This is a genomic window from Rhodobacteraceae bacterium IMCC1335 (assembly GCA_039640495.1).
Taxonomy (GTDB): Bacteria; Pseudomonadota; Alphaproteobacteria; order Rhodobacterales; family Rhodobacteraceae; genus Thalassovivens.
In genome coordinates this window covers 1,787,816-1,845,486 of record CP046864.1, presented here as the reverse complement: position 1 = coordinate 1,845,486, position 57,671 = coordinate 1,787,816, and the positions used below count along the sequence as shown (strand labels likewise).

The following is a 57,671-nucleotide window of genomic DNA, read 5'->3' as shown; positions in this document are numbered from 1 at the left end:
TTCATGTGCGAGACAAGGCTGAGCAGCAAAAAACGCAAAAAACGTAACAAGAGGCATGATGACAAAGACTCCCTTACATTTATTGAAAAACCTGATCGCTGTAGTATTGCTAAACCTTTTGGGCATATTCTCGGCCTCTGCACATGAAGTTTTCCCTTCGATAGCCGACATTACGATCACGGACAACCAGATTGAGATCGAAATACGCCTGATGGCAGAAGCTGTTTTGGCTGAAATAGATCTTTCTGAAACAACAGATACCAATGAGTCAGCGCGGGTAGCGGAATATGACCGTTTTCGGGCCTTGGAGGCGCAGGCCTTGGCGGAAGCTGTGCGCTTATTTTGGCCCTCTATTCAAACCCGCCTGCATCTTTGGGCCGCGCCGGAACATCAGGATTTAGCGTTGAGGCTTGCCGAGGTGAGGGTGATTGGCGAAGAAAATCAGGAACTGCCGCGGTTCAGTATTCTTCGTATAACCGGATCGCTGGCTTCACCAAGCGCCGTCAGCTTTGCCTGGGATTCTGAGCTGGGTAATCTGGTTTTGCGCCAGCAGGGCGTTGAAAATGGTCTAACCGAATATTTAAGCGATGGGCAACGCAGCAGCGCGATGAACGGGCAGGGCGCATTGGAAAAGCGCTCTGCATGGGGCGAGCTGGCCTCTTATGTGCCGGTCGGGTTCGACCATATTATACCCAAAGGGCTGGATCACATTCTTTTTGTCTTGGGTCTGTTCTTTCTCACCCTGCGAATCTCAGCGCTCTTATGGCAGATTTCGGCCTTTACTTTGGCCCATACGGTCACGCTTGCCGCCGGTGCGATGGGCTTGGTCACCATTTCAGGCAGTATAGTTGAACCTTTGATAGCCGCCTCGATCGTTTTTGTGGCGGTTGAGAATATCTTTTCTCAAAAGCTTCACCGTTGGCGACCGGCTTTGATCTTTGGATTCGGATTGTTGCACGGGCTCGGTTTTGCCAGCGTTTTGCAAGAATTTGGGCTGCCGGATGGACAATTCATAGCGGCTTTGATCGGCTTTAATATTGGCGTAGAAATAGGGCAACTTACTGTAATTGCATGTGCTTTTTTATTATTGGGCGTGTGGTTTGGAAATAAACCTTGGTATCGAGCCTATATTTCAATCCCGTCCTCTTGCCTGATTGCTTTGATCGGAGCCTATTGGGTGATTGAACGTACCATCTTAGCGTAAGACAACCCCTTGTATTTTAGGCTTGCGCCCAGAGATAAGCTGATTTAAACGCGCCCCTATCGAAATCCGCAGATGGAGTTTGGGCATTTAGGGGATACATCCTTAAAGTCCACCGGTTGGAGCATCCGCTCTTACAGCTCTGTCAAGGCGAAAACCGGAAAGGAAAAATCATGGCTCTTCCAGAGTTTACTTTGCGTCAATTACTTGAAGCTGGCGTACATTTTGGCCACCAAACACAACGTTGGAACCCGCGTATGGGTGAGTTCATTTATGGCGCCCGCAATGGCATCCATATTATGGATTTGACACAAACCGTGCCGATGCTGGACGCGGCCTTAAACGCAATTCGCGAAACCGTTGCGCGCGGCGGGCGTATCCTGTTTGTGGGCACAAAACGCCAAGCAGCAGCGCCGATATCCGAAGCGGCCGAGAAATGCGCACAATATTACATGAACCACCGTTGGTTGGGCGGCACGCTGACCAATTGGCAAACGGTTTCACAATCAATCAAGCGGCTTGCAAATATTGACGAGCAGCTTACGGCCGGTATGGACGGTCTTACCAAGAAAGAACGGCTTGGACTTGAGCGCGAGCAAAACAAATTGCAAGCGTCACTGGGCGGTATTCGCGATATGGGCGGTGTGCCAGATTTGTTGTTTGTGATCGACGTGAAAAAAGAAGCGCTGGCGATTGCAGAAGCCAATAAGCTGGGGATTCCCGTGGTTGGTATTGTCGACACAAATTGTTCCCCAGATGGCGTTGATTACATCATTCCAGGCAATGATGATGCATCTCGAGCTATCGCTCTGTATTGCGATTTAGCCTCTCGGGCTGCGCTTGATGGAATGTCTGCCCAATTGGGTGCCGCCGGGGTTGATCTTGGCGAAATGGAAGAGGCGTTGCAGGAAGAGGCCGCGGTTGAGGCCGAGCCTGCTGCTGAAGCGCCTGCTGCAGAGACGGCTACAGAAGCAGCTACGCCAGAGGCGTAAGCGCTGATCTAAAAGCCAAGGGCAGGGGAATGACATCCTGCCTTTTCTTATGACGCTAAATGAGGAGAGCCAAATGGCCATCACAGCATCAATGGTAAAAGAACTGCGCGACGCGACAGGCGCAGGTATGATGGACGCAAAGAAAGCCCTGACAGAAACTGAAGGCGATTTTGAAGCAGCGGTTGATTGGCTGCGCACCAAAGGCCTTGCCAAAGCGGCAAAGAAATCGGGCCGCGTGGCAGCCGAGGGATTGGTAGCCGTTTCTGTTCAGAACGGCACGGGCGTGGCTGTTGAAGTGAACTCTGAGACCGATTTTGTTGGTAAAAACGCTGAATTTCAAACAATGGTCGGCTCATTCGCGCAAAAAGCGCTCAATGTGGCAGATCTTGATGCGTTGGCGCAAGCCGATATCGGTGGAAAAACCGTAACCGAGATTTTGACAGATAAGATTGCGACGATTGGCGAAAATATGTCATTGCGCCGGATGTCTAAAATCTCGGGCGACGGCGTGCAATCTTATATCCATAGCAGCGCCGCCGAAGGTATGGGGCGCATTGGCGTTCTCGTTGCCACGAAAGGTGTCAACGAAGCTTTTGCAAAGCAAGTTGCTATGCATGTTGCGGCCGCAAACCCGCAATCGCTTAGAGCTGAAGATCTAGATCCGGTTTTGCTAGAACGGGAGAAAAACGTTTTAACCGAACAAGCGCGCGAATCTGGAAAGCCCGAAGCGGTGATTGAAAAAATGATCGCGGGTCGCATTAAAAAATTCCTCTCCGAGGTGACGCTTTTGGGTCAAGCTTTTGTGATCAATCCAGATTTGACCGTTGAGCAAGCTGCCAAAGAGGCCGGCGTTGAAATCACGGGCTATGTGCGGATGGAAGTTGGCGAAGGTATCGAGAAAAAAGAAGAAGATTTCGCAGCCGAAGTTGCCAAGGTTGTGCAAGGTTAAATTGTGACTTTTACGGTTTCCGGCGCGTGATCGCGCCCAGAGCTTTCAATAACCACCAAGGCCGCTACACGCGGCCTTTTTTATTGCGATTATCATTTGGTAATATGAATTTGATTTTGCCGCACAGTCTTCATTATGGCCTGCACAGTGGTTTCAACGCCCAAACCTTGGCGGGCAAGCCGCAAATGTTTTTCAACAGTGGCCGGCGATATGTTCAACAAAACGCTAACATCTTGTAACGTTTTTCCATCACTGACCCATTGAAGAACCTGTATTTGGCGCTTTGTAAGGTTTAAAGCGGCGGGCGTTTCCAAAGGAAGCGCAATGATCTTTAAATGAACAACGTTATTGATAAGCAAAATCTCATCGCCAAATTCTTTCCAGTTCTCGTCGACTTCCTCTTGCGACATGTTTTTTGGCGCCGTCAGCCCAATTGCGCCTTTAGACCGCAATGAAGGCGCTTTAAAGCTGATCGTATAGCCGGCTTTGACATCGTGTTTATGGTTGAAGGCGATAGTGGCCAATTCACCTGGGCTTAATGTCGCGTTTTGCATTCGCTTTACAATATGTGTCCAACTGCAGGCGCCGTTGTTGGCCTGTGCCCAATTGGTCATCGGCGCATCTTTGAAAAGCCCATCATTTATGAACCCATTTATATAATCTGCACTGTGGTTGGTAAGAAACGTAAAATCATTGGGATCGCCCAATCCGTTATCCGTAGAAAAATGCGTAAACCCATAGACCAAACGATCAAAATTATACTCGCGCATTTTTGATACGTGAAGTTCCCAAACATCGCGGATCAGATCCGCTTGCATAATCTCGCTTAGAAATCTTTCGACTTTCACGCGCTTAGAGTCCTTTCGTTTGTCAGTCTGGTTCAGACAAATATTAAAAATTATATTATAGGTCGATAGCAGAAATAACGGAACGCTCTTAAATACGCACGCAATTATTTAACATAATATATATTATACGACTTACCGAGCCAGTTTCTTATCAAACCCCAATTTAGTTAGCCTTTATGCCCTGTCTTCTTGTCCCCCTCTTTTACGGCCCTATTACGTTCCAAACGCGTTTTATTTGCCAAATCTTCCCTTCAAAACGCTATAAAACGAACCAAATATATTCAACTGATCTATTACCTCTAAACTCAGGTTAATCTCAACGCTATATTTAGAGCGTGCTCTGATCTTAATTGGCAAAGAATTCATGAACTTACAAATGCCTATCGATGGTTAGCGAAAAGCCGTTTAGCGAATAGTATCAAGTCCTTCACAACCTATCATAGTTGGAAAATACGTTATTTTTCATTGTTCCTTAAAGGTAACGCAGCTTTACGTCTTTTAAGAAGCCCCAAAAGCACTTCTGCCTCATGTACCATGGTCTTTTGAAACATATCCGAGCTATAATCTGCATAATTGACGACTGACGCGCATAATTCATCAGACGCCTGATAATAGTGCCTTTTATCCTTTTTTTCGCAGATTACCCAACCTACAGCAACTGTCTCCTTGCATAGATTGCTAATCGTCTGCCGGCTTATTGAGAGCTCCTTTGCCATCTCGCCCACGGTGTAACCCTGCTTTACCACTGCAGCAATATACATCATGCGACTGAAGACAGCCTTTTCTGGTGTACTTTGAAAATAATTCGTTAAAGCACAGTCAGAACGCCATCGTCTTCGTTCCTTAAAAATTTCTATTTCAGTTTTAGCAAGATGGAACGAAAACTCGTGTAAAGTCTTATTTATTATATCATCCAAAGATCTATCCCATCTTTTTCATCCTCTGTATAACATGAAAAACGGCGTTCTGCGTCTTACAGCTAGAGGAAGAGTGAGTTTAGTATCAAACTTTTCTTCTTCAGAAATCTTTGAAGGATTTTTCTTTTTGAACAACATTATAAAGTTCAGTTCGACACTTCAATACTATCCCTTAAATCAAGGTTTGTTCGTTGGAGTCAAATTTTTAAGCTCCGACTTCAAATCTGTGATTGCCTGCTGGCGAGCAAGCATATTTTTGTTCAAGTTAAATCTAGTTTCTTGATTTTCTTGATCTAATCTGCGTAGAAAAACCACTATATTTTTGGTTTTTTCGTTGAGTTCAGAAATATTGTAAGTGGTCTGATCTATGTTGATTGTTGATTCATTATGATCTCCGACGGCAACTTCATTGTCAGCTTCGACACTTTTTGTATCATGTTGTTCTTCTTTGGTCATGGAGAGCCTCACTTATACATCGGCTGGGGTAAACATAATTTTTATGGGAAAATCAAAATATTATTATCCCATGGAGGAGTTAAGGCTAAATGCAAAAACCGTTAAATTTAACTAAAAATTTTTACAAACTTAAAGACTATAAACCGAAGATGAAACCGAACTCGAAATAGGTGCTTTGTGGTAACAAAAATCAATTTATTTACTTCTTGGTTAACGTCGTTAAATCCCGTAAAAGTTGTACACTAGAAGCTATGGAGGTCTAAAACTTTGGCTTAGTTTTAAATCGCCACATTAAAAAAAGGGTCACGAAAAAACGCCACCCTTTGTTCGTTACATTTTTTGTTGGAAGTTTAACGCTTGGCTATTCGGAATTTTATTTAATTGTTTTGGATCAAATACTTGCGTGGTAATAAGAAGAATGCTATCGTTCTGCTAATCTCTTCATTCTCTTATTCATACCAACAAACTGCATCTCGTCCATCTTGTTCATCACAGCAATATAGTCAATTTTCTCTCTATTTTGGCTCAACTTTGATTTGGCTTCCAGTCGATTAATATGAAACTCAATGCCTACAATTCCATCAAGCATTGTCTTCATGTAGTCTTTTGGCGCATCTCGCATCTTCCAAGCATTGTCTCCATTTAGCCGCTTCTCGTGCAGTTGCGTAAGCAATCCGACAGCGGCAATTTTCGCCTTATCACTATGCTTAAAGTACAATTCACCGTGCATATGAACTACTTGATAATTCCAAGTTGGTACGTGCTTATGGTGCTGCACTTTGGTTGGGTACCAATTTGGTGAAACGTAGGAATTTTCTGCTTTAAAAATAAATGCTGCCTTACAGCCATCCTCTAAAGTTTTATGCATACTGTTGGAAAATGCTATATGCCCAATCAATTTATCGTCACGCCAAATCATTGGAAAATGATTTAATTCAAAGTCATCACCGATGTTTGCAACACACGTTGCAAATGGAAACTGCTCCACAATCGCCTTAATCTCCTCAAAATCATTTTCTCTGAAATGTTCTGCCAAATACATTTTCATTTTTCCATTATTTTAGGGCATCACTATGCCACTCATCCAAAGCAGCGTTTCGCCCATTCAAACACGTTAAATCTGCAGTTTTCCAGCAAAAAACGCACACACAAGCCTCTGTCGCTGTGTAGCACTCAACGCACCCTACCCTCAAAATTACCTTATATAGCAAGCACACACGTGCTCTACGCCACTACTATGCACGTCGCTTACATCGTTTTCCGATGTAAGCACTACTTGGGTGCTATAGGCTTGATGGCTTGTATGGGTTCGAAGTCTTGCTGCGATACTTGCTGTTTTGGCACTGCTTGGGTTGGCTTTGGTGTGTTGGAAGACTTGGGTATAGGCAGCGTTGGCAATGGCTTGTTACGCTTTGGCTGCGCAGTTTTCACCTTCACACCTTCAATGTCACGTGCCTCGTCCGCAATCGTGCTTGCCAAAAGCCTCAGCACTTCCAAACGCACTGCTGCTTGTCCTTTATTCGTTATGTCTCGTATCGTGTTCAGCGCACGTTGCACATCAGCTAAAGCACTCACTATGCCACCCCCATATGTGCAAAATCACCACCCCAAAACTGTAAGTACTTGCCTACCAAAAACCGCAGCACGTTCTTTCTACGTCCAAAACCCATTTCACACAGCACCCATTCGTTCTGCTGCTTGCCACTTTGTCCGTGCTTGTTCGTTTAGTGCCGTTGTGCATTTGCTATGCAGCACTGCAAAGCGTTGCGCCCACTGCTTGTGCTTGCTGTCACTGCTGCGTTCCAATCGCTGTGTGTAGTAATTCAATTTACTTGCACACACTGCCAACGCATCTGCACTTGGCTGTAACTGTTGGAAGCGCAAAACACGCATATAACTTGCGTTCTTCCCCAACCACGCAACACAAAACTCTTGTTCGCCTTGCACTGCATTTGCAGCAATCAATGCGTGTTTAATCTCATCCAAAACCGTTTTCGTCATCAAATTCTCCTCTGCGCATAAATACACAGCAACGCTGTGTTGGTGTTTGCACACGAGTATTTATGGGATTTGGACAATGCGAACTTACAAGGCGCCTGACATACAGCAACTTTTCGACGCACAAGCACACTTGGCGCAGTTTTACGTCGTTGCGCACACAAACATTTGTCCAGCACGATTATCAGCCAAAACGCTGCACAAAAGTGTTCAAGCAGCAAAGCAAGACTTACGACACACACTCAATGTGCTTGCTGCAACGCTGCATCCAAATCAATCAAATCTCATACGTCGTAAACCACATCTCTATCGCCCACTCGCACTTACAACCATCGAAGCAGTCAACACAGCGCAAGCACAAACACTCACCACACGTTTCAACATCATATTAGGCAACATCCCCAAGCACTTTAGGCAAGCAGAAACAATCAACAGCATATTTAGGCACACTTAACAAACTGTAGGCAAAGCGAAGACGTGTACACGCAAACAATTATAGGCAGCAGCAAAGGCTTAAATTTCTACGTTCTAAAAGAGGCACATTATGACAAGCAGAGGATTGTAGGCGACATAAGCACTTGGGACATAGACAACACATTTATTCCCAACGCTGCTGTTTATGCAGACTGAAGTTAGCAGAGACAGTTTAGACGACAGCACACGCCGTTTGCTTGGGGACGGCGTAGTGTTTCGTATTGCTTGCAGCACAGTGTTTCAAACACACTCAAACAAAACAGTAGGTTCAAACACACTGTTTAGACACAACACACTGCAAACAAACAAGAATGTCATACAATACGCATTGTATGGGGTTCTGCTGTAAGTGCTTGTTATCGAACAACTCATTTCCACGCAGATAATCGTTGTCCAAACACAATATCAGAATTTACACTTAATTACTGACACTTATGGGATTTGGGCACAACAATGCGACAAGCAAAGACACTAAAAGACGCAGAGATAAAACGTGTGCTTGCATACTGTGCTACACGACAGCACGCACTGCGCGACACGACAATCTTCGTGTTTAGTTTACACGCTGGATTACGTGCAAAGGAACTTGCAGCATTACGCATGTGCGATGTGTATGATGACGTTGGCAATGTGCATAGTTCATTTGTGCTGTCAGCAGCAGCAACCAAAGGTGCTCGTACACGCACTGTATACGTCAACAAAACACTCAAACGCCAACTTGCCCAATATTACCCAACTCTACCCAAACAGCCCACAGCGCCACTGTTCTGCAGTCAAAAAGGCAGTTTCTTTAGTGCCAACACAATGTGCCAACTGCTCATACACATCTTCCAACAGTGCAGTCTAAAACACGCAACTTCGCACAGCGGCAGACGCACGTTTATTACACGACTTGCAAGCAAAGGCGTTGGTGTGCGTGTGCTTGCAGAACTTGCTGGGCACAGCAGTATTGCAACAACGCAGCGATACATTGACGTAAACGCAGAACAGTTGGCGAATGCTGTAGAGTTGGTTTAGTATTGTGCGACTACACTCTGTCTATGTTTAGGTTTTCATCGTCGCTGGGTGCTGCAAAGTATTGTGTTATCGCATAAAACATTTCTACTGTGTCAGTGTTTGGATTTCCGCGTTTTAATAATTGGCTAATACAAACTTCATCACTTCTCTCTACAAAAAAACAGATGTGTTCTGCATTTATGCTGTCACTTATACTTCGCAACCATTGCCTTTGGCGTTCTGTGTTTGCCGGAAAATCCAAACCACATTGATGCCCTTACGAAGAATTTGCTGCGACAAATTAAAAACGACTGGTTTTAGCTTGTCAGAATAGTGTTTATAGTCGCTTACAGATTTAATCTTGCCTTCGTATAGTTTGGATAATAGTTCGTCCTCGCTTATTAAAACAGATTCCATCTCGTCAACTTTTCTCGCAGCAAGAGTCGTTTTTCCAGCGCCCATCTTGCCACAAAAAAATATAAGTCGTCCTTTTTTCATCTTGTATCCTTAAAATCTTCTCTGTCCATTAGTCCTTACTTCGACAAAAGGCTTTGCAGTTAGGTTAACGGTATTTTGGCAGTTTTATTATTTCAAGCAGTGCTGCTTCACTCAACTCACCACGTCTAAACCGCTTTAACGCCTCAAGCGCAAAGCCATCTTCTGCATCCACAACATCTTCAACAACTACTGCTGTCTTGCGCTTTGTTTTCGTAATCTCGTGTCTGCGCTGCTGTGTAAGCACGTGACTGTAATGGTTTTCGACTTGCGCAACTTTGCAGCCCATATTCATCGCCAAATCGTAAATACTCACATCACCCTTTTCCAAACGCAGCGTCGCATATGTATGTCGCAAACTGTATAAACTGCGCTTGTCGCCGTCCCTATCATACAACAAACCATAAATACGTTCGTTATACGGAACACGCTTCAAAAATATCTGAAAGCCTCTGTTCAAATCCACAAACTTGCGCACTTCACGTGTCTCAGCATCAACTTGCCCAAACCAAACTAAGTCATTGTGCTTGTTATACTGCGAAGTTTCTCGCCAACGCTTTAGCAGACTGTTTGCATTTGGTTGTGTTTGCACAAAACGTGCTTCACCCTTCTTCGTAGCCTTGCTCACACGCACTTCTGCAATCACACTGTCGCTGCCATCTACAGCAACATTAAACTTAATGTCACTCCACAGCATCTCACGTGCTTCGCCAACACGCAGTCCACTGTTCGCCAAAAACAGCACAAAATAATACATCTGCTGCCGTTGCATCTTGTGCCAAGCATTCAAACGCTTGTCTGCAAACACACCGACACAATCCCTATAACTGCGCAGATAACGTGTAAGCGTTGCGTATTCTTCAGAATCAAATCCAGCACGTCGTGTTGGCGTTCTGTTTTTTGCTGGCGCTCTTAGCTTAAACACTTGCTGTAAGCGTCCACGTTCAAACGCATCATAAAATATTTGGTTTAATGCACTTTGCTCCATAAGCAGCGTTTTTGTTGCTGGGGTTTTACGTGCGTTATTTGTGCCACGTGTTTTAGCGCCACGCCGCTTTGCATTGTATTTCTGCAGTGCTTTACCCTCTGCACTGCCCCAAAACCCAATACGCCAATCCCAATATCCACTCGCAACACTTGGTGTAATGTCATTCAACAGCATACTCGTGCCGTCTTTATTCTTAAAATACTGTTTAAAATAACGTTCAGCGTATTTTTCGTGCCAATACTGCCTACTGTCAGTCCATGTGCCGTTCTTTACATTTCGTTCAAACCAATCACGCCAATGCTGTTCAAACGTGTATTCGTCTAAGCTATGTCCCAACTTCGCTGCTTGCTGTAAACGCAACAACTCATTCTTCGCGTACTCGTAAGCATCTTCATAAACCGTAAGTTTCGTGCTGCGTGTCACGTATCCTTTGCGTCCACCAATCTTCAAACGCATATACCAATTTGCACGTCTGTGCGTTTTAGCGTTGGGGACAGCAACACTTAGGTTGCGCTTAAACAGCACAAGCGCACCACCAAAGTGTTCCACCCTATCTTCATAAAACGCCAACAGCACACTCCAACAGCAACCTAAAACGCTATCGTTATGCTAAAATCACTAAACCAAAACGTCAACGCACACAGCATATGCTACAATTCTGCTACAAGCAAAAAGGGCTCGCAATTTCTTGCAAGCCCTTGTTTTATATGTATTATATAGTCGTTTAGCGTTAGCGCTTGGCTAATCAACCTCTGCTACAAGTTATTGATATCGTTTACTAATATTACTCTCAGTAAACAGTGTTACGCCAATGTTACGACTTTCTTTGCAGTGCGTTAGCAACTGCACTATCTAAATCGCCATTCTCTACAGCAACTTGCAGTGTACGCAGCACAGAAGCAACTTCTTTGACATCAGCTACAGCAACTGCATTATCTTTACCATTCAGAAGCAATACTTTGGTTCCATATTTACACTGCACAAACCACTTATTGCCTTCTTCAAAAAACCACTTCTTTACTTCAACTTCTTTATCTACCTTCAGCTTCTTACCATCAGCACTTTTAACAGATGACTGCTTAGTAACTGTAAATACCTCGTTTCTAAGTAATGCAGCGTGAACACTGAGTTGCTGCTGAATTGCTGATACAAGCTTCTTTCGCCTCTGCAATTTAGGGTTTGTTCTACTAACACGTGTAACAGTAGTGAGATTAAGTTTGCTTAACGTTGTCATTGATAGTTTCCTCCACGCAAAGACTTGCAACTTATACTCAAGCTTTTAGACTTCCTACCAATATGACACTAACTACAGCACTCTACTTAAGTGCTACTATAGCTAATGCGCTGTGAGGTACTATGAAACAAAGCCAATCGTTAAACGAACGCTTAAGCACTATCCAACACGACATCTTAGAAACAGCTAAGGTTTATAAGAGCTATCAGCAACGTACACGTGGTGACTTAGTGAGTGCATACTTATGGTGGAAAGATGCTGTTAAAGATATTGGTTACTTGGAAGCTCTATTAGAAGAAAACGAAATAGAAGACACACAACGAGCGAACACAAACAGAGTTAACTTCAAGCCTATCGTGCAGCTAATCTTTGAGCAATATGACTTGAGCGAGGGAAATAATCGTAACGATGTCTACGCAAAACAAAAAGCGTTAGATGCGATACACGCTTACTACGAAGAGAAAGTTGAGTTCTTAAGTCGTAGAGACAACGTGCATAACAAGCTACTAAATTGGATAAACGATAACGGCGGCTTAAGTGGTATACGAAAGAAGTATTCGCAAAAGATAGAATACAGTGGAAACGATGCAGAAGATGACGAATACGAATTTGAAGCAAACGTCAAACCGCAAAAACACCCCCCCTCGCCTAAAGTACAACAAAAGAAAAAACTACAGCAATTAGGTACAGTTGAGACACAGCGACGCCAAGCAGTAAATCACAAGACTGAAGAAACAGTTAACGTTGGACAAATCGCAACAGACGAAGATGAACTTGTAGTACTACTTGCTCGTCGTAACGGCGATGGTACTGTCTCGCTTATTGGAGATAGTACAGACGAGGCTATTGTTAACAGAGCTTTAGAGTTATGCACATCGTTAGAATTAACGAGTAAGAATAAGATATTAAGAATAATAATAGAGAGTCTTCAACCACACTACGTTCCAACTTCAATGCATAATAAGAAGTTAAGAAATAAGTTCTTTGCAAAATCAACAACAAGACACCAATTTAGTGATAGCGATAAAGCTGAGCGTGTAACAGAGAATGTACGATTAGTACTCACACAAGATAACACAGTAGTTGTAAGTAAGAACCCTACGACAACAAGTCTTATCACTATAGCAAATGCAAAGTTTGATATGGAAATTGAGCGTGATGTATTCTTACGTGCAAACGATAGGAACTACTTAGAGATTGAAGGCGAACACAAAAAGTCGCTTGCGACTGTTGATAGTGATGAGACTGAGATACTAAGCGATACACAATCACATATAGCAGCTGACAAACAGCTAACGCTACTTAACTCACAGACACAATCAGCACGGAATATCTATTTCTACGACTACGATTTGTTAGACGATAGAATATTCAAACAGCCTACGTGCAACGCTGACATTGAGAAGTGCTATACTTGGAAAGCTACAGTAACGCAGTCGTACATCCGCACACTTAACAATCAACACTTCAAGCAGTGGATATCAAAAACTAACAAACGTATTGCAATTAAAGAGAATAGGCACTTCGAATTAGTAGTTGATAAACACGGATTAGAAGTATGCAGTTACTTTGAACAGAACGAACAAGACTATACGAATTTAGGCGACGCATACTTAACAAAGTGGACAACACCTAACGACATTAATCTAAAGCAAAAGAACGCAATGCACTATCATCGTGTTTGCACATTGGATATCGTACAGCTCTTTGAAACGCTGTCAAATATCAAAACAACAAGCGATATTACGTTATATGGATACGAAGATAAAGAAGACAACGGTGGATGTATCGCAATTAGATACGAAACAGATGTAGCTATATACACAACCTTTGTTCCACACTGTGATATCAAAGGGAAAAGACTAAGCAACGACTTGTTTACTGTGTTTGAGGCTAACTGATGATAACTGATATCACAAAAGCGTATAAGAATTACGCAATCTACATTCCAAGCTTGCAAGAAAGTACTGCAGACTACTGCTTCAACGAAAAACAGACTAAAGACGAAGTTAACAAACGTCACTTACATCCACTCAAATTTGACTTGGAAAAGCTGAACTTCCTAAATAAGGATGCTGTTTGGCATCACAATGCTACATTGTATAGTTGTGGACAGTATAAAGGTTCCACAATATCACATCGCAATATCGTTGCTGAACGAGACAGAAGCTACACTACTATTGTAGGGGATAGTGGTGGATATCAGCTTGGCACAAACCAACTAAAGCGAAAACAAACGAAAGAATTTCTTAACAAATATACTGACAAACCAACTTTACTTGCAAAAAGATGGAAGCAGTGTGGAGAAGTAGAACGTGTTGTAGGATTTCTTAACGCATACTGCGACTACAGTATGACACTTGATATGGTAATGTGGGGAAGTAAACAATTTGATGCTCAGAGCAAAAGTCCAGTAAGAAATCTATCAGTACAACAACTCATAGATTTAACAGTTGAGAACTTAAAGTATATTGATAGTCAACGTGATGTTGGAAACGAGCACAAAACTAAGTGGCTAAATGTTACACAGTGCATTGGCAAAGTTGACGGTGTTAACAGCGGATTACATTGGTACAATGCTGTTAAAGACTTTGACTTTGAAGGATGGGCATTTGGAGGTGGAACTGCATTCCATTTGCATCAGCTTCTACGTTGGACACGTAAGATAATTGAAGATGGAAAGTTTGAGAATAGGGAGTGGATACACATATTGATGAAGTCACCACCCTACACATCAATATTGTACACAGCTATTCAAAATAAGATAAACGAGCTTTGCAACACAGATATACGTATTAGTTATGACAGTAGTAGTGCGTCACAAATTGTAGGAAAACAATACTCACTGTTTAATTACGAGGAACTTACCTCTGATATAAGTACGTGGAGCAACAGCAGTACTAAGATTGATGCTCGCCTAAATACAGATATCTTATCACACTCAACAATTGAGCCACTGCCAAGTTGGCATCCACTGTCTACACTTATTAATCATAACGATTTCTTCTATGACGACGGAGAGCTACATAAATCACTTTGGTTCGATACAGCCTCTTATGAGTTAGCAAGAAACTACAATATGTATGTACAACACAGACGTGCTATTGATGCTTGCGATTTATACTTTGATAGTGAGTTGCAGAACCACAGCCGTATACCATCGTTGCTTATACAACTTATTGAGTATTGTAACGAGTACTTAACTTGCGAAAATCCTAACTCGTTTGAGAGAAAACACGTATCTCTGTTGAGAGAATACGATAGTAAGTTTGCATCAATCAAAAAGTTTGTACCTAAGACGGAAGAAGGTTGGAACGCATTGTTTGAAGACTTTGAGCTCTAATAGCGTCTTACACACGCTATAAGCGTCATACAGCAGTCAAAATAAATCTTACATAATCTACGCCATTTCTAAATATCCTTTGCTCACAAAGGATAAATAACTTTGTACGCAAAGGGAACGAGATGGAAGACGCAGATTACGACATATTCTTAACACTTAAATTTACATCACACTACAGCTCTAAATTGGCAAACGACTACGGATATAGGCATCAAATATATAAGAGATATTGGAAGAAGGTTAACGAAATACTTTATGGCAAACGAAACACGACACACAGCTTAAAGACTGAACAAGTCCAACACTTTGGAGAATACAATAACAACGCACACTTACACGCACGTGTTAAGTGTCCAAGCTTTATGAATGTGGAAGACTTGTGCAAACTATTAAACACTATTTGGAAGGCACAGCATTATACTGAAGCAAGCTCTCCGCAATATAATCATATTACACCTATTATATGTAACGAACGAGTACACGATTATATGACAAGGCAGCAACACGAAATAGATTACAATTTATCAACACAACAGGCAAAATTCGAAATAACAAACTCAACTAAGGCACGACACACTAAGGCTCATATAAGAATACACAAGGCTCATACAAGAATACACAGATTTATAACACAACCACACATAAACATAATACATCAGAAATCTAAGGAGTGGTATCCCCTACACGTACAACAAGCTAAACTCAACTTCTCTTAGTAAATGTTAATTCAGACGTAGTTAGTTCTTCGCACTACATTCAAACGATAAGTCTATATACTAAACTATTGCTGTGACGCTATCACAGCAAGTCCTTGTTATACACTCACACTCACACACACTGATATACAATAGACACATACAACACCTCACAGACACACAGTGATACACTATGTGAACTTAAATACAGTACAAGGAGTACACTATGACACTATTAGAAAACACATATAAGATACTAAACGAACACAATGTAGTACGCAGTAGAGAACACTTTAGCGAACAGTTTCTTCAGCGTAATAAGAATTGGTACGCTTATCAAACTCATAAGAATAGAGATTTCTCTGTTCCAACTGCTGTTAAGTTTGTGAGTGCTATTTCTGAGATGCTCAAAGCTGATGATATTGATGATGCAAGTAAACGTGCTTTACTACAGTCTAAGTACACAATTACCAACTACCTACAGAAGTCACACAATCTCTATGTCGTTACTTAACACTTGACTTAGTGACACATACAGCCATCTTATCTGTCAGCAAATATGGAGATACAGATGGAAACGTCACAGATTGAAGAACTAAAGCGTAAAGCAGAACAAGCTGCTACGGAGTTGGAAGAAGCAATTAAGTCGCAACGCAAAGAAGCACTCAAAGAAGTAAAGCGCCTTATCAAAGACTTTAAGATTAAAGAACGTGAAGTACGTAACTCGTTCGAAGCACCACAACGTAGACGTAAGCCTAAAGCATAGTTAGACGTAACAGTGTACTTATAATCAATACCACAGAAAAAGGGGTAGCTTAATTGCTGCCCCTTTCTTGTTATACTTTATACAATCTATAACTTCTTATTCTTTCTTCAAATATTAACAACGACTTAACTGTTGAGTAATATTTGGTAGGAAGATTAAATGTTAGACAATATTATCAATGTAAGCAAAACAACACATTAAGGCTTACAAGATGAAGCAAGCAAAGCTACTTACAGATGCAGAATTCAAACGTCTGTCTGCAACTATTAACTCCTTACGTTATGCCACTCGCAATCACACAATCGTTGCATTGTCGTTCTATGGAGGCTTACGTGCAGTTGAGATTAGTAATATCTGTGTCAAAGATGTTGTAGATGAGTTTGGCGAAGTCAAAGATACAGCATACTTGTCAGCACAGAAGACGAAGGGTGCAGACGGTTGTACTGTTTACATCAACTCAAAGTTATATAAACAGATTAAGAAGTACGTAGCTACATACCCTTCCCTACTACGTGACAGAAATAGAAAATTGATATTCAGTGCAAAAGGAAACGGCTTTACAGCACAGACTATCGTTAACTTGTTCCAACGCTTATACAAGCTGTCAGCAATTGAAGGAGCAAGTAGCCACAGCGGAAGAAGGCAATTTGTATCTGCAATAGCGGAAAAAGGGATAAACGCTCGCATTGTGCAAGAACTTGCACGTCATAAGCACCTAAGTACTACACAGAGATACATTCAACTTAATCCAACGAAGTTACACAATGCTGTAGAACTTGTATAATCAGTATCGCAGCTATGCCTCTCTTAACCTTAAGCAACCATAATAATAACAGCGTTAATTCTTCAAAAAGTGTACAGAAAAGCGTCAAAAACGTGCGGTTAGATTGGAGGCTGTGGCTTTATTGGAGCTGTACTCAGCTTACTTTGTCGTAACCTATCAACATCACTTTGCGAACTAACGGCAGTTGTAGGGTTGTTAGGTTGTGACTTATTCTGAGGTTGCTGTGTATTAGTAGGGGCTGCTACTGATGGAAAAGGTGTAGCTTTCTTAGCAGCTTTACTCTTAACAGTCTTAGTTGCCTTCTTGTCGTTTGGTTGCAAACTCTTGCGTACTCGTATGTTTATTCTGTCAGTTAGCTCACTTGCCGCAGTTGTAAGCTCATTCAAATCATTTAACGTTTGTTCTAAGGGGGCGCTAAAGCTTTGCTGTTTAACAATATCTATAAGCTTACGCATTTCTTGCTGATAATCCATTATGGTTCCTAAATATGGGGTGAGTGTAAATCACCACCTAACTTCTGTAAGTACTCCACCGTAAGAAACTGCGCTGCAGAAAATTTACGTGCAAATACCCATTTCGCAAAAGTATTTAGTCATCCTTTGTGTGCAAAGAAACAATCTCGTTAAATGCACTTTCGCTAAGTTTACCACTCTTAAACGCTTCGAAAGCTGTGTCTAACAAACTACCTTCTATAACTTTAGTATCTTGTTTCTGTACACGCTTTGGCATTTGCGTAATCTGTGACTTACGCTGTGCTGATAATAAATGGGAATAATGTCGCTCAATTTGTACCACACGAGTTCCCATATTCAAACTTAAGTCGTAAATGCTTACACCTCTATTCAAACGCATTGAAGCATATACGTGACGCAAACTGTAGAGACTTCTACGTTTACCATCAGCGTCATTTAACAATCCATCTTCCCTATCATTGTAGGGTATCTTCTTTAGTATCGTCTTAAATGTCTTGTTTAAGTCAGTAAATTGTTTCTGCTCTTCAGTACTGCCACTGAAGAAAACGTACTCGTTTGGTTTACTGAAGGGTGTTATTTCTCTCCAACGCTTCAAATAATTATTTGCGCTTGGCTGTGTTTGTACGTTGCGCACTGTCTTAGTCTTAGTGTGCTGACTGACACGCACTTCTGCAATTAACTCATCATTACCATTATCAATATCAAACTTAATATCTTGCCATTTGCACTCTCTTACCTCCCCTACCCTTAAGCCGCTATTAGCAATAAATAATATGAGGTAATACATTTGCTGACGTTGAAGCATATGCATCTTATGTACGTTAGTACCCTTAAAGATGCCTACGTTGTCTTTGTAGCTACGCAAGTATCTTGTAAGTACGTTGTATTCTTCTTCAGTAAAGCTTGCACGCTGACTGTCTTTACTGCCAATAGATGGTGCTTTTAACTTAAACACTTGCTGTAGTCTTCCGTGCTCAAATGCATCATAGAAGATTTGGTTTAACGCACTTTGTTCCATCTTAAGCGTCTTGTTTGATGGAACTTTAGCTGTGTTCGCTGTTGCTACAAGCTTAGTTGTTCTGCGTTTAGGGTTGTACTTCTGTAGTGCTTTACCCTTGTCTGAACTCCAATAATTAATTCGCCACTGCCAATAGGAGTTAGCAACAGAAGCATTAATCTCGTTTAGTAGTAAGCTTTTATTGTTACGACTAAAGTACTCACTAAAGTATCTATTATAATAATTAAGGTGCCATCTCTTACGACTATCTGTCCACACACCTTCTTTTACTTTACGCTCAAACCATTCCTTCCAATGTTGCTCAAACGTGTACTCATCAAGTGTATGCCCTAAACGTATTGCAGAATGTAAGCGTAAGTATTCTTCCTTTGCATACTCATAAGCATCTTCAAACTCTGTTAGCTTAGTACTACGAACAAGTGCTCTGCCTTGCATACCTTTAATCTTAACACGCATATACCACTTTGGTTTGTTATGTACTTTAGCCTTACGATTACTTACTTCTAAGTCACGCTGATAAAGTATCAGCCCTCCATTAAAGTACTCTTTCTTATTATTGTAATATGCCATTGATGTTACGACTTTGAGATACGCTACTTGTTACGCTAATGTTACAGCCTCTTATTAATCAGTCAACAAATTCAACACGATGTTACGTCAGTGTTACGCCATTTATCCAACAAAAAAGGGCTCGCAAATAATGCAAGCCCTTGTAATTGCTGTATAATTTGTAAAGCAGACTTTAACGCTTGGAAAACTGGAAGCTCCGACGCGCTTTGCGTTTACCGTATTTTTTACGTTCAACAACGCGGCTGTCTCGCGTTAAGAAGCCCGCAGATTTCAACGCGCCACGCAAACCGGGTTCGTAAAGCTGCAAAGCCTTTGAAATACCGTGCTTCACGGCGCCAGCCTGCCCCGATAAACCGCCACCTTTTACCGTCGCGTTGACGTCAAACTGATCTACCACGCCCGCAACTTGAAACGGTTGACGCAAGATCATTTGCAACACAGGACGCGCAAAATAGGCGTTCATTTCTTTTCCATTCACAACCACTTTACCCGAGCCTGGCTTAATCCAAACACGCGCAACAGCGTCTTTTCTTTTGCCGGTTGCATAAGCGCGCCCCAAAGCATCGCGCATGGGCTCGCGCGGAGCGGCAACTTCAACTTGCACGTCTGCGTCTGATCCAACAGTTTGCAGCTCTTCCAAAGTTTTCATTTCTTCAGCCATATTTACGCAGCCCTTGTATTTTTAGGATTCATCGATTTCACATCCAGCACAGTAGGGGCCTGTGCCTCATGGGGATGCTCTGCCCCCGCGTAAACGCGCAGATTGGTCATCAATCCACGGCTCAAACGATTGCCGGGCAACATCCGCTTCACAGCTTGTACAACCACACGCTCGGGATGCGCTCCTTCTAAAATTTGCGCTTTCGTGCGCGATTTAATGCCACCGGGATACCCTGTGTGCCAATAAAAATTCTCATCACGTTTTTTACCGGTCATTTGAATTTTTTCAGCATTGATAATAATCACGTTATCGCCGCAATCCATATGAGGTGTAAAAGAGGCTTTGTGTTTGCCGCGCAGGCGCATCGCAACTATTGAAGCCAAACGGCCCAGAACAACGCCCTCAGCGTCGATCAGGATCCATTTCTTTTCAATATCTGCGGGAGTAGCAGAAAAGGTTTTCATAAAAGATCGTCCCATCATAAGTCACACGTAAAGAAGCCAAGCCGCTTCTTTATATCGATTGCGTTATAGGCGATGCGGCGCCATGGTCAAGTGCCATAGATGTTATATTTTCATTTAAAAACAATTACTTAAAATATAGGTATTAAAATACCCCAATTTAAGGGACCTGAAGAACATCTAACAGCTGAATTAAGCACAGTTTAGTGCAAAAACAAATTAAGGAAGGCTGGTGCCTAAGCTTCAAGCTCACTATCCCAATATAAAAAGTCCATCCAGCTTTCATGAAGATAATTGGGCTGGAAATTCCGGCCTGCATTTCGCAGCTCTTCTGCTTCTGGGCAGCGTGGTTTACGCGCCAACGACATTCCTGCGCGCTTTAAACTTTTCGATCCTTTTTTCAAATTACAGGGACTGCAAGCGGCAACAACGTTTTGCCAACTTGTAACGCCCCCACTTGCGCGTGGCACAACGTGGTCAAATGTAAGATCACCTTTCGAACCACAATATTGACATGAAAAATGATCCCTTAAAAATAAATTAAAGCGCGTGAAGGCCACGCGCTTTTGAGGTTTTACATAATCTTTGAGAACAACAACCGAAGGTATTCGAAAACGAACGGTTGGGCTGTGAACATAATGATCATATTCCGCCACGATATCCACCCGATCCATATAGGCGGCTTTCACGGCATCTTGCCAACACCACAAAGATAAAGGGTAATACGATAATGGTCTATAATCTGCATTCAAAACCAGCGCTGGATGTTGCTTAAATGCAGAGGATTCACGTACAAACTCTGTCCTAAATTCGCCATCCATCTGCCTTTATCCCCTTTTTTTAGCCACGCAATACGCTTTGGCACACACTCTCCCTGTAAGGCAAACTATATATCGCGTATTTTATCTGGCAAGCCCAATATCAAGCCCAATATATAGCCCAATTGACGCATGCGGCGATCGCATCCGGCTAAGGCTTATCGGCAAAAAACAGCGCTACAGCCCCAGCTTGTCGCGCATAAAAGCCAAGGCAACCGACAAACCATCCGAAGCAATGCCATGCGCCGTGCCTTTTTGAACATGCGCAAACACATCTTGAAATCCCGCTTTTTGAAGCCCATCCGCGGCTTCCGGTAAAGATGCGATAGGCACCACATCATCTTGATCACCATGGATTAGCAAAATTGGCGGGCGCGATATCACCTCATCCACCAACAGATCAGGCTCCATCAATCGTCCGGAAAACCCAACCATTCCGGCTATCGCATCCTCTCGCCGCGGGGCCACGTGCAAACCCATCATCGTGCCTTGTGAAAATCCAAATAACACCACTTGCTCGGGTAACAGATCCTCATCGACCATCAATGCATCTAAAAACGCGTTCAAATCCTCAACTGCAGCTTGCATGCCGCGCATCGATTCCTCTTCGCTGGATTCGTCAATCCAAGGGATCGGAAACCATTGAAACCCCATTGGAATCCCGTTGCATATCTCAGGCGCATTTGGCGCGATGAATAATGTATCTGGCAGATGCTCGCCCAAAGGGTCGGCCAATCCCAGCAAATCTGCTGCATTGGCACCATATCCGTGTAAAAACACCACTGCTGAGCGTGTTGAGCCCGATAAAGCTTCTTTACGTTCCGTTTGCAGAACCCGTGTCATCCAATTCCCTCGCGTTTTTTGATGGCCGAGTAATACGCCCACAAAACATGCGCTGCAACTGCTCTCCACGGGCTCCAGTCAATGGCCATGGTTTTCAAGGCATTCGCGCTCGGCCTTTTGTTCATCGCAAACAAATCTTTTGCCGCTTCTTGAAGCGCCAAATCGCCTGAGGGAAACACATCTTGATGCCCCAAAGAAAACATCGCGTATATTTCTGCCGTCCAAACCCCGATACCCGATATTTGCGTTAAAACCTCTACCACTTCTTCAGTTGACGCTGCGGCAAGCGCGTCAAAATCCACATCCGCAAGCGCCAATGCTCGGACATATTTTATTTTTTGACGGCTCAGCCCAACCTCTCGTAAGGCTGCATCGGTTGAGCTGAGGATTCTTTTTTCTTGTGTGAGGCCTGCAGCCTGCGCACGCGCCCAAATAGCCGCCGCAGACGCAACGCTTAATTGCTGCGCGACAATGGCTTTTAGCAACGCATCAAACCCCCCTGCCCGCCGACGCAGCCGAATTGGTGCATTAATCCGCGCCGCAGCGCGCGCGAAAGCAGGTTCCTGACGACATAAAAATTTTATGCCGCGCTCAATATCAGCGTCTGTTTCAAGCCTGTCCATAAACTGATCAATAGACCATATCTCTGCCAATTGCGCGCTATTTCGTGACCGTGTTTTTACGACTGAGGAAAGTTATCATGTTTGTTGCCACATCACCAAAGAACTTGCGCCTAGCCAATGTTATGATCCTAACCCGTTATGATAAGAAATAGCTTTTTAGCGGCCTTGTTATTTACACTGCCCCGCATAGCGTCGCGCGAATGGTTATTGTAACAGATGATAAACTCGCGCGGCGCAATTTAACTGTCTTGGTGATTGCACAAGCAATTTTGGGAAACCAATTGCCGATGGTGTTTATAATGGCAGGTTTGGCTGGGCAGTCTTTGGCGAAAAATATATGTTTCGCCACGATGCCAATATCTTGCATTGTCTTGGGGGCCATGCTCGCCTCTGATCCTTTGTCAAATTTAATGCAAAAGGTCGGACGCAAAAAAGGGTTTTTCTTAGGAACATTTTTCGGAGCCTTGGGGGGGCTTATTGCAGCCTATGGGCTTTATGTTCAATCTTTTGGGTGGTTTTTACTGGCCAGCCTTTGTACCGGTGTGTTCATGGCAAGCCAAGGCTTTTATAGATTTGCTGCGATCGATACAGCTTCGGAGAGTTTTCGGCCAAAAGCAGTGTCCTACGTGCTGGCCAGTGGTTTGATTGCGGCGATTATCGGCCCGCAATTGGTCAAGTTAACCGATACTTTTTTTTCCGTTCCCTTTCTCATGTCCTATCTGGTCATAGCGGCCATAAATCTTGTGGGCTCGCTTATCTTTTTTGCGTTTCGCAATGCAGATTATTTAGTCACGGAACAGGGCGAAGAAAAGCCGCGCAGCAGGTTTGACCTGCTAAAAAGCCGGCATATTTTTGCCTCCATCCTTTGCGCTATGATTGCCTATTCAATGATGAACCTGGTTATGACCTCAACGCCTTTGGCGGTGATCGGTTGCGGTTTTAGCACCTCAGATGTTGCCGATATCGTTTCGGCCCATGTATTGGCGATGTTTGTGCCCTCTTTTTTTACCGGCCATTTGATTGTGAGGTTTGGCGCGCGCAGCATTTTGGCAATTGGACTCGTTATGCTGGCAATTGCCGGGTTTTGCGCGTTAGAGGGCATAGATTTGGGGAACTTTTTCGCCGCGCTGATTATCGTGGGGTTGGGTTGGAATTTCAGCTTCATAGGCGCCACAACGCTTTTATCCGAAAGCCATAAGCCGCATGAGCGCGGCCGGGTTCAGGGCATGAATGATTTTTTTGTGGGGGCTGGTGTAACCTTGGCCGCTTTAACCTCAGGCGGGTTGATGAATTGTTCCGGCAATTCGGCCTTAGAGGGCTGGGCTGCGGTAAACCTTGCGATGTTGCCGTTGTTATGTCTTGCTGCTTTAGCACTGTTTTTCCTTACGAAAACAGCAAATAAACCAAAAGACTATAAATGATACGCTTACCAGCGCCTCAGTAAAGAGCGCCCGAGCAGGCGCAAACCCGAAAATCGAACGCCGCGTCGATCACCGCTATGCGCGTTTGCTTGGGGCTGTTTGGCATAAGCGGCGAGCACAGCGCCGGATTGCCACCCTGTGAGCAAGGCATAGCCAGCCTTTTTTGAAATTTTACCGCGCGCTTTGCGCGCCAAGCGCAATTTTAACAAAGCCTCATGCGCCAACAATTGAACTGCGCCTTCGGTGCTGTCGGGCATATGTGTTTTACCTGCCTCGGTCAGTTCCGGCAATGCTTTTAAGTAATTTGCAACACCCGCCGCATAGCCAAAATTGGCCAATACCTGATCATCCGCTGGCCCAAGCGCCTGAGCTGCAACCCTTATCAAACAACCGGATGTTGCATGAATATAAGCCTGAAAGTCTGACTTGGTTTTAAAAGGCTCGGGGTAAATATCATGCCGACGCGCCTCAACCACCGCCTTTAAAGCCTCTGCAGCGGCCGGTGTGAGAGAGCTGGCCAGCGGCGTTGCAACCTCATGCCTGCGCACCGCCTGCCCATCTGAAATTTCACTCAGCACGTCTTGCCACCATTGTAAACGCATTTCGGCAATCAGCGGTTCTTTGGTTACCCAAGGAGCACGGGCAACCTCAAGGTTAAAGGCGAAAATTGGAAATAACGTTTTACGAACCCCTAAAGGCGTTGCCATAACAGCGCGAAAACGCTCGGGGTCACCGCGTTCCAATAGGCGCGCACAGGCGATCACATCATCGCTTAAAACATCCGCCACCAGTTTATGCGCCTGCGTGATCGAACGCGGTATCGCGGATCAATTTCCATTGAAAGGCTTCAATTAGCGCCTCAAAGCTTGCATCCACAATATTGGCGGATACGCCCACCGTGGCCCAACGCCGCCCTTGGCTGTCTTCGCTGTCGATCACAACGCGCGTCACGGCTTCGGTGCCCCCTTGAGTAATTCTGACTTTAAAATCAACCAGCCGCACATCATCAATCATGCTTTGATAATCGCCCAAATCTTTCGCCAAAGCTTTGGCAAGCGCATTTACCGGCCCACGGTCCGAGCCGGTCTCATCCAAAGATTCACTTACTGAAAGCTTCTTTTCATCTCCAACCTTCACCACAACCACGGCTTCGGACAGGCTTACCATCTCATTATATTTGTTTTTACGACGCTCAACCGAAACGCGGTAGCGCTTTACCTCAAAAAACCTTGGCAATTGATCCAACTCTTTTCGCGCGAGCAATTCAAAACTGGCCTGGGCCGTATCATAGGAATAGCCCAGGGCCTCGCGCTGTTTGATCACTTCGAGGATCCGCCCCAAGGCAGGGTCGTCTTTCGCAACGGTTAATCCTGCCTCTTTCAAACGTTTGCGCAGGTTTGACTGGCCAGCTTGATTGGACATTGGAATGAGGCGTGCATTGCCCACAACGCTTGGGTCAATATGCTCATAAGTGGTGGGATCTTTCAGGATGGCACTGGCATGCAAGCCGGCCTTATGGGCAAAAGCCGATCCACCAACATATGCAGCTTGGCGCGCGGGCACACGATTTAAAATATCATCCAGCAAACCGGAAAGCCGGGTAAGGCCTATTAACGAATGAGGGGACACACCGGTTTTAAAGCGGCTTGCATAAGGCGCTTTTAGGGTAAGCGTGGGAATTAAGGAGGTTAGATTTGCGTTGCCGCAACGCTCACCTAAGCCATTTAAAGTGCCTTGGATATGCCGCACCCCCGCATCGACAGCCATCAAAGTGTTCGCCACCGCATTTTCGGTGTCATTATGCGTGTGAATACCCAAATTTTTCCCAGGTATCCCCGATGCAATCACTTCAGACACTATTTCATAAATTTCCCGAGGCAAAGCGCCGCCATTTGTATCACATAGAACAAGCCAGCGTGCGCCCGCCCCTAAGGCCGCTTTTAGACTTTCCAGTGCGAAGGCCGGATTGGATTTATAGCCATCGAAAAAATGCTCGGCGTCAAATATCGCTTCGCGCCCCTGCGCCACAATATGGGCAATCGATAGCCGGATCGCATCTATATTTTCTGCAAGCGATATCCCCAGCGCCGTCTCTACATGAAAATCATGGGTTTTGCCGACCAAGCAGACGCTTGAGGTGCCGGCATTCAAGACCGCCGCCAAAACATCATCGTTTTCAGCAGATCGACCGGCCCGTTTGGTCATCCCAAAGGCCGTTATGGTGGCCTTTGTCTTTGGCAAAGCGGCGAAAAACGCATTATCGGTTGGATTGGCGCCGGGCCATCCCCCTTCAATATAATCCACCCCCAAATCGTCAAGCGCCTGCGCAATCATGGCCTTTTCCTCAGTGGAAAATTGAACCCCTTGGGTTTGTTGCCCATCGCGCAGCGTCGTGTCGTAAATGTATAGTTTTTCAGTCGCCAAGCCGATGCCTCGAATTTTCATATCTTAATACGCTTTACGCCTAAGCTACAGCCAAGTGACGCGGATAGAAAGCCATTACAAAAGCGTATCTAAGCGCTTTGGGTCAAACCCCGGCCCCGCCAAGAGTTCGATACCCGTTTTGCTCATCCGCACTTCGACCCCCGCGCTTTGCAGGGCTAATTTCAACCGATCAAGTTCTGCAAAGTCTTTATCCTGCATTGCTTGGGCACGCGTTGTCTCAAGCAAGGTTTCAAATTGTGACAGATCAACGGCTTGCGCCCAAGCGCCCATTGATGGCTCAAGAAGGCCCAACATTTGAGCCCCTGCTTTCAAACCAGACAAATCTTCCTGCGCCAGCAAGCTGTGCAAGCCCGCAATCGCGCCGGCCGTGTTAAGATCATCACAAAGCGGATCCAACACGCAGGCGGGCACAATCTTTGCCGCCGCAACGCCCGCGGTGAGTTTGCGCCATTTACGCAGCGTTTTCTCGGCGTCTTGCGCGCGATCTTTGGTCCAGTCCATGGGCTTGCTATAATGCGTTGAAAGAAACACAAAGCGGATCACCTCTCCGGCAAATCCCTGCTCAATCAAATCCCGTACCGTAAAGAAATTGCCCAGGGATTTCGACATTTTCTTACCATCCACCTGCAGCATTTCATTGTGCAGCCAAACCTGCGCGAACTGGCTTTTTGGATGCGCGCAGCAGCTTTGTGCAATTTCATTCTCATGGTGGGGAAAGGTTAAATCATTACCGCCGCCATGGATATCAAAGCTTTCACCCAAGAGATCAAGCGACATGGCCGAACATTCAATATGCCACCCCGGCCGACCAAATCCCCAAGGGCTTTGCCATCCGGGCTGATCCCCGCTCGAGGGTTTCCAAAGCACGAAATCCATCGGGTTGCGCTTATAAGGCGCCACTTCGACGCGCGCTCCTGCAAGCATATCATCAATCGCGCGCCCCGAAAGCCGCCCATAATCTGCATAACTGTCAACGGCAAATAAAACGTGACCATCGGCGGCATAGGCGTGTTCTGCGTTGATCAGATTTTCGATCATTTGGATCATCTGTGGCACATAAGCCGTGGCGCGCGGCATATGCGTCGGATCTAGGTTGCCCAAATCGGCCATATCTTGCAGGTACCAAGCCGTGGTTTCTTGCGTGATCTCTGCGATCGAGCGTCCTGTTTCAGAGGCTTTGGCATTAATTTTATCATCAATATCCGTAAAGTTGCGCACATAGGTGACATGCGCCTCTCCATATAATTTGCGCAAAACCCGGAACAACACATCAAACATGATTACATTGCGCGCATTCCCCAAATGTGCCCGATCATAGACTGTTGGCCCGCATAGATAGATCCGTATATTTTTGGGGTCCAAAGGCACAAAAAGCTGTTTGGCACGAGCAAGAGTATTATGCAGTGAAAGCGTTGTCATGAGTTTACGGCCCATTGGTTCTTTATCGAAGCGGCTTAGCAATTTCATGCGTGCTTGGAAACATCAGAAATAGTCTAAAATTGGCAGTGGTTGACATTTCTGTGCGAATAACGCCATGGTTTGTGCCCATAGAGTGTTCCTAATGTGAAGTTTACCCGCGGGATGCGGCCTAAAAATCCCTTCAAACTTGAAGTTTAGATGAAGATAAGGAATTGGCCCGTGCTGCCATCACAACGTATTCGCAATATCGTGCCCGAAGGCCTGTCAGATGGATGGGGGGTTTTTATGAAAGCCCGCGAAATGATTGCCCAAGGCCACGCTGTGATTGAGCTGACGATTGGTGAGCATGATATAAAAACCGCGCCAGATATTTTAAAAGCCATGCAGCGCTCGGCAAAAGATGGGCATACTGGATATGCACCGGTACCCGGAACGCAAGGGTTGCGAAAGATCGTAGCGGCCCACCATCAAACGCAAACTCAAGTGCCAACAAGCGCCGAAAATGTTCTGATCACCCCGGGCGCTCAGGCCGCTTTATTCGCTGCGCATCTGGCGGCCTGCAACCCTCATGACAAAGCGCTTTATATAGATCCGTATTACACCACCTATCCAGGGATGCTGCGCGCGCTCAGCCTTAATCCCGTTGCAATTGCCGCCAAGGCGAGTGACGGATTTCAACCAATCTGGGCCAGTTTAAACGCGGCAGCAAAAGGCGCTGCATCCTTGCTTATCAACTCTCCAAACAATCCAACGGGCGTTGTGTACGGCCAAGAAACGCTTGAGATCATCGCGGATACCTGTCGGAAACATGATTTATGGCTGATTTCTGATGAGGTCTATTCCTCGCAAGTTTGGTCTGGGCAGCATATCACGCCCCGCTCATTACCCGGCATGAAAGAGCGCAGCCTGATCGTGGGGTCAATGTCAAAAAGCCATGCGATGACGGGCAGCCGTATCGGTTGGGTGATCGGACCGGAAGATATTATTGCCAAGCTCAGCGATCTGGCCACTGTTAGCAATTACGGGGTGGTGGGCTTTATTCAAGACGCCGCCGAATATGCACTAAAGTTGGGATCCAGCGCATGTATCTCTGTTGCAGCGCCATTTGAACGCCGTCGAAAACTCGCGCTTGAGATTTTGAAAGATTTTCCGCAAATAAACGTCACGCCGCCGCAAGGAACCATGTATCTTATGCTTGATATTCGCAGCACAGGCCTTAACGGCGAAACTTTCGCAAATGCGCTGCTCGAAGAACGCAAAATTGCGGTTATGCCCGGAGAAAGCTTTGGCGCCGCCGCCGCAGGGCATATCCGCGTTGCTATGACCGTTGAAGACGCTATGTTCAGCAAAGCGCTTACAGACTTGTGCGACTTTGCAAGCGCCCTCGCTTCAAAATGAACGATAGAGTTTCTTCTATCAGAAATTTGGGCCCGAAAATGGAAGTCGCTTTCAACGCTATTGGCATATATGACGCCCAAATCATTCGCGCCCTGGGCGCAGATGAAAGTTATCATCGGCTTTTAAGCAATGGGTTTTCTCCGCATTTAAAAGGCTATTACGCTTTGGTCATGGGGTTGCAAAACCGCCCCAGGAACGATTGCACTGCAAAAGAAAAACAAACCCTTCGCACGCGCTTTGATTTTATTAAAAGCAAAGCTCACTTTAATCAAAGCGCACAAGATGCAGATTTTGAACGCATTATTAACGAAATAGGCCTGCATAAAAAAAAGAGCTGAAGAATTCAGCCCTTTTAAGGGAACAAACGCGTATTGCTCATAAAAGCGCAGCATCCACCCCAATAAACATTAGAGTGGTTTAGCCGACCAGCTCGATACCGGAAAAGAAATACGCTATTTCTTCTGCAGCTGTTTCTGGTGCGTCAGAGCCATGAACTGAGTTTTCACCCACAGATTCAGCAAATTCTGCGCGAATTGTGCCGGCGGCGGCATCGGCTGGGTTGGTTGCGCCCATCACTTCACGATTTTTTGCAATTGCGCCCTCGCCTTCCAGAACCTGCACAATGACGGGCTCAGAAGACATGAATTCACAAAGCTCGTCATAAAAAGGGCGCTCCGCATGCACGCCATAAAACACACCAGCTTGGGCTTTTGTCATATGAATGCGTTTTTGCGCAACGATGCGCAAACCTGCCTCTTCAAATTTTGCATTGATTTTGCCGGTTAAGTTCCGACGGGTTGCATCGGGTTTGATGATGCTGAAAGTACGCTCGAGAGCCATGTTAGATTATCCTTTATGCCAAAGCAGCAGACCCCTTGCCCACCGCCATGAAAACGCTAGCGCCCTAACATGACGTCGCGCTTTTGAAAAGCCGCTTTTGGAAAAACATCGCAACAAAGGCGACCCGTTTAAAAAAGCTTTCGATTTGCTTTTATCTTGCGATTTGCAACTGGTGTCTCATAAAGCTGCCTGCTAAGCCACGCGCATGTTGAAAATTAACGATATCAGCTATTCTGTGGAAGGCCGGCTTTTGCTCGAAAACGCAACGGCAATTATTCCGGCAGGGCATAAAGTGGGCGTTGTGGGGCGAAATGGCACGGGCAAAACCACGTTGTTTCGTTTGATCCGCGGCGAATTGGGATTAGAGGGCGGCAGCATCACTTTACCCCGCCAAGCCAGAATTGGCGGCGTCGCTCAAGAAGTGCCCGGAAATGAGGTTTCGCTGCTCGATACGGTTTTAGCCGCTGATCTTGAACGGGCCAATTTGCTAAAAGAATCTGAGCGGGCCACCGATGCGGCCCGGATCAGCGATATCCAAACCCGTCTGGCGGATATCGATGCATGGTCAGCTGAGGCGCGCGCAAGCAGTATTTTGCGCGGGCTGGGCTTTGATTCAAAAAAACAACAGATGCCGTGCAGTGCCTTTTCAGGGGGCTGGCGGATGCGCGTGGCCTTGGCGGCGGTTTTATTCTCGCAACCTGATGTGCTGCTTTTGGATGAGCCAACAAATTATCTGGATTTGGAAGGCGCGCTTTGGCTTGAAAACTATCTTCTCAAATACCCTCATACGGTTTTAATCATAAGCCATGATCGCGGCCTATTAAACCGATCAGTCAGCACGATTTTACATTTAGAGGATAAAAAGTTGCAACTTTATGGCGGCGGATATGATACATTTGCGAAAACCCGAGCCGCGCGCTTGGCCGCCGCAGAATCTGAGGCCAAAAAACAAGAAACCCGCCGCGCACATTTGCAATCCTACGTGGATCGGTTTCGTTATAAGGCTGATAAAGCCCGGCAGGCACAATCACGCCTAAAAGCCATCGCTCGGCTAGAGCCGATCACGCGCCCGCAAGAAGCCGCGTTGCGCCGCTTTAGTTTTCCCACGCCCGAAGAACTGTCACCGCCGATCCTAAGGATTGAAAACGGCACCGCCGGATATGGCGAAACCACCGTTTTATCTCGATTGGATCTGCGTATTGATCAAGATGATCGCATTGCGCTTTTGGGCCAAAACGGTCAGGGAAAATCTACGCTGGCAAAATTGATTTCAGGGCGTTTAAAGCCTATGCTAGGGCAGCTGGTGCAATCCTCAAAATTACGGATCGGCTATTTCGCCCAGCATCAAGTCGATGAACTTTATGTCGATGAAACACCGATTGATCACGTTCGACGTCTGCGCCCTTCCAAAACACCGGCGCAGCTGCGCGCTATATTGGGTGGCTTTGGCATTGGCGCGGAACAAGCAGAAATACTTGTTGGCCGATTATCCGGCGGGCAAAAGGCGCGGCTGTCTTTATTACTAGCGACGATTGACGCCCCACATCTTTTGATCCTTGATGAGCCAACCAACCACTTGGATATCGAAAGCCGCGAAGCATTGGTTGAGGCCCTGACCGCCTATTCTGGAGCTGTAATTTTAGTCAGTCATGATATGCATCTTTTGGAATTGGTGGCGGATCGGTTATGGCTTGTGAATAATGGCCGCGTAACGCCTTATGAAGAAGATCTAGAAAGCTATCGCAAACAATTACTCAGCGTCGACAAGCCCGCTAAAAAAAATGCAATCAAGGCCGAGCGCCCGAAACCAGCAAGCCGCGAAAAAATACTTTCGCTGCGCAGCGATGTTCGCAAATCAGAGGCGCGGCTGGAAAAGTTAAATGAAATGCGGGATAAATTGGCAATAAAACTTGCCGATTCTGCGCTTTATGACGATACTCGGATTGGTGAATTGGCCACTTGGAATAAAAAATACGCCGAAGTCATGGAGGCACTTGAACGCGCCGAAGCGCTATGGTTGGCGGCCCAAGAAAAACTAGAATTAGCCGAAAACCATTAGTTTTAAAGGCTGGCCGATTTTACGCCAATCGCCCTTTGCAAAAAGCAATTGCGGCATCTACAGCGCTTACAGAGAGCCATCGCAAAGCCGGTTTCAATGATGCATGTTTAAAAGGATATAAAATTTTGTTTGATTTCAGCACCACGCTTTTTATCACATCTTTCGTAACGCTCTTCGTCATCATTGACCCGATCGGGTTAACCCCGGTATTTGTCAGCTTGACCAATGGCGAAACCATCGCGGCGCGGCGGGCCATTGCCTTGCGTGCAACAGTGATCGGCGCCGTCATTCTGTTGATTTTCTGCCTATTTGGTGAGTCGGTGTTAACCTTTCTGGGCATTTCGCTGCCGGCGTTTCGGATTTCAGGCGGTATACTGTTGTTTCTTACGGCGCTTGATATGTTGTTCACGGGGCGACGCAAACGTCGCGCGGCGCAAAGCGAAGCTGAACCGGCCGAAAATGATCCATCGGTATTCCCCCTTGCCATTCCTTTAATCGCGGGGCCAGGTGCAATTACCACGATGATTTTACTCTCCTCAACGCATCCCGATATTGCCGGAACGATCACGCTCAGCTTGGTAATGCTGGCCGTCATTATTTTGGTGTTTTTAAGCTTTTTAACCGCGCCTATGATCGAAAAAGCCTTGGGCGACACCGGAACCGAAGTTGTCACCAGATTGCTGGGAATGCTGCTTGCCGCCCTGGCCGTTCAGTTTATCTTAGAGGGATTATCGCTTGTGTTGAGTGAAATTTTTCAAAAGTAGCGCCGTGCCAAATATCGATTATGCCCATCTCACATATTTAACATTGCTTACGGCCGTTTTGATCGGGTCGGTCCTAATGTCTCGTACAGGGTTTTGGAAAACGCTTCGTCAATTGGCAGTATGGCTCTTGGTGATAGCGGGGGTGGCTTTTGCAGCTGCGCTTTGGAACGATATCCGCAAAAACAGCGCACCTGCCACGAAACTGCTGCTGCAAGACGGCGCGATTCTTATTCCGAAACAGGCGGATGGCCATTTCCATGTAACTTTAAACGTAAATGGCACAGAGATCCCCTTTTTAATCGATACCGGCGCCACAACCGTTATTCTCAGTCAAAAAGATGCGCAAAGCTTGGGGTTTGATCTTGACAAATTGGCGTTTTGGGATCGCGCGAATACAGCCAATGGAGAGGTGAAATTGGCCCCCGTTCGCTTGGCCACGGTTGCGCTGGAAAAGCATGTGGATCGCAACATCGCCGCTTATGTCAATGCGGGTGAGTTGCCAGTTTCATTATTGGGCATGAGCTATCTGAGCAAATTTTCGCGCTTAGAAATCACCCAGGATCATATTTCAATCTGGCGTTAAGCTTCTGCCTTTTTGGTCCATTTTCCGGATTCTTCCGACCAATATTGCGCGGAACAGCCAGATTGTGTCAGAGTTTTCCAAAGATCTCGGGCCGCCTGAGTGGCATCCAGATTATGACCATCAAATAAGACACAGACGCGCTCGCAAGCCTGCACCTCTGCTACGCTGACCAAGGCGCCATCTATAATCATTTTACAGCGAACATTATCAACGGGTTCGGTGCTGAGCACGATAGGGCTTTCGCTTGCCTCGGCTTCGCTTTCCAACGCATGTGGCAAAAACCCATCGGGTTGCTGCACCCAAAGCCTTTCATCTAACCATGCCAGTCTGGCGGGATCGGTGCCCCGCACCTCTGTGCGCCAACCCGCCGCAACAGCCTTTTGCAGCAAAAGCGGCAGCGTCGTTTCAAGAGGATTCTGCGTGAGGTGATAAAAATATACAGCCCCCATATTTATCCAGTCTCAAACATCTCTTGCACCAAACGATTTAGCGTCATAACGCCCCAACCGGTTGCTCCAGCGCCAGAATGCGCGGTGTCAGTCTTAACCTTAGCCACCCCGGCAATATCAATATGCGCCCAAGGCAATTCATCTTTTACAAAGCGCTGTAAAAACTGCGCAGCGGTGATCGATCCGGCAGCGCGCCCGCCTATATTCTTCATATCAGCTATGGGCGATTTCAACAATTTATCATAGGCCGGCGAAAGCGGCATCCTCCAAGCGCCTTCTTGTTCGTGCGCTGCGGCCCCCAGCAAGCTTGAGCAAAACTTATCATTGTTGGAAAAAACACCGGCATTTTCATGGCCCAAACCAACGATGATCGCCCCGGTCAAAGTGGCAAGATCAATCATCGCGCAGGGCTTGAAGCGGTCTTGTGCGTACCACATCACGTCACATAGCACCAAACGGCCTTCGGCATCCGTGTTCAACACTTCAATCGTGTCACCCTTGAGAGAGGTCACAACATCACCGGGGCGCATTGCCTCGCCGGACGGCATGTTTTCCACCAAACCAACCAAGCCTACCACATTGGCCTTCGCCTTACGCTTTGCCAGGGCTAACATCGTACCCGCAACCACGCCAGCGCCCCCCATATCCATGGTCATTTCTTCCATGCCAGCAGCGGGTTTCATAGATATGCCGCCCGTGTCGAACACCACACCTTTGCCAGCCAAAGCCAAAGGCGCTGCGGCATCCTCCGCCCCTTGCCACTCTAAAATCACCAATTTCGAAGGACTTTTTGAGCCCTGTCCAACGCTTAAAAGTGCGCCCATTCCAAGCTCTTTGAGCCGATCCTCATTTAAAACCTCAACTTTCAAACCATGCTCTGTTAATGAAAGCAAATGTTCGGCGAATGTTTCGGTTGTTAAAATATTCGCGGGCATGGAGACGAGATCACGCGTCAGGCACACCCCGTCAACAATCGACAGCACAGTTTCAAAATCGGAGCGAAAATCACTCAATTTATCATGCATGACGCGATAATCAGGCCCCACATCCTGCTCTTTTGACTTATAATTTTGAAATTTATAACTTCTCAGGGCAAGCCCTAAGCAAAATTGCTCAGAATGGCGTAAAGCCCCCAGTAAAATCAAGGCTGATTTCCCCGATAAACGTTTTGCCACTGTTACGCCAGCTTCGCGAACAATCTCTGGTTTCTCTCCACGTTCTAAGATCACAAGCTGGATCGCTCTTGCTTTTAAACCGCTTGGATAGGAAATCGTAATCACATCGGCCGCCTTGCAGCCTTGAAAGCTTTTATGTTCAACAACCCGCTTGATGGCCCCTTTTGACATCGCGTTGACGCGTCGCGCCATAGCCGAGAGGCCTCCTTGACGCGTTACCGTTACGACCAAATGATCGGGATAATCTGCGACTTCATCCCAGGCAGTGTTTTCAAAACTAAAATTTCCATAAGGCGGCATGAAGGTCTCCTCAGAATTTACAAGATAAAATCATTTTCCCGGTCTATCTGGATAGTTAACAGTTTTCCCCGCGATCACTTTGAGGTAAACCATGTTTGAACGTAGAACGCCACTGGGGATTTAAGTGTCACGCTTTGACCGTTATCTGTTTTTCCAATTTTTGGTCGTATTCGGATTTTTCTCATTGGTCTTGGTGCTGGTTTATTGGGTGAATACGGCGGTCATTCTGTTTGACCGTTTGATATCAGGCGGTCACTCTGCACAGGTATTTTTGGAATTTTCGCTGCTGGCAATTCCAAAAGTGATAGCGATGATATTGCCCATGTCCGCCTTTGCGTCGATGGTTTTTGTCGCCAATCGGCTCAACAGTGAAAGCGAATTAACCGTTGTGCAGGCAACTGGTTTTAGCCCTTGGCGATTGATGCGGCCTGTTTTGGCATTTGGGCTCATCGTCGCACTGTTTATGTCAGTGTTAAGCCACTTTATCGTTCCGGTGAGCAATGCCTATTTGAAACAACGGGAGCAAGAAATTGCGGGCAGTATTTCAGCGCGGCTATTGAGAGAAGGTGTTTTTTTACATCCCAGCCCGGGCATAACTTTCTACATTCGCGAAATAACCTCCACCGGTGAATTAAAGGATGTGCTGCTTTCAGATCACCGCAATAAGAGCACGAATATAGTATACAGCGCGGAGACGGCCTATTTATTGCGCGAGGACGAACGCAGTATGTTGGTCATGGTCAACGGATTGGCGCAGAGATACCAACAGGATACGAATGCGCTTTCGACAACTTTATTCTCAGACTTATCCTATGATGTGAGCAATCTTATCGGAACCCAAACGGTTTTGAAACGGGGTTTGAGTTCCGTTTCGAGCTATGAGATGATTTATGAACAAGCCCTAATTTTGCAAGAAACCAATACACCTTTGGCGCGCTTACACAAAGAAGTTCACAATCGCATTCAAGAGGCACTTTTATGCATCGTAGCGGCCTTTATCGGTTTCGCGAGCCTGCTTTTGGCAAGCTTTAGCCGATTTGGATCTGGCCCTCAAATTTTATTGGCGATTTTATTGCTGATTGTAATCAAGCTTACCGAAAGCGCATTAGGAGATATGCTGCGTGGCAACCCGTCTTATTGGCCCCTTATTTACGCGCCGACGCTGGTTGGAGGGGCGATGAGTTATGCTTTGCTAGCCTTCGCAGCCAAACCGTTTAAACGCGGCGTAGATTTGAATGATCAGGTTGCCTCATGACGCTTCACTATTATTTTTCGAGTAGGTTTTTAAAGTCTTTTACCGCAGTCTTTGCGGTTTTCTTTGTGTTCATGTTGCTGATTGATCTGGTAAATCAAATTCGTTGGCTTGATGATAGCGTTTCCTTTCGAAATGTCCTTCTTCTGGCTGCCCTAAATACCCCCAAATCAATATATCAAATCCTGCCATTAATCATGATCATTTCGGCCGTTTTGCTATTTGTAAATCTAAACAAGTCGAGCGAGTTTATCATCGCCCGGGGCGCGGGCCAATCCAGCCTCACAACACTCGCTGGACCGATTTTAATAGCAGCCCTGTTGGGGCTCATCATCATTGGGCTATTCAATCCAATCGTGGCATCCACGTCAAAATATTATTTAGATTTGAGAGAAGAATTCGACAGCGGAGGTCGATCGGTATTTTCTATCGGCAGCGAAGGTCTATGGCTGCGTCAGGGCGATAGCGCCGGACAAACCGTCATACACGCCGAGCGTACTAATTTTGACGGCACAAAGCTTTATGATGTTACCCTGTTAAACTACACTAAAGATGGCGGCTTAAATAAGCGCATAGAGGCAAAAACAGCCTCATTAAAAATTGGCAAATGGGAGCTCGAAGAGGCAAAAACCTGGTTGCTTTTGCCGGGTAGTAATCCAGAGGAAACTGCGCAATTCTCAAACAAGCTCGAACTTCCATCCACTCTCACACAAGATCAAATTCGCGATCGATTTGGCAAACCGGGTTCGGTATCTTTGTGGAAATTGCCGGAAACTGTCGCCCAATTAAAAGCTGCAGGGTTTTCAGCCCGCAGACATCAGCTTTGGTTTCAGTCGGAATTGGCGCGCCCGTTATTTTTGATGGCTCTTACGATGATAGCCGCCGCCTTTACAATGCGCCCCGCTCGCCTTGGGGGAACGGGCTTGTCAATTTTAAGCGCCATACTTCTAGGGTTCGGGCTGCATTTTATTCGCAATTTTGTTCAGATATTAGGTGAAAATGGACAATTACCAATTTTTTTAGCGGCATGGTCACCGCCCATTGCAGCCCTTGCCCTTGCCTTTGGTCTGATGTTGCAGATGGAGGACGCTGCGTGAAAAACCGGATGGGGCATATGGTCCTTAAGGCTTTAAGCCTAAGCCTCCTTTTCGCAAGTCAATGTCTGGCAGCAAACGGGCCGGCAACAATGATCGCCGATCAGTTGTTTATTGACCAAGAACAGCGTTTGGTGGCTAGCGGCTCGGTTTATGTTTCGCATCAAGATAGGATATTGACCGCCAAACAAATTATCTATGACAAGAAACTTAATAAATTAGAAATAACAGGGCCGATCCAGTTTCTAGATACTGATGGCAATGAAATAAAAGCCAAAACGGCGAATATAGATGGCGATTTAAAGGCTGGCCTTTTCAAAGCTGCAAGACTTGTGTTGAAGCAACAGCTTCGCATTAACGCAAAATCACTTGAGCGCTCGCAAGCACGCTTTATGCAACTGAACAAGGTTCGGGCGACCTCTTGTTTCAGCTGCAATCAAAACCCGCCCCTTTGGCAAATACGTGCGAAAACGATGCGCCATGATAACGTGAAACGGCAAGTTTTCTTTGAAAATGCAACATTGCACATCTTTGATTTTCCGGTCTTTTATACACCATATTTACGCCTTCCAGATCCTGGCGTGAAGCGCATGCAAGGCTTTCTTGTTCCGCGAAGTCAAACAACAACGCGGCTTGGTTACGGCCTTAAATTGCCCTATTTCATACCGATTGGCGAAAGCCGCGATGTAACCTTAACACCTTATGCGTCGCCTGTGACCAAAACAATCGAAGTGGATTATCGTCAAGCCTATGCCGCGGGCGATTTTCAAGCGTCAGGCACGGTTTCTCATGACGGGTTAACCCAAGACAAATGGCGCGGATACATGTTTGCAAATGGTAGCGCTGAACTTCCATCGCAGTATATTTTAAAATACAAAATAGAAACCGTAAGCGATTTCAGTTATTTAGGCGATTATGAATATGTAGAGAGGGACCTTCTAGAATCCAACCTACGGCTGAGTCAAACAACCCGACGTCAGTATAATGACGTGAGCATACGCCATTATACCTCTCTTTACGGAGGCAATAGTACCGCCCCTTCTTTTGTGGCCTCCAACAAATTTGAGCATCGGTTTGCAAAACCATTTATTGGTGGAAATGTTAAGATTGGCTTAGATATCCATGGCAGTCACCGTCAATCTAATACTAACGAAATCGGGCGAGATTTAAGCCGTGTGAACGGCACCTTGCAATGGGGGGATCTTTACAGGTTTTCAAATGGTGTCCAAATTGGATTTAAGGCCCAGGCTTTCACCGATCTATTTATGATTGCCCAGGACACGAATTACAGCACGACGCAATCCGCATTTTCAGGTGCAGGCGCCATATCACTGGCTTGGCCCTTACTGGCCAAAAATAAATTAAACCAGAGCATAATAATTGAGCCGGTTATGCAATTTGAATATGCCTCACAAAGAGATTTTTCGCTGCCAAATGAAGAAAGCCTCTATGCAGAATTTGATGAGGCAAATCTGTTTGAACTGTCCCGTTTTCCAGCACCAGACCGCCGCGAGGTTGGTTTAAGGGCGGCAACAGGTTTTAAATTTGTGTCGCAAACCCACGATAATGCCAAGTTTTCTGCCGCTATTGGGCAAATCTATCGCGAAAAAAGCGAGCCTGATTTTTCAGGAAGCTCAGGATTGCAATCACAAACGTCAGACCTTTTGATCGGCGCCGAAATTGAAACGCAAGGCGGGTTGTCGGTTTTAGGGCGCAGCTTGCTAACTCCAAATGGTCGCTCATCACATGCGGAGGGCTTGGTCAGCCTGCGTTCAAAACGATTTGAGCTTGCCGCAGGATATGTCATGATGCCCAAGGCGTTTAATGATAATACCGATCAAAACCTGTCGGAATGGACCGTGTCTTCCAACTTTAAAGCCAATTCAAACTGGGTGATTGCAAATACAATGCGATACGATCTTGTGGCCCAAAGGGCCGCCACTGCTGGCATCAATTTTTCCTATAATAACGAATGTGCCAGCTTTGATTTCGCGGTGCATCGTCGGTTTACAGATATCGGCTCATCTCCGCCATCAACAAGATTTGAAATGACGATCGGATTAAAAGGGTTTAGCACAGGCGGCAAAAGCCTTTCCAACCGACCCAATTGTGGAATTTAAGATATGAAAAATCTGCTATTAATCATTCTCACTTTTTTTGCGGTTGTAAGTTTTACGCCGCAAAAAGTATCCGCAAACAATCCGTTTTCGCCGGCAATTGTGGTCAATGGAGAGATTATCACGCATTATCAAATAACCCAGAGGGCACGGCTGCTTCAGGTTTTGAACGTGCCCGGCAACCCAAAATCTTTAGCGAGAACGCAGCTTATCGAAGATAGTCTCAAACGGTCGGCTGCAGCCGAGCTGTCAATCGTTATTACAGAGGCAGAATTGCAAGCTGGGATTGAGGAATTTGCGGGGCGAGCCAACTTGAATGCTGATCGGTTTATACAAGAATTGGCCAATCTGGGTATCGATAGAACCGCATTTGAGCAATTCATAAAAACCTCTCTATTGTGGCGCTACGTGGTTCAAGCTAAGTTTGGCGCGCGCAGCCGCGTTACAGATGAACAACTTCAAAGGGCGGTTCAAAGCGCAGGCGATGGGTCAAACGTGCGCGTTTTATTGTCTGAAATCATTTTACCGCTTCTGCCAGGGCAAGAGCAGCAAACGCTTCAAACGGCAGAGGCTATTAAAAATCTGACCGGGTTTGATGCCTTTTCAAAAGCCGCAAAACGATATTCTGCAGCCCCCTCGCGTGACATGGGTGGCCGCGTCAAGTGGCAGGATTTAAACAGCTTGCCAACGGTTTTGAAGCCCTTGATATTTGGCCTGGCGCCTGGTGAGGTCACCGAGCCTTTGCGCGTGCCCAACGCCGTGGCCCTGTTTCAACTTCGGGCGATAGAAGAAACGGGATATGCATTCTCATCCTCTGGTACAATTGATTATCTAACCTATGAATTTGAGCAATCCGACCTCGACACATTGCAGCATCTTAAAGCAAAAATCGTGCATTGCGATGACCTTTATGCAGAAGCGGAACGATCGCCCACGCACGTGTTTTCGCGCAAAAGCATGCCTGTAAAAAACATTCAAACCGAGTTGGCTGAAATCTTAACCCTTCTTGACCGACATGAAAAATATTTCTTTTCCAAAGACGGCAAGAGCACTTTGGTGATGCTATGCGCACGAACCGATCTGGCCTCTCAAACATCGCAGAATCTCGATGCTATTCGAACTGGCCTGCGCAATAAACGGTTAGAGAGTTTCGCCGCCGGATATCTAGAAAACCTGCGCCAAGACGCGCGTATCATCGAAAAATGACCCGCACGCCAATCGTTCTGACATGTGGAGATCCAGCCGGCATTGGCCCAGAACTCGCGGTCAAGACCTGGAATATACTCAGGAATGAGCTGGTATTTTTCTGGATTGGAGACCCGCGCCACTTGCCGACTGGATCCCGCTTTGTTGAAATATCCAAACCCAGCGATGCCGCGGCGGCAATGCAAACAGGCTTGCCTGTTTTACCGCATAGGTTTACCGCTTTGGCCACTCCTGGGGTGCTTGATCCACGCAATGCACAGGATGTGATCAACGTGATCGACCAAGCTGTGCAGCTTGCAAATACGCATCAAGTGGCAGGCATTTGCACCGCGCCAATACATAAAAAAAATCTGCAAGACGGCGCGGCGTTTCAATATCCGGGCCATACAGAATTTCTGGCCGATTTGGCAAATGTCAAAGATGCTGTAATGATGCTGGTCAGCCCGTCTTTAAGGGTTGTACCCGCAACGATACATATTCCATTATCCGAAGTTAGCCGACAACTGACGCCAGCCTTACTGACCAAAACAATTCAAATTACCGCTCAAGGTCTGAAAGATCATTTCAAAATTCAAACGCCGCGGATTGCCGTGGCGGGGTTAAACCCGCATGCCGGTGAAGGGGGCAAAATTGGCCGTGAAGATTTAGATCTAATAACGCCCATTCTTGAAAGGCTGAATGGTCAGCCGGCACTCCTAACCGGGCCACATTCGGCCGATACGCTTTTTCATGCGGCTGCGCGCCAGCATTATGATGCGGCGATTGCAATGTATCACGATCAAGCGCTCATTCCGATTAAAACGTTGGATTTTGATCAAGGCGTGAATTTAACACTGGGTCTTCCCTTCATAAGAACCTCTCCTGATCATGGCACGGCCTTGGATATTGCCGGCCGCGGCATCGCCAATCCAGGCTCTTGCGTCGCAGCTTTGCGCTTGGCCGAAGAATTAGGGCAAAAACGATGAGTGCAATCGATAATTTACCCCCATTGCGCGAGGTAATCTCAGCCCATCAATTGACCGCCCGAAAATCTCTCGGACAGAATTTTCTACTTGACCTTAACCTAACCGCAAAAATTGCCCGACAAGCCGGCGATTTAAGCGCTTGTGACGTTTTGGAGATTGGTCCTGGCCCAGGCGGTCTGACCCGCGGCTTATTAAGCGAGGGTGCGCGTAGGATATTAGCCATCGAAAAAGACAATCGCTGCCTACCAGCGCTGAAAGAAATTGAAAAAGCGTTCCCGGGCCGCTTGCAAGTGATCAATGAAGATGCGCTTCACCTTGATCCAGCCAAATACTTGACCGCTCCGATCAGAATAATCTCCAACCTTCCTTACAATGTTGGAACCGAGCTGCTTATACGCTGGCTTACGCCTCCCAATTGGCCGCCTTTTTGGAAAAGCCTCACCCTAATGTTTCAAAAAGAGGTCGCGCAAAGAATCGTGGCCCAGCCCGGCAGCAAGGCCTATGGGCGGCTTGCCATTCTGGCTCAATGGCGCAGCGAGGTAAAAATTGTGCTCAACCTGCCCCCCGATGCGTTTACCCCGCCCCCAAAAGTGTCCAGCGCAGTTATTCATCTTGAGGCGTTGCAAACGCCCCGCTACGAGGCCGATCAGAAGGCTTTAGAAAGCCTTGTGGCGGCCGCCTTCAATCAACGGCGCAAAATGCTACGCTCTGCCTTAAAGGGGCTAAGCCCTGAAATTGAAGATCATTTAAAAGCAGCTGGGCTTAGCCCAACGGAACGCGCAGAACAAGTTTCTTTGGAAGAGTTTTGCGCTTTGGCACGACAGCTAGAAGCCGCCTATGGCAGTAACAGCACATCCCAAGCCTAATTCAATCTTTGCGTCAAAAAGTTTTAATCAACTTCTGGCAATGCATTTTCAGTCGGAGCGGACTTGGGCGCCCGAGGTTTGAGCGGAACGCGGGGTTTGCGCGCCGGTTTTGGCGCTTGTGTCTCATTCGGCTGCTCAGGTTGAAAAGGTGGTGCTAAACCCGCATCTTCATCCATGATCGGCATGCTCGAAACCTCGGGTTGTTCCTCTTCATGCGCCGCAGTACTGAAACCACTGGACTCACTCATGGTTTGCGAGGCATCTTCTTGGCGCTCTTGACGTTCGCGATCGCGTTCTGCCTGACGTTCACGGTTCTCACGCTCTTGCTGTTCGCGACGTGCATCTTGCTCGCGCTGCGCTTCGCTGAGTAAGCGCAAATAATGTTCGGCATGTTGTTGAAAGTTTTCTGCCGCAACCCGATCATTGCTTAACTGGGCGTCACGCGCCAATTGATTATATTTTTCAATAACTTGCTGTGGCGTTCCGCGCACTTTGCCCTCTGGTCCTGAGCTCTCGAACACGCGATTGACGACATTACCAACGGAACGGTTGCGATTTTGCTTAGACCGCGAACGGGGTTTAGATGATCTCATAGGTAGCTTTCCAGCCTTCATTCATTCTTAATGTTATGCAGCGTTGATTTTCTATCAGAGACAGTTGCCAAAAGCGATGCGGGCTATGATACGACGGAAACCAAGTGTTTCCATTCTCAATGCGCATGTTTAACCTTACCGTTAGGTTGCTGACAAGGGAATATTCGAAAAATCCACAAATTTTCTTAATTTTTGCTAAAAATTTAAACAAATTTGGCCTTTATCGCGCACACAACCCGATCTAGCCCATTCAGATCTTGGATTATTTCGATTTCCTTAAGCCCGTTTGACGCAAATAACTCACGCACCGCCTCACCTTGCCGAAACCCAATTTCAACCAATAAGCGCCCACCTGGTTTAAGATAACCGATCGCATCGCGTGCTATGTTTTGATAAGCTTGCAACGCATCACGCCCTGGACTGAGCGCAATCATTGGATCGTAAAGCCGCACATCGGGATCTAAATGGGGGATCTCATCCTCTCCAATATAAGGAGGATTGGACAAGATAAGATCGAATTGCCCGCTTATAGCCTCAAACCAATCGCTTTTTTGCGCTTGAAATCGATCGGAAATCTCAAGCTGCACAGCGTTCCTTTGCGCGATAAGAAGGGCTTTTTCACAAATATCGGCGCCAACGGCCAGCGCGTCCGGCCACTCAGATAAGAGTGTCAGCACCAAGATTCCGCTGCCTGTTCCAAGGTCCAAAATGCGATCCGCTTTTTGTTGCAGCGCCAAATTAACAAGCACCTCGCTATCGTCTCGAGGATCCAGAACATCGGGGGATATCTCAAACCAACGGTTCCAAAACTGCCGTTTCCCCAAAATCCTCGAGACAGGCTTAAAGCTGCGCCGTTGCTCAATCATGCTTTCAAAATGATCTTGTTGCTGTTTTGATACGTGATCTAAGGCTTTCAGCGTAACTTGCGCCGTGTTTATATCCATTGCGGCAGCCGCCAAAAGGCGCGCATCCCGCCCGGCAGTGTCAATATCTGCTTGTTTGAGTTTTTGCTGACCCAGCGCCAACAAGTCGCGTAGAATCATGCGTTTAGCTCGGCCAGCAAATTGGCCTGCGCATCCGCGACAAGCGCATCAATCATTTCATCGAGGTCGCCCTGCATCACTTGATCAAGTTTATATAACGTCAAATTGATCCGGTGATCCGACATCCGCCCCTGCGGAAAATTATATGTACGAATTCGCTCTGAGCGATCGCCTGATCCCACTTGAGATTTACGATCTGCCGAGCGCTCACCATCCACGCGCTGACGCTCGAGATCATATAAGCGGGTTTTCAACACCTGCATGGCGATTTCACGATTGCGATGCTGCGATTTTTCAGAACTGGTAACCACCAGCCCTGTCGGCAGATGCGTGATCCGAACGGCTGAATCGGTGGTGTTGACATGCTGTCCCCCTGCCCCTGAACTGCGCATCGTATCAATGCGAAGATCATTCGAAGAAATTTGAATATCAACATCTTCGGCCTCGGGAAGCACCGCAACGGTGGCAGCCGAGGTGTGAATGCGCCCGCCGCTTTCCGTTTCTGGCACGCGTTGCACCCGATGCACGCCACTTTCATATTTGAGCCGTGCAAATACCGCTTCGCCCTTCACATGCGCAACAACTTCTTTGATGCCGCCCAATTCCGTTTGTTGCTCTTCGATGATTTCAAAATTCCACCCGCGCGTATCGCAATATCGTTGATACATCCGCAACAGATCACCCGCAAATAAAGCGGCTTCTTCGCCCCCCGTTCCGGGCCTGATTTCTATGATAGCAGGGCGTGCATCTGCGGCATCTTTGGGCAACAAAGCGAGCTGCAATTCACTTTCAAGTTTTGGCAAGCGCGCCTTTAAGCGCGGCAATTCCTCTTCTGCCAAACTTCGCATATCTGGATCATCCAGCATATTCGTGGCGTCTTGAATTTCTTCAAGCGTCTGAAAATATTCTTCAATACTGTCGATAACGGGCTTTAAATCAGAATATTCGCGGCCTAGCTTGGCAATCTCATCCCCAGATACGCCATCATTCATTTTGGCTTCCAGATACTGAAAGCGCTGCTGGATCAATTGTAATTTATCGACAGGTACCATGGCTGAGATGTGATATATTCCCTGCTGCAGGTCAAGGGCTGTTCTGCCTCGCAAATCACGGCTGCAGGGAAAGTCAAACGCGCGTTGCGGCCCAGATACAAATCAATTCAAGAGCTATATGTGCGCCGGCAACCGCGGTCGCGCCGCTGGTATCATATTGCGGAGACACTTCCACCACATCGCCCCCCACCATATTGATGCCCGCTATATCGCGCAGAATTGAGGCCGCCTGCCGCGAGGATAGCCCCCCCCAAACCGGCGTACCAGTTCCCGAGGCAAATGCAGGATCAAGGCAATCAATATCAAAACTGAGATAGGTAGGCTTATTTCCCAAAATTGTTTTAATTTTTTGCGCAACCGCTGCCGCGCCCATCTCTTCAACCGCGCGCGCATCGATAATATGAACGCCCAGCGTATCGGCATTATGCGTGCGAATGCCCACTTGCACCGAGCTCTCAGGATCAATCAAGCCAAGCTTCACAGCTTTGTAAAACATAGTGCCATGGTCAATGCGATCTATTTGATCATCTGGCCATGTATCAGAATGCGCATCAAATTGTAGCAAGGAAAGCGGGCCGTATTTTTCAGCGTAAGCCTGCAAAATCGGAAAACTGATATAATGATCGCCGCCCAAAGCAATACTGGCCACATCCGCTTTCAAGATCGTTTCAATATGCTGCTTTAAACGTTTCGGAAACGCCGCCACATCGGCATAATCAAATGCCAAATCGCCATAGTCTACGATGTTAAACAAGCTCATTGGATCAAAGTCCCACCCGTAGGGCGGGTCAAAGGGCTGCAAGCTGCTGGCCTCTCGAATGGCGCGTGGGCCAAACCGCGCGCCAGGGCGATTGGTGACGGCCTGATCAAAAGGAATTCCGGTAACCGCCAGATCAACCCCGCTTAGATCTTTTGTATACCGACGCCGTAAAAATGACGTGGCACCGCCAAACGCGTTCTCAAAACTAAGCCCTTTATCGTCGTGGCGGGTAAACGCGTGGTCTATTTGAGTTTTTGACTCGCTTAGCGCCATAATAAAGTTCCTTTTTGTGAATCATGAACGGGTGGTAAGATTACCCTAAAGGTTGGGCATTTTCCACCAAACGCGCAAAGAACGACGCGCCATAAGGCGCAGCGTCATCGTTGAAATCATAATTTGGGCTGTGCAAGCCAGCGGCCTCTCCGATCCCAAGAAACAGATAAGCACCCGGGCGCTTTTGAAGCATATAGCTAAAATCTTCTGCGCCCATTTCCTGCCCTGCATTTTCTAAAACATTCCCATCAGCCGCGACTTGGCGCGCCACATTGGCCGCGAATGCAGCCTTTTCTGGATCGTTAACTGTGGGGGGATAGCCTTCTTCATAGACAAGGCGCGCGTCAACGCCATAGCTAGCCGCCTGCCCCGCAACAATCTCGGCCATACGGCTCTTGACCATATTTTGAACCTCAGGGTCAAACGTTCGAACCGTGCCGTTTAAAAAGGCAGTTTGCGGTATAATATTTCCAACGGTGCCGCTGTGAATTTGGGTGACCGAAACCACAAGCTGGTCAAACGCCCGCGCATTTCGGCTGACAATCATTTGCAAAGCTTGAGCAATCCCTACTGCCGCAATCACGGGGTCTTTGGTATCTTGAGGATAAGCCCCATGCCCACCCTGACCTGTGATATGAATATCAAAATTATCAGCCCCTGCCATAATCGGGCCCGGCATCGTATAAAAACTGCCCAAAGGATGCCCCGGCGCATTGTGGATCCCATAAACCTGATCAATTTCAAACCGATCCAAAATACCTTCATTCACCATAATTTCGGCGCCGCCATTTTGCTCTTCATCGGGTTGAAAAATCAACGCCACCCGGCCTTTGAAATTGCGCGTTTCCGCGAGGTATTTTGCTGCTCCGAGCAACATGGTTGTATGCCCATCATGCCCGCAAGCGTGCATTTTTCCGGGCTCTTTTGAGCCCCAGTCAACGCCTGTTTCTTCACTGAGAGGCAATGCATCCATGTCAGCACGCAAGCCAATTGTTGGACCAGGAGCCTGCCCTTCGATAATCGCAACGATCCCAGTTTTTGCAATGCCTTGATGAATTTCAGAAATTCCAAACGCGCTAAGCTTATCGGCGACAAATGCCGCAGTTTTATGGCATTCAAGCCCCAATTCGGGCATTTGGTGTAAATGCCGCCTCCAGCCTTTCATATCATCAGCAAAGGCGGCAATACGGTTAATCACCGGCATCTTGTTATCTCCTTTAAGGCAGGGTTTAAACAACATCAGATAGCAAGAATGAAAGGCACGCAATGGGCTTTGATAAAAATATTATTTCTGATCCCAAAGGCGGTATGCCGCGGCTTTTGGAAATCATGCGCGCGCTGCGCAATCCAGAAACCGGATGCCCGTGGGATATTGAGCAAAGCTTTGAAAGCATCGCGCCCTACACGGTGGAAGAAGCCTATGAAGTGGCGGATGCAATTGCCCGCAAAGATTGGGATGACTTGCGAGATGAGTTGGGCGATTTATTGCTCCAGGCGGTCTATCACGCGCAAATCGCTGAAGAAAAAAACCTATTTAACTTTGATGACATTGCCAATGGGATCAGCGATAAAATGCTGCGCAGGCACCCGCATGTGTTCGGTGATGAAAGCCGCGAGAAATCGAGTGTAGAACAAACGCAAGATTGGGAGAAGCTGAAGGCGGCCGAGCGGGTCAGCAAATCCAAATCAGGCGCTTTAGACGATGTGGCCTTGGCGTTGCCCGCATTAATGCGGGCGGTTAAATTGCAAAAACGCGCCGCGCTGGTGGGGTTTGATTGGCCCGAAATTGGGCATGTTTTGGAAAAAATCAAAGAAGAAGCGGCCGAGTTGGTTGAGGCACAGAGCACGTCAGATCAGGCCCATATGGCGGAAGAATATGGCGATTTATTATTCGTAATGGTAAATTTAGGGCGACATTTAAATATTGATCCCGAAGACGCGCTGCGCCAAGCAAACGCGAAATTCACCCGCCGTTTCAGGCATATTGAAAATGAGCTAAACAAATTGGGAAAGACGCCACAAAGCAGCAGCCTGACCGAAATGGACGCGTTTTGGGAAGAGGCGAAAGCACGAGAAAAGCGCAGCAACGCCTAGGCCTAGCAATCGCTTACAGCGCCCCGACCCCAATCGTCTGCAACAGATAAACACGCCCAGCCTCTGCTGTGAACCCGATAACCGCCCGAATGAAATTAAACCTTTCGCGCCGTCAAGCCCGGAGGCACTGCAGCATTCCGGCTTGCCCTTAAAGCCAACACCAGTCTATCCTGATACGTCAACAAATGGAAAAATTATGACAAAGCGTAAAATCATTATTGATACCGATCCTGGCCAAGACGATGCAGTGGCTATTTTGGTGGCCTTGGCCAGCCCGGATGAACTTGAAGTTCTTGGCATCACGGCGGTTGCAGGTAACGTGCCGTTAGAGCTAACGCAGAAAAATGCGCGTATCGTTTGCGAATTGGCTAATCGATCCGATATGCGGGTATTTGCAGGCTGTGATCGCCCGCTCGGGCGGCGATTGGTAACCGCCGAGCATGTCCATGGAAAAACTGGTCTGGATGGGCCCAGTTTGCCCGATCCAAAAATGCCGCTTCAGGATGAACACGCGGTTGATTTCATCATCAGGTCGCTGCGCGAAGCGGCGCCCAAAACCATTACCCTCTGCCCATTGGGGCCCCTAACAAATATTGCCACTGCGTTTCAAAAAGCGCCTGACATCGTTCCAATGGTGCAGGAAATTGTACTTATGGGTGGGGCCTATTTTGAGGTTGGCAATATAACACCAACCGCAGAGTTTAACATTTATGTTGACCCAGAAGCTGCTGATATTGTGTTTAAATCAGGCGTTCCAATTGTTGTGTTGCCGCTTGATGTGACGCATAAGGCATTGGTCACTAATGATCGCAATGATGCGTTTCGCAATTTGAACACGCCGGCCGGCAGAGCGGTGGCGGATATGACAGATTTTTTTGAACGGTTCGACAAAGAGAAATATGGCAGCGCTGGCGCACCGTTGCATGATCCATGCGTAACCGCCTATTTACTGCGCCCTCAGCTGTTCTCGGGCCGGCATATCAATGTGATGATCGAAACCCAATCTGAATTGACCCGCGGGATGACAGTGGCAGATTGGTGGCGGGTCAGCGAAAGGCCCCCAAATGCCACATTTATTGGCGATTTAGACGCGGATGGTTTTTTTGAGTTGATTACCGAGCGCATTGGGCGCTTATAAAGGCGCGGTTTCGGCAACAGTCTTTAGGAACAAGCCAAAGGTCAAAATTTATGAGCACTCCGGTTCAAATTCCCTTTGACAACAGTTTTGCAAAGCTGCCTGCAGGATTTTACACAAAGCTGCCTGCAACGGCCGTAAAAGCCCCGAAGATGATTGCTTATAATCAAGGCTTGGCCAAAGACCTTGGTATAACAGGCGGCTCAGAAAGCACTTTGGCGGAGATTTTTTCAGGCAATCAAATGCCAGCCGGGGCCGAGCCGCTGGCGCAGCTTTATTCCGGGCATCAATTTGGCCAATATAATCCTCAATTGGGCGATGGGCGTGCACTATTGCTGGGCGAAGTGCTCTGTCCAGATGGGGCGCGGTTTGACATCCAATTGAAAGGCGCGGGTCCAACGCCCTATTCGCGCAATGGCGATGGTCGGTCTTGGCTGGGCCCAGTTTTGAGAGAATATGTGGTTTCAGAGGCCATGCACGCTTTGGGCGTTCCGACAACCCGCGCCCTGGCCGCAGTGGAAACGGGCCAGCCTGTTCTGCGCGAAGCCGTTTATCCCGGAGGCATTTTAACCCGCGTTGCCAAAAGCCATCTGCGCGTAGGAAGCTTTCAAGTATTCGCAGCCCGACGCGACATAACCGCCTTACAAACCTTGTTCGAATATACGGTGGAGCGGCATTTTCCACAGGCTCAAAGCCCAGATGCGCTTTTGAACGCCGTGATCGATCTGCAGGCTCGTTTGATAGCCAAATGGATGGGCTTGGGTTTTATACATGGTGTGATGAATACGGATAATTGCCAGATTGCGGGGGAAACGATTGATTATGGCCCCTGCGCTTTTATGGATATATATCATCCCGACCAAGTGTTTTCCTCCATCGATCGCACCGGGCGCTATGCCTATAGCAATCAGCCCAACATCATCGTTTGGAACATGGCGCAATTTGCGACGGCTCTTATTCCCTTGATGCCCGATGCAGAGGCGGCCATAGATCGCTTCACGCAAAATATTCATGCCATGCCCGATTTGATCAATACGTATTGGCTGCGTGAGTTTGGGGCCAAAATCGGATTGAAAACACCCCAACCCGAAGATTTTGACCTCATCAGCGCGTTATTGACGCTTATGGCAGAAGGTCAGGCAGATTTCACCAACACCTTTCATGCCCTGGCCAACGGTAAGCCGGAAAATGAATTTACAGATCCCCACCCCTTTGAAGACTGGCGTCAAAAATGGCAAATGCGTTTAAAAGACGAGGCAGATCCGCATTTGCTGATGCAGTCGAAAAACCCTGCACTTATTCCACGCAACCATAAGATAGAGCATATGATCACCGCAGCTGTTACGGGGGATTACACCCAATTTCACCGCTTGAACGCTGCATTGTCTTCCCCGTTCACCGCCTCTGATGATTTTGAGGACCTTAGACAGCCACCAGAAATGCATGAGAAAGTAACCGCAACATTTTGTGGTACATAGAAAATCAATGAACTTCTTGCATAGTAGCGGCGGAAATTTCACCGACGATTGACCAATATCAAACCAATTGTGACCAAGCCCAGAGATAAAATTACCGTCGCATTTAAGGCCTCGCCCAGCACGATCCACCCAAAAACCACACTAAACATGGGTGATAAAAAGCTAAAAGATGCCACAGAGGACGCTTTATAAACCTTAATCAGCCAAAACCAGAAGGCAAAAGCAAAGCCCGCGATTGCAACGATTTGAAAGCTCAAGCCCAAAACATGAACCAACTCAGGTTGCCGCAGGCTGGGCCCAAAAAAAGGCGCAAACATTAAAAGAACCGGCGCTGATATCAATAGCTGGATGAACAATTGGGCCTCTGGCTTCTCGTTTGACAGCGCTGTTAATCGCACGCAAAGCGCCAAGCTCGCCCAACCAAGCGCACCGGCCAAAGCCAGAATATCCCCCCATATACGGGTCTCTGTCGCGGCTTCATGATCCGCCAAAACCCAGATTACGCCGGCCATAGCAATCAGCAATCCAACGCTGCGCTGCAAAGTAAGGCGTTCGTTGGGCAATAGAAAATGTGCGCCGATCGCAAGCCATATAGGCATGGAATAAAATAAAATACTGGCCCGCGCCACGCTGGTAAAATCTAACGCCAAAAACAGACAGAAAAACTCGAAGGAAAACAGCAAACCGAGGCCAAGGCCCGGAAGAAGAACGCGGCGCGCCAGAACGATGGGAATGCCGCGCCAATACATCCATGCCCAAACAATCAATAACCCGCCCAGAGATCGAATGCCGGCCGCAAAAACTGGCTGAAACCCTTGATTTGTAACCTTGATGACGATCTGATTAAACGCCAGTAGAAGCGACAAGCCCACCAAAAACACGATGCCTTGTGCATCAACGCCTTTTTTAGCTGACATCTTTTAGCACCAATACCGTTTTCTGCTTTGCTGGCCTGCCTCGCAAAATTCATTCATCTCTGCAGTTGACAAAGGTCAAGCTGCAGAGCGCGCAGCTTTTGATTTGCGGCGCTGACGCGCGCGTTGTGCCCCCGTCATGCTCGGCTTTGCAGAATGCCCCCCCTGCGAGTTAGATCCTGAGGGTTTGCGGCGGCGGTTTCCGCTTGGACGGGCGCCGTTTTTCTTTCCTGCTGGAATTTCAATATCTTCCCAAGGGCGGCCTGAACCAATAGGAATGCGCAGCGCCATCAGCTTTTGAATTGCCTTTAATGCATCCATTTCATCCGGCGCGCAAAACGCAACGGCTTGCCCCGCAGCGCCGGCGCGCGCCGTGCGGCCTATGCGATGCACATAATTTTCCGGAACATCGGGCAAATCATAATTGTAAACGAACCGCACATCGGGAATATCGAGCCCGCGCGCCGCAACATCTGTGGCCACCAAGACTTTGATAACCCCCTCGCGAAAGTCGCGTATGGCGCGATCCCGTTGCGATTGTGATTTATTTCCATGCACAGAGCCTGCCGAAAAGCCACTTTTATGCAGCGTTTTGAGCATTTTTTCCGCGCCGTGCTTGGTGCGCGAAAATACCAGCGCCAAATCACCTTCATGGGTTTTCAAACGTTCGATCAAAAGATTCATCTTTTCGGCTTTCGCCACATAATGCACAGATTGATCAATCTTATCCGCCGCTTTGCCTGGCGGTGATACTTCAACTCTTACCGGCGATTGGAGATAACTCGCGGCCAATTCATTCATTTGCTTGGGCATCGTTGCCGAAAACAACATCGTCTGGCGCTGTTTTGGCAGAAGACCTGCGATTTTCCGCAGGCTGTGAATAAAGCCCAAATCCAACATTTGATCTGCTTCATCCAAAACCAAAAAACGGGTATCGCTGAGGGAAAGCGCTTGCCGGTCAAGCAGATCGATCAACCGGCCTGGGGTAGCAACGATAATATCTGAGCCACGCGCCGCGCGGGCGATTTGGGGCCGAATTGAAACGCCTCCGACCACCAAGCCAATCTTCATCGGAGAATTAACCACCAAAAGCTTTATCGAATCGCTGATTTGCTTTGCCAATTCGCGCGTGGGCGCCAAAATCAACCCGCGCACCATTTTGGCGTTGGGTCGCCCCGTCATCTCGGATAATTGCGTCACCAATGGCGCACCAAAAGCGAAGGTTTTGCCAGTTCCCGTTTGCGCCAGCCCCAAAACATCCTTGCCGTTCAGCGCATGCGGTATCGCGTGCGATTGGATGGGCGTTGGTTCGTGAATACCCGCAGCTGTTAATTGTGCCACCAAACCTTTGGGCAGACCCATTTCTTCAAATAACGTCACTCTGTTCCTTTTCTGGCGCAAGGTCTTGCCCAACGCCCTAACCTCAAAACCCACGCGGCGCATCACAACGCTGCAGGCCTGTTCACAGACAAGAAACCCCGCTCAGAATGAGAAGAGGTTCTTCATCTTATTATGCGCCCACGCGTGATTTTGGGAACGGTGCAATCTTCAAATTTGTCTTTTCGCCATTTATCTTTTTACGATAACGGCCGGCAATCTGCTCACGCGACAGGAAGATTTGTTGGCACTGCATGCACCTATTCTTTGCATAAAGTCAACCCTTACCCATGAGCAGGTCAAGTAGCAAAATTAATCTAGGCTTTGCAGGTTGAAAAAAATAATTTAAAGCCCTGCCTAACGAAGAAAGGACGTGTCATGTCAGACAGTATAATGGACCGCTGTGAAGCCATAGCGCTGCGCATGACTGGCCAGAGGCGCATTATAGCGGGCGTATTGGAAGAGTCTGATGATCATCCCGACGTAGAAGAATTATACGCGCGCGCTTCGGCTTTAGATGCGGGAATTTCGATCGCAACCGTATATCGAACTGTCAAGCTTTTTGAAGAGGCCGGCATTCTTGAGCGCGTTGAATTCGGCGATGGGCGCGCACGCTATGAAGATGCAGAACGCGATCATCACGATCATCTGATCGATTTAAACAGCGGAAAAGTAATCGAATTTTTAGATCCGGAAATAGAAGCCCTGCAGGAAAAAATTGCGCAGAGACTGGGCTATCGCTTGAAGGGCCATAAATTAGAGCTGTATGGCGTGCCGATTTCAAAACCAGAATAACCCCGCCATTGACATCTCAGACGGCATCAATGACTGCTTGGCGTCATATGCGGCACGTTCAGCTTGCCGGGCCCATTTCATAGATCGAGCACTTAATGGACAACCTTCGCGCAATCATATTCATGTGCTTGGCTATGGCAGGCTTTGCGCTTGAAGATTTCATCATTAAGATCATCGCAGAAGAGACCCCCGTCTCTCAGGTCTTGATAACGATCGGCTGCTTGGGAACGGTTTTATTTTCGATCATTGCCTTGGCCGTCAAAGCTCCGATTTATAGCGCGGATATTTTAACCTTTCCGGTTATTTTCAGAAGTATCGCGGATCTTTTTGGCGCTTTGTTTTTTGTCACGGCCATCGCGCTTACACCTTTGGCAATCGCCTCTTCCATTTTACAAGCAACACCGCTGGTGGTGACGCTGGGCGCGGCGGTGTTTTTGAAAGAACGGGTTGGATGGCGGCGCTGGACCGCGTCTTTGGTCGGATTTGCAGGGGTTTTGCTGATCTTGCGGCCGGGCATGGCGGGGTTTCAGCCAGAATCGCTTTTCGCCGTGCTTGGCGTGCTTTGCTTATCAGCCCGAGATTTGGCAACGCGGGTCATGCGCGCGCAGCTCTCCTCAGTTACGGTATCGATCTATGCTTTCGTTGCCACCACCTGCGCAGGTGTAATTGCATTGCCATTCACGGGCCCTTTCACCCCCTTGCAGAACGTGAACTGGTTTTTATTTGCATGCGCCGTTCTGATCGGATGCTTTGCATATTTCACGCTGATTTCAGCCACGCGCATCGGCGATGCCTCAGTGGTTTCGCCATTTCGCTATTCCCGCCTTATTTTCGCGCTTGCTTTGGCGATGGGATTTCTCGGCGAGCGACCTGATTCAACAACCTTCATCGGTGCGGCTATCATTTTAACCTCCGGAATATATATCTTTTGGAGAGAGCGGGTTTTGGACCGCAAAACTGGCTAACCAGCGCATCTAAGCATAAATTCCGCACAAATTTCATTGCCGGATTACGGCTCAGTTAGCGCAGCGCGCCTAAAACCGAGATCTAATGCATTCACTTTCCAACCCGAAGCTGCTAAGCGCCCTTTCGATACAATTAAGAAAGAAAGCATCCAAGCATGAGCCTGATCCTAGATATATTTGCCCGCGAAATTCTTGACAGCAGAGGCAATCCAACAGTTGAAGTCGATGTTCTGTTAGAAGATGGATCAAGCGGGCGCGCCGCAGTGCCCTCAGGCGCCTCAACCGGCGCACATGAAGCGGTTGAAAAGCGCGATGGCGATACAGCGCGCTATATGGGCAAGGGTGTTTTACAAGCAGTCGATGCTGTCAACGGTGAAATCGCAGACATGTTGGTTGGATTTGACGCGCTTGACCAGCAGGCGATTGACACAGCGATGCTGGAATTGGATGGAACTGCGAACAAATCACGCTTGGGAGCAAATGCAATTCTGGGCGTTTCATTGGCGGTGGCGAAAGCCGCTGCAGATTTCAGCAATCTTCCACTATATCGTTACGTTGGCGGAACCGCAGCCCGAATTCTTCCTGTGCCCATGATGAACATAATCAATGGCGGAGAACATGCTGATAATCCCATTGATATTCAAGAATTCATGATTATGCCGGTTGCCGCCAATTCGATCCGTGAAGCCGTGCGCATAGGCTCAGAGATTTTTCACACATTAAAAAAAGAGCTTACCAAAGCCGGGCTTTCTACCGGGATCGGAGATGAGGGCGGTTTTGCCCCAAATCTAAGCTCAACCCGTGATGCATTGGACTTTATCTTACAGGCGATTGAGAAGGCGGGTTACAAAGCGGGTGAGGATGTTTATTTGGCGCTAGACTGCGCCGCGACTGAATATTACCGGGACGGAAAATACCACATGAAGGGTGAAGGTGTAACTCTTAGCTCGGAAGAAAATGTGGCGTATTTAACGGCGCTTGTGAATGACTATCCGATCATCTCGATCGAAGATGGGATGGCTGAGGATGATTGGGCAGGCTGGAATGCGTTAACAGAGGCTCTGGGTGCCCGTATACAGCTTGTGGGGGATGATCTTTTTGTAACCAACCCCAATCGCTTAGCCGATGGTATCCGCCAAAAAAGCGCCAATTCAATGTTGGTGAAGGTCAATCAAATTGGCAGCCTGTCAGAAACCTTAAAGGCGGTGGATATGGCGCATCGCGCCGGATTTACGAATGTTATGTCGCACCGCTCGGGCGAAACAGAAGACACAACGATCGCTGATCTGGCCGTTGCCACGAATTGCGGTCAAATAAAAACCGGGTCTTTGGCGCGCTCGGACCGCTTGGCAAAATACAACCAGCTGATCCGTATCGAAGAAGAATTAGGGGATGTTGCCGAATATGCCGGGCATTCTATCCTGCGCGGATAATCTGGGCAGGTCCAGACGATCGATCACGCTCGGATCACGCCTCTTTGCTGGCCGTTGCGCCGAGCGCCTTTGCAAGTTTTGGCAATCTAGCCTTTTTAAGCAAAGGACGGATCGTCCATTCTTGCCCGGAAAGCAGATTTGCAGTGCTCAAAACCCGCTCGGCTACCGCCTCAACGGCGGATGGGTCAGCGGTAAACGCCATGTAAAGCAACGCATCCGGATCGCGGCGATCCACCCCTTCTTCGCCCAAAATGTGACGCGGGAAATCTTTTTTATTCAGCGTCACGATCAAATCGGCAGATCCTGAAATAGCCGCCGCCAAAACATGGCAATCGGCGCGATCGGGCAACCAAAGGCGCGCCTCTAATGAGCTGGGCCATGCCACACAGGCATCGGGCCACGCGGCGCGCAGAAGTGCGATTTCACTGGCCGCTTGGGCTGGTCCGGTTGCGCCAAGTTTTATTGCAGCGCGCTGCCATTCTTCCAAAATACGTTCAGACCAGATCGGCGTCCAGGCCATCGACGCCGTAACCCCCAAAAGCATCTCCCGCATAACGGTAGGGAACAAAACGCATGTATCCAATACTATTTTCATAGGCGATAAAACAAGGCTTTCAAATAACCGCTTTCCGCCAATTGAGGGTGCAAAGGGTGATCCGCACCGGCAAATCCAGTGTGAAACAATTGCGCCGAGCGCCCCGCGCGGCCGATACCGCGATTGCAGGCAGTTCTGAATTTTACCAAATCAGCTGCGTGCGAGCAGGAGCACAGAATCAAAAAGCCCCCCTCCTCTACCAAATGAG

The 57,671-nt window shown here is 47.1% G+C and carries 58 protein-coding genes and 2 pseudogenes (2 of these 60 running past the window's edge); 28 read left to right on the top strand and 32 right to left on the bottom strand.

Annotation, left to right across the window (positions count from 1 at the left end; genetic code table 11):
* Positions 1–171: the 5' portion of a DUF4198 domain-containing protein gene (locus GN241_08790; GenBank protein XAT57453.1), read on the bottom strand. The gene continues 747 nt to the left of window position 1, outside the view; 171 of the gene's 918 nt are visible here — the first part of the coding sequence; it begins with the start codon at positions 169–171; the stop codon falls past the left edge of the window.
* Between GN241_08790 and GN241_08785 the strand changes: the two genes are divergently transcribed.
* From GN241_08785 to GN241_08775, 3 genes are all read left to right on the top strand, one after another.
* A complete protein-coding gene (locus GN241_08785) occupies positions 56–1,204 on the top strand; it encodes a HupE/UreJ family protein (protein XAT57452.1) in 1,149 nt (382 codons plus the stop codon). The genes GN241_08790 and GN241_08785 overlap by 116 nt on opposite strands.
* Before the next feature lie 170 nt (positions 1,205–1,374).
* A complete protein-coding gene (rpsB, locus tag GN241_08780; GenBank protein XAT57451.1) occupies positions 1,375–2,193 on the top strand; it encodes a 30S ribosomal protein S2 in 819 nt (272 codons plus the stop codon).
* A 73-nt stretch (positions 2,194–2,266) separates the two neighbouring features.
* Complete coding sequence (locus GN241_08775) at positions 2,267–3,142, top strand: elongation factor Ts (protein ID XAT57450.1); 876 nt, start codon at positions 2,267–2,269, stop codon at positions 3,140–3,142.
* A 92-nt stretch (positions 3,143–3,234) separates the two neighbouring features.
* On the opposite strand, the gene GN241_08770 is transcribed toward GN241_08775, so the two are convergent.
* From GN241_08770 to GN241_08745, 6 genes are all read right to left on the bottom strand, one after another.
* On the bottom strand, positions 3,235–3,960 hold the full coding sequence (locus tag GN241_08770; GenBank protein ID XAT59234.1) for a LuxR family transcriptional regulator: 726 nt from the start codon (positions 3,958–3,960) through the stop codon (positions 3,235–3,237).
* Between the two features lie 485 nt (positions 3,961–4,445).
* Positions 4,446–4,907, bottom strand: coding sequence for a hypothetical protein (locus GN241_08765; protein XAT57449.1), 462 nt, complete (start codon positions 4,905–4,907; stop codon positions 4,446–4,448).
* 177 nt (positions 4,908–5,084) lie between these two features.
* On the bottom strand, positions 5,085–5,363 hold the full coding sequence (locus tag GN241_08760) for a hypothetical protein (protein ID XAT57448.1): 279 nt from the start codon (positions 5,361–5,363) through the stop codon (positions 5,085–5,087).
* Positions 5,364–5,784: 421 nt separating this feature from the next.
* Positions 5,785–6,411 carry an FMN-binding negative transcriptional regulator gene (locus GN241_08755; GenBank protein ID XAT57447.1) on the bottom strand — a complete coding sequence of 209 codons (627 nt, stop codon included), beginning with the start codon at positions 6,409–6,411 and terminating at the stop codon, positions 5,785–5,787.
* A gap of 224 nt (positions 6,412–6,635) precedes the next feature.
* Entirely contained in the window at positions 6,636–6,860 is a 225-nt protein-coding gene (locus GN241_08750) for a hypothetical protein (protein ID XAT59233.1), read from the bottom strand.
* Positions 6,861–7,034: 174 nt separating this feature from the next.
* Entirely contained in the window at positions 7,035–7,364 is a 330-nt protein-coding gene (locus tag GN241_08745) for a hypothetical protein (protein ID XAT57446.1), read from the bottom strand.
* A gap of 76 nt (positions 7,365–7,440) precedes the next feature.
* Here GN241_08745 and GN241_08740 point away from each other — a divergent pair.
* Positions 7,441–7,991 (top strand): annotated as a pseudogene (locus GN241_08740) (hypothetical protein).
* A gap of 285 nt (positions 7,992–8,276) precedes the next feature.
* Positions 8,277–8,852: a tyrosine-type recombinase/integrase gene (locus tag GN241_08735; protein ID XAT57445.1), complete on the top strand. Its 576-nt coding sequence runs from the start codon at positions 8,277–8,279 to the stop codon at positions 8,850–8,852.
* A 10-nt stretch (positions 8,853–8,862) separates the two neighbouring features.
* Here GN241_08735 and GN241_08730 read toward each other — a convergent pair.
* The 3 genes and pseudogenes from GN241_08730 to GN241_08720 all read right to left on the bottom strand — a co-directional run bounded on the left by GN241_08730 (position 8,863) and on the right by GN241_08720 (position 11,548).
* A pseudogene (locus GN241_08730) lies at positions 8,863–9,329 on the bottom strand (AAA family ATPase).
* 64 nt (positions 9,330–9,393) lie between these two features.
* Entirely contained in the window at positions 9,394–10,884 is a 1,491-nt protein-coding gene (locus GN241_08725; protein ID XAT57444.1) for a tyrosine-type recombinase/integrase, read from the bottom strand.
* Between the two features lie 244 nt (positions 10,885–11,128).
* Positions 11,129–11,548: a hypothetical protein gene (locus tag GN241_08720; GenBank protein ID XAT57443.1), complete on the bottom strand. Its 420-nt coding sequence runs from the start codon at positions 11,546–11,548 to the stop codon at positions 11,129–11,131.
* A 122-nt stretch (positions 11,549–11,670) separates the two neighbouring features.
* On the opposite strand from GN241_08720, the gene GN241_08715 reads away from it, so the two are divergent.
* The 5 genes from GN241_08715 (at position 11,671) to GN241_08695 (ending at position 17,136) form a co-directional block, all read left to right on the top strand.
* On the top strand, positions 11,671–13,449 hold the full coding sequence (locus GN241_08715) for a hypothetical protein (GenBank protein XAT57442.1): 1,779 nt from the start codon (positions 11,671–11,673) through the stop codon (positions 13,447–13,449).
* A complete protein-coding gene (locus tag GN241_08710) occupies positions 13,449–14,891 on the top strand; it encodes a hypothetical protein (GenBank protein ID XAT57441.1) in 1,443 nt (480 codons plus the stop codon). The genes GN241_08715 and GN241_08710 overlap by 1 nt, the downstream gene beginning before the upstream one ends.
* A 921-nt stretch (positions 14,892–15,812) precedes the next feature.
* On the top strand, positions 15,813–16,100 hold the full coding sequence (locus tag GN241_08705; protein XAT57440.1) for a hypothetical protein: 288 nt from the start codon (positions 15,813–15,815) through the stop codon (positions 16,098–16,100).
* A gap of 57 nt (positions 16,101–16,157) precedes the next feature.
* Positions 16,158–16,352, top strand: a complete 195-nt coding sequence (locus GN241_08700; GenBank protein XAT57439.1) for a hypothetical protein — start codon at positions 16,158–16,160, stop codon at positions 16,350–16,352.
* Between the two features lie 211 nt (positions 16,353–16,563).
* Complete coding sequence (locus tag GN241_08695) at positions 16,564–17,136, top strand: tyrosine-type recombinase/integrase (GenBank protein ID XAT57438.1); 573 nt, start codon at positions 16,564–16,566, stop codon at positions 17,134–17,136.
* 98 nt (positions 17,137–17,234) lie between these two features.
* Here the strand turns inward: GN241_08695 and GN241_08690 are convergent, their stop codons facing one another.
* The 7 genes from GN241_08690 to GN241_08660 form a co-directional block, all read right to left on the bottom strand.
* Positions 17,235–17,609, bottom strand: coding sequence for a hypothetical protein (locus tag GN241_08690; GenBank protein ID XAT57437.1), 375 nt, complete (start codon positions 17,607–17,609; stop codon positions 17,235–17,237).
* Between the two features lie 115 nt (positions 17,610–17,724).
* Entirely contained in the window at positions 17,725–19,197 is a 1,473-nt protein-coding gene (locus tag GN241_08685) for a tyrosine-type recombinase/integrase (protein XAT57436.1), read from the bottom strand.
* A 172-nt stretch (positions 19,198–19,369) separates the two neighbouring features.
* Positions 19,370–19,858, bottom strand: a complete 489-nt coding sequence (gene rpsI, locus GN241_08680) for a 30S ribosomal protein S9 (protein XAT57435.1) — start codon at positions 19,856–19,858, stop codon at positions 19,370–19,372.
* Between the two features lie 2 nt (positions 19,859–19,860).
* The gene (rplM, locus tag GN241_08675) at positions 19,861–20,322 is read right to left on the bottom strand and encodes a 50S ribosomal protein L13 (protein ID XAT57434.1); all 462 of its coding nucleotides are present in this window, start codon (positions 20,320–20,322) and stop codon (positions 19,861–19,863) included.
* 233 nt (positions 20,323–20,555) lie between these two features.
* Positions 20,556–21,140 carry an HNH endonuclease gene (locus tag GN241_08670; GenBank protein ID XAT57433.1) on the bottom strand — a complete coding sequence of 195 codons (585 nt, stop codon included), beginning with the start codon at positions 21,138–21,140 and terminating at the stop codon, positions 20,556–20,558.
* A 174-nt stretch (positions 21,141–21,314) separates the two neighbouring features.
* Positions 21,315–21,980, bottom strand: coding sequence for a prolyl oligopeptidase family serine peptidase (locus tag GN241_08665; protein XAT57432.1), 666 nt, complete (start codon positions 21,978–21,980; stop codon positions 21,315–21,317).
* The gene (locus GN241_08660) at positions 21,977–22,603 is read right to left on the bottom strand and encodes a DNA-3-methyladenine glycosylase 2 family protein (protein XAT57431.1); all 627 of its coding nucleotides are present in this window, start codon (positions 22,601–22,603) and stop codon (positions 21,977–21,979) included. The genes GN241_08665 and GN241_08660 overlap by 4 nt, the downstream gene beginning before the upstream one ends.
* Positions 22,604–22,803: 200 nt before the next feature.
* Here GN241_08660 and GN241_08655 point away from each other — a divergent pair, with 200 nt between their 5' ends.
* Positions 22,804–24,024: an MFS transporter gene (locus GN241_08655; GenBank protein ID XAT57430.1), complete on the top strand. Its 1,221-nt coding sequence runs from the start codon at positions 22,804–22,806 to the stop codon at positions 24,022–24,024.
* 5 nt (positions 24,025–24,029) lie between these two features.
* Here GN241_08655 and GN241_08650 read toward each other — a convergent pair whose 3' ends face one another.
* The 3 genes from GN241_08650 to GN241_08640 all read right to left on the bottom strand — a co-directional run bounded on the left by GN241_08650 (position 24,030) and on the right by GN241_08640 (position 27,903).
* Positions 24,030–24,731, bottom strand: a complete 702-nt coding sequence (locus GN241_08650; GenBank protein XAT59232.1) for a phytoene synthase — start codon at positions 24,729–24,731, stop codon at positions 24,030–24,032.
* A gap of 85 nt (positions 24,732–24,816) precedes the next feature.
* Positions 24,817–26,448 carry a citramalate synthase gene (locus GN241_08645; GenBank protein ID XAT59231.1) on the bottom strand — a complete coding sequence of 544 codons (1,632 nt, stop codon included), beginning with the start codon at positions 26,446–26,448 and terminating at the stop codon, positions 24,817–24,819.
* Between the two features lie 75 nt (positions 26,449–26,523).
* Positions 26,524–27,903 (bottom strand): cysteine--tRNA ligase, encoded by a 1,380-nt coding sequence (locus GN241_08640; GenBank protein XAT57429.1) that lies wholly within the window; start codon positions 27,901–27,903, stop codon positions 26,524–26,526.
* 204 nt (positions 27,904–28,107) lie between these two features.
* Between GN241_08640 and GN241_08635 the strand changes: the two genes are divergently transcribed.
* Both GN241_08635 and GN241_08630 read left to right on the top strand, forming a co-directional pair.
* Positions 28,108–29,286 carry an aminotransferase class I/II-fold pyridoxal phosphate-dependent enzyme gene (locus GN241_08635; GenBank protein XAT57428.1) on the top strand — a complete coding sequence of 393 codons (1,179 nt, stop codon included), beginning with the start codon at positions 28,108–28,110 and terminating at the stop codon, positions 29,284–29,286.
* Positions 29,283–29,624, top strand: coding sequence for a competence protein TfoX (locus tag GN241_08630; GenBank protein XAT57427.1), 342 nt, complete (start codon positions 29,283–29,285; stop codon positions 29,622–29,624). Before GN241_08635 ends, GN241_08630 begins: the two co-directional genes overlap by 4 nt.
* 79 nt (positions 29,625–29,703) lie before the next feature.
* Here the strand turns inward: GN241_08630 and GN241_08625 are convergent, their stop codons facing one another.
* A complete protein-coding gene (locus GN241_08625) occupies positions 29,704–30,126 on the bottom strand; it encodes a nucleoside-diphosphate kinase (GenBank protein ID XAT57426.1) in 423 nt (140 codons plus the stop codon).
* Positions 30,127–30,331: 205 nt separating this feature from the next.
* On the opposite strand from GN241_08625, the gene GN241_08620 reads away from it, so the two are divergent.
* From GN241_08620 to GN241_08610, 3 genes are read left to right on the top strand one after another with little or no spacing between them, the layout of a single operon-like run.
* Positions 30,332–32,185: an ATP-binding cassette domain-containing protein gene (locus tag GN241_08620; GenBank protein ID XAT57425.1), complete on the top strand. Its 1,854-nt coding sequence runs from the start codon at positions 30,332–30,334 to the stop codon at positions 32,183–32,185.
* Positions 32,140–32,949: an NAAT family transporter gene (locus GN241_08615; protein ID XAT57424.1), complete on the top strand. Its 810-nt coding sequence runs from the start codon at positions 32,140–32,142 to the stop codon at positions 32,947–32,949. Before GN241_08620 ends, GN241_08615 begins: the two co-directional genes overlap by 46 nt.
* Before the next feature lie 4 nt (positions 32,950–32,953).
* Positions 32,954–33,532, top strand: a complete 579-nt coding sequence (locus GN241_08610; GenBank protein ID XAT57423.1) for a TIGR02281 family clan AA aspartic protease — start codon at positions 32,954–32,956, stop codon at positions 33,530–33,532.
* Here GN241_08610 and GN241_08605 read toward each other — a convergent pair.
* On the bottom strand, positions 33,529–33,981 hold the full coding sequence (locus GN241_08605; protein ID XAT57422.1) for a DNA polymerase III subunit chi: 453 nt from the start codon (positions 33,979–33,981) through the stop codon (positions 33,529–33,531). The genes GN241_08610 and GN241_08605 overlap by 4 nt on opposite strands.
* Positions 33,982–33,983: 2 nt before the next feature.
* Positions 33,984–35,456, bottom strand: a complete 1,473-nt coding sequence (locus GN241_08600) for a leucyl aminopeptidase (GenBank protein XAT57421.1) — start codon at positions 35,454–35,456, stop codon at positions 33,984–33,986.
* Between the two features lie 145 nt (positions 35,457–35,601).
* On the opposite strand from GN241_08600, the gene GN241_08595 reads away from it, so the two are divergent.
* From GN241_08595 to rsmA, 6 genes are read left to right on the top strand one after another with little or no spacing between them, the layout of a single operon-like run.
* On the top strand, positions 35,602–36,711 hold the full coding sequence (locus GN241_08595) for an LptF/LptG family permease (protein ID XAT59230.1): 1,110 nt from the start codon (positions 35,602–35,604) through the stop codon (positions 36,709–36,711).
* Positions 36,708–37,805, top strand: coding sequence for an LPS export ABC transporter permease LptG (gene lptG, locus GN241_08590; protein ID XAT57420.1), 1,098 nt, complete (start codon positions 36,708–36,710; stop codon positions 37,803–37,805). The genes GN241_08595 and lptG overlap by 4 nt, the downstream gene beginning before the upstream one ends.
* Positions 37,736–39,922, top strand: coding sequence for an LPS assembly protein LptD (gene lptD / locus GN241_08585; protein ID XAT57419.1), 2,187 nt, complete (start codon positions 37,736–37,738; stop codon positions 39,920–39,922). Before lptG ends, lptD begins: the two co-directional genes overlap by 70 nt.
* Positions 39,923–39,925: 3 nt before the next feature.
* Positions 39,926–41,125 carry a peptidylprolyl isomerase gene (locus tag GN241_08580; protein XAT57418.1) on the top strand — a complete coding sequence of 400 codons (1,200 nt, stop codon included), beginning with the start codon at positions 39,926–39,928 and terminating at the stop codon, positions 41,123–41,125.
* Positions 41,122–42,090, top strand: a complete 969-nt coding sequence (gene pdxA / locus GN241_08575) for a 4-hydroxythreonine-4-phosphate dehydrogenase PdxA (GenBank protein XAT57417.1) — start codon at positions 41,122–41,124, stop codon at positions 42,088–42,090. Before GN241_08580 ends, pdxA begins: the two co-directional genes overlap by 4 nt.
* The gene (gene rsmA / locus GN241_08570) at positions 42,087–42,956 is read left to right on the top strand and encodes a 16S rRNA (adenine(1518)-N(6)/adenine(1519)-N(6))-dimethyltransferase RsmA (GenBank protein XAT57416.1); all 870 of its coding nucleotides are present in this window, start codon (positions 42,087–42,089) and stop codon (positions 42,954–42,956) included. Before pdxA ends, rsmA begins: the two co-directional genes overlap by 4 nt.
* Positions 42,957–42,979: 23 nt before the next feature.
* On the opposite strand, the gene GN241_08565 is transcribed toward rsmA, so the two are convergent.
* The 5 genes from GN241_08565 to GN241_08545 all read right to left on the bottom strand — a co-directional run bounded on the left by GN241_08565 (position 42,980) and on the right by GN241_08545 (position 47,881).
* Positions 42,980–43,549: a DUF4167 domain-containing protein gene (locus GN241_08565; protein XAT57415.1), complete on the bottom strand. Its 570-nt coding sequence runs from the start codon at positions 43,547–43,549 to the stop codon at positions 42,980–42,982.
* Between the two features lie 203 nt (positions 43,550–43,752).
* On the bottom strand, positions 43,753–44,592 hold the full coding sequence (gene prmC / locus GN241_08560; protein XAT57414.1) for a peptide chain release factor N(5)-glutamine methyltransferase: 840 nt from the start codon (positions 44,590–44,592) through the stop codon (positions 43,753–43,755).
* Positions 44,589–45,644, bottom strand: a complete 1,056-nt coding sequence (gene prfA / locus GN241_08555) for a peptide chain release factor 1 (GenBank protein XAT57413.1) — start codon at positions 45,642–45,644, stop codon at positions 44,589–44,591. Before prfA ends, prmC begins: the two co-directional genes overlap by 4 nt.
* 73 nt (positions 45,645–45,717) lie before the next feature.
* Positions 45,718–46,677 (bottom strand): agmatinase, encoded by a 960-nt coding sequence (gene speB, locus GN241_08550; GenBank protein ID XAT57412.1) that lies wholly within the window; start codon positions 46,675–46,677, stop codon positions 45,718–45,720.
* A 40-nt stretch (positions 46,678–46,717) separates the two neighbouring features.
* A complete protein-coding gene (locus GN241_08545; protein ID XAT57411.1) occupies positions 46,718–47,881 on the bottom strand; it encodes an amidohydrolase in 1,164 nt (387 codons plus the stop codon).
* Positions 47,882–47,943: 62 nt separating this feature from the next.
* On the opposite strand from GN241_08545, the gene mazG reads away from it, so the two are divergent.
* The 3 genes from mazG (at position 47,944) to GN241_08530 (ending at position 51,384) form a co-directional block, all read left to right on the top strand.
* Positions 47,944–48,771, top strand: a complete 828-nt coding sequence (gene mazG / locus GN241_08540; GenBank protein ID XAT57410.1) for a nucleoside triphosphate pyrophosphohydrolase — start codon at positions 47,944–47,946, stop codon at positions 48,769–48,771.
* 196 nt (positions 48,772–48,967) lie between these two features.
* Positions 48,968–49,909, top strand: a complete 942-nt coding sequence (locus GN241_08535) for a nucleoside hydrolase (protein ID XAT57409.1) — start codon at positions 48,968–48,970, stop codon at positions 49,907–49,909.
* A gap of 50 nt (positions 49,910–49,959) precedes the next feature.
* Positions 49,960–51,384, top strand: a complete 1,425-nt coding sequence (locus GN241_08530; protein XAT57408.1) for a YdiU family protein — start codon at positions 49,960–49,962, stop codon at positions 51,382–51,384.
* A 38-nt stretch (positions 51,385–51,422) separates the two neighbouring features.
* On the opposite strand, the gene GN241_08525 is transcribed toward GN241_08530, so the two are convergent.
* Both GN241_08525 and GN241_08520 read right to left on the bottom strand, forming a co-directional pair.
* Positions 51,423–52,301, bottom strand: coding sequence for an EamA family transporter (locus GN241_08525; GenBank protein XAT57407.1), 879 nt, complete (start codon positions 52,299–52,301; stop codon positions 51,423–51,425).
* A gap of 75 nt (positions 52,302–52,376) precedes the next feature.
* Complete coding sequence (locus GN241_08520) at positions 52,377–53,660, bottom strand: DEAD/DEAH box helicase (protein ID XAT59229.1); 1,284 nt, start codon at positions 53,658–53,660, stop codon at positions 52,377–52,379.
* A 393-nt stretch (positions 53,661–54,053) separates the two neighbouring features.
* On the opposite strand from GN241_08520, the gene GN241_08515 reads away from it, so the two are divergent.
* From GN241_08515 to GN241_08505, 3 genes are all read left to right on the top strand, one after another.
* Positions 54,054–54,470: a transcriptional repressor gene (locus GN241_08515; GenBank protein ID XAT57406.1), complete on the top strand. Its 417-nt coding sequence runs from the start codon at positions 54,054–54,056 to the stop codon at positions 54,468–54,470.
* 95 nt (positions 54,471–54,565) lie between these two features.
* Positions 54,566–55,435, top strand: coding sequence for an EamA family transporter (locus tag GN241_08510; protein ID XAT57405.1), 870 nt, complete (start codon positions 54,566–54,568; stop codon positions 55,433–55,435).
* Between the two features lie 155 nt (positions 55,436–55,590).
* Positions 55,591–56,868, top strand: a complete 1,278-nt coding sequence (locus GN241_08505) for a phosphopyruvate hydratase (protein ID XAT57404.1) — start codon at positions 55,591–55,593, stop codon at positions 56,866–56,868.
* Between the two features lie 34 nt (positions 56,869–56,902).
* Here the strand turns inward: GN241_08505 and GN241_08500 are convergent, their stop codons facing one another.
* Together GN241_08500 and GN241_08495 are read right to left on the bottom strand one after the other, a co-directional pair.
* Complete coding sequence (locus tag GN241_08500; protein ID XAT57403.1) at positions 56,903–57,463, bottom strand: PIN domain-containing protein; 561 nt, start codon at positions 57,461–57,463, stop codon at positions 56,903–56,905.
* Positions 57,460–57,671 carry the final stretch of an RlmI/RlmK family 23S rRNA methyltransferase gene (locus tag GN241_08495; protein ID XAT57402.1) on the bottom strand. 985 nt of this gene lie beyond the right edge of the window, so 212 of the gene's 1,197 nt are visible here — the last part of the coding sequence; its start codon lies beyond the right edge, outside the window; the stop codon is at positions 57,460–57,462. Before GN241_08495 ends, GN241_08500 begins: the two co-directional genes overlap by 4 nt.

Bases quoted from the DNA above. Each gene is read 5' to 3' on its own strand.
- GN241_08515 (XAT57406.1), top strand. From the start codon at position 54,054: ATGTCAGACAGTATAATGGACCGCTGTGAAGCCATAGCGCTGCGCATG.
- GN241_08565 (XAT57415.1), bottom strand. From the start codon at position 43,549: ATGAGATCATCTAAACCCCGTTCGCGGTCTAAGCAAAATCGCAACCGT.
- GN241_08775 (XAT57450.1), top strand. From the start codon at position 2,267: ATGGCCATCACAGCATCAATGGTAAAAGAACTGCGCGACGCGACAGGC.
- GN241_08520 (XAT59229.1), bottom strand. From the start codon at position 53,660: ATGGGTCTGCCCAAAGGTTTGGTGGCACAATTAACAGCTGCGGGTATT.
- GN241_08710 (XAT57441.1), top strand. From the start codon at position 13,449: ATGATAACTGATATCACAAAAGCGTATAAGAATTACGCAATCTACATT.
- GN241_08605 (XAT57422.1), bottom strand. From the start codon at position 33,981: ATGGGGGCTGTATATTTTTATCACCTCACGCAGAATCCTCTTGAAACG.
- GN241_08760 (XAT57448.1), bottom strand. From the start codon at position 5,363: ATGACCAAAGAAGAACAACATGATACAAAAAGTGTCGAAGCTGACAAT.
- GN241_08720 (XAT57443.1), bottom strand. From the start codon at position 11,548: ATGACAACGTTAAGCAAACTTAATCTCACTACTGTTACACGTGTTAGT.
- GN241_08655 (XAT57430.1), top strand. From the start codon at position 22,804: ATGGTTATTGTAACAGATGATAAACTCGCGCGGCGCAATTTAACTGTC.
- rsmA (XAT57416.1), top strand. From the start codon at position 42,087: ATGAGTGCAATCGATAATTTACCCCCATTGCGCGAGGTAATCTCAGCC.
- GN241_08615 (XAT57424.1), top strand. From the start codon at position 32,140: ATGGTTGGCGGCCCAAGAAAAACTAGAATTAGCCGAAAACCATTAGTT.
- GN241_08545 (XAT57411.1), bottom strand. From the start codon at position 47,881: ATGCCGGTGATTAACCGTATTGCCGCCTTTGCTGATGATATGAAAGGC.
- GN241_08625 (XAT57426.1), bottom strand. From the start codon at position 30,126: ATGGCTCTCGAGCGTACTTTCAGCATCATCAAACCCGATGCAACCCGT.
- GN241_08660 (XAT57431.1), bottom strand. From the start codon at position 22,603: ATGGACAGGCTTGAAACAGACGCTGATATTGAGCGCGGCATAAAATTT.
- GN241_08505 (XAT57404.1), top strand. From the start codon at position 55,591: ATGAGCCTGATCCTAGATATATTTGCCCGCGAAATTCTTGACAGCAGA.
- GN241_08785 (XAT57452.1), top strand. From the start codon at position 56: ATGATGACAAAGACTCCCTTACATTTATTGAAAAACCTGATCGCTGTA.
- GN241_08770 (XAT59234.1), bottom strand. From the start codon at position 3,960: ATGCAAGCGGATCTGATCCGCGATGTTTGGGAACTTCACGTATCAAAA.
- lptD (XAT57419.1), top strand. From the start codon at position 37,736: ATGGTCACCGCCCATTGCAGCCCTTGCCCTTGCCTTTGGTCTGATGTT.
- prmC (XAT57414.1), bottom strand. From the start codon at position 44,592: ATGATTCTACGCGACTTGTTGGCGCTGGGTCAGCAAAAACTCAAACAA.
- GN241_08500 (XAT57403.1), bottom strand. From the start codon at position 57,463: ATGAAAATAGTATTGGATACATGCGTTTTGTTCCCTACCGTTATGCGG.
- GN241_08715 (XAT57442.1), top strand. From the start codon at position 11,671: ATGAAACAAAGCCAATCGTTAAACGAACGCTTAAGCACTATCCAACAC.
- GN241_08525 (XAT57407.1), bottom strand. From the start codon at position 52,301: ATGTCAGCTAAAAAAGGCGTTGATGCACAAGGCATCGTGTTTTTGGTG.
- GN241_08650 (XAT59232.1), bottom strand. From the start codon at position 24,731: ATGGCAACGCCTTTAGGGGTTCGTAAAACGTTATTTCCAATTTTCGCC.
- GN241_08580 (XAT57418.1), top strand. From the start codon at position 39,926: ATGAAAAATCTGCTATTAATCATTCTCACTTTTTTTGCGGTTGTAAGT.
- GN241_08630 (XAT57427.1), top strand. From the start codon at position 29,283: ATGAACGATAGAGTTTCTTCTATCAGAAATTTGGGCCCGAAAATGGAA.
- pdxA (XAT57417.1), top strand. From the start codon at position 41,122: ATGACCCGCACGCCAATCGTTCTGACATGTGGAGATCCAGCCGGCATT.
- GN241_08700 (XAT57439.1), top strand. From the start codon at position 16,158: ATGGAAACGTCACAGATTGAAGAACTAAAGCGTAAAGCAGAACAAGCT.
- rpsI (XAT57435.1), bottom strand. From the start codon at position 19,858: ATGGCTGAAGAAATGAAAACTTTGGAAGAGCTGCAAACTGTTGGATCA.
- GN241_08530 (XAT57408.1), top strand. From the start codon at position 49,960: ATGAGCACTCCGGTTCAAATTCCCTTTGACAACAGTTTTGCAAAGCTG.
- GN241_08690 (XAT57437.1), bottom strand. From the start codon at position 17,609: ATGGATTATCAGCAAGAAATGCGTAAGCTTATAGATATTGTTAAACAG.
- speB (XAT57412.1), bottom strand. From the start codon at position 46,677: ATGGCGCTAAGCGAGTCAAAAACTCAAATAGACCACGCGTTTACCCGC.
- GN241_08755 (XAT57447.1), bottom strand. From the start codon at position 6,411: ATGAAAATGTATTTGGCAGAACATTTCAGAGAAAATGATTTTGAGGAG.
- GN241_08705 (XAT57440.1), top strand. From the start codon at position 15,813: ATGACACTATTAGAAAACACATATAAGATACTAAACGAACACAATGTA.
- GN241_08665 (XAT57432.1), bottom strand. From the start codon at position 21,980: ATGACACGGGTTCTGCAAACGGAACGTAAAGAAGCTTTATCGGGCTCA.
- GN241_08745 (XAT57446.1), bottom strand. From the start codon at position 7,364: ATGACGAAAACGGTTTTGGATGAGATTAAACACGCATTGATTGCTGCA.
- prfA (XAT57413.1), bottom strand. From the start codon at position 45,644: ATGGTACCTGTCGATAAATTACAATTGATCCAGCAGCGCTTTCAGTAT.
- rplM (XAT57434.1), bottom strand. From the start codon at position 20,322: ATGAAAACCTTTTCTGCTACTCCCGCAGATATTGAAAAGAAATGGATC.
- GN241_08510 (XAT57405.1), top strand. From the start codon at position 54,566: ATGGACAACCTTCGCGCAATCATATTCATGTGCTTGGCTATGGCAGGC.
- GN241_08670 (XAT57433.1), bottom strand. From the start codon at position 21,140: ATGGATGGCGAATTTAGGACAGAGTTTGTACGTGAATCCTCTGCATTT.
- GN241_08695 (XAT57438.1), top strand. From the start codon at position 16,564: ATGAAGCAAGCAAAGCTACTTACAGATGCAGAATTCAAACGTCTGTCT.
- GN241_08685 (XAT57436.1), bottom strand. From the start codon at position 19,197: ATGGCATATTACAATAATAAGAAAGAGTACTTTAATGGAGGGCTGATA.
- rpsB (XAT57451.1), top strand. From the start codon at position 1,375: ATGGCTCTTCCAGAGTTTACTTTGCGTCAATTACTTGAAGCTGGCGTA.
- GN241_08620 (XAT57425.1), top strand. From the start codon at position 30,332: ATGTTGAAAATTAACGATATCAGCTATTCTGTGGAAGGCCGGCTTTTG.
- GN241_08535 (XAT57409.1), top strand. From the start codon at position 48,968: ATGACAAAGCGTAAAATCATTATTGATACCGATCCTGGCCAAGACGAT.
- GN241_08640 (XAT57429.1), bottom strand. From the start codon at position 27,903: ATGGGCCGTAAACTCATGACAACGCTTTCACTGCATAATACTCTTGCT.
- lptG (XAT57420.1), top strand. From the start codon at position 36,708: ATGACGCTTCACTATTATTTTTCGAGTAGGTTTTTAAAGTCTTTTACC.
- GN241_08600 (XAT57421.1), bottom strand. From the start codon at position 35,456: ATGCCGCCTTATGGAAATTTTAGTTTTGAAAACACTGCCTGGGATGAA.
- mazG (XAT57410.1), top strand. From the start codon at position 47,944: ATGGGCTTTGATAAAAATATTATTTCTGATCCCAAAGGCGGTATGCCG.